Origin of the sequence: Streptomyces sp. NPDC127119 (assembly GCF_042677425.1) — a bacterium.
In the GTDB taxonomy this organism is placed as follows: domain Bacteria; phylum Actinomycetota; class Actinomycetes; order Streptomycetales; family Streptomycetaceae; genus Streptomyces.
In genome coordinates, this window is record NZ_JBHXTO010000027.1 from 32,205 (window position 1) to 83,296 (window position 51,092).

Below are 51,092 nucleotides of genomic sequence, written 5' to 3' on the forward strand. Positions count from 1 at the left end.
TTGTTTTTTTTTTATATTTGTCTGGTAAAATTGTCCCCTACGTTTGGGCAAACCCCCCGTGGTGGTTGGTAACCGGGGGGTATTGGGGGGGGGCGTACCGAAACCCCCCCCCCCCGCAACCCTGTTCAGGGACCCGGACCGCACCCGAGCAGCGCTTGTGCAACTTATGCAGCGCCTCGCTGAAGCGCCTCGCAGACGGCCGTCGACTCCCTGGCGCCGAGTTCGACCGCCCTGCCGCAGTGGGCGATCCAGGCCGCCATCCCGTCCGGAGTGCCCGAGGCATAGCCGTCGAGAGCCGCGGCGTAGGCCGCGCGGCCGAGTTCCGCGTGACCGACCTCCGGCGGGCAGACCGACTTTGGGTCCAGGCCGCTGCCGATGAGGACGATCCGTTCGGCCGCCCGCGCGACCAGGCCGTTGTGGGAGCCGAAGGGGCGCAGCGCGAGCAGTTCACCGTGCACCACGGCGGCGGTCACCAGGGCGGGTGCCGAACTCCCCGCGATGACCAGCCGCGCGAGACCGTCGAGCCGGCCCTCGACCTCGTCGGCGCCCGGCAGCGGAAGCTCGATCAGCGGTGGGCCCGCGGCGCCCGCCGCCGGGGTCTCCGTGGCGGGCTCGCCGTCCTGTCGCGGACGTCCGACCGTGTCCCCGTTGTCGGCGGCGGCCACCAGATGCAGCCTCGCCAGCACCCGGAGGGGCGACTGCCGCCAGATGGACAGGAGTTCGCCCGACTCGGCGGTCAGCCTGAGGGCCGCGCCCACCACCCTGGCCTGGTCGTCGCCGCTGAAGTCGACCCTTCGGCGCACCTCTTCGAGGGCCCAGTCCGCGCCGGACAGCGCCGCGGATCCACGGGAGCCCCGCAGCGCGGCCTCTCCGGTGATCTCGTTGCTGCGGCGCCGCATGATGCGGTGCCCGTAGACCCGGTCCACGGCCTTGCGCACGGACTCCACGGATTCCGCAACCCCGGGCAGCGAGCCAAGCGCCGCGAGGGGGTCGGTGTTCGCACCTGTCGCACCCGCTCCTGTCGTACTCATGAGTACGACCCTACGCACCCCCGGCCCGCGCCCCACGAACGAGTGGTCTTCTTCACGTCCGAGGGCTCTCCGGCGCAGCGGCACGACTACGCTACATGAACATGAAAATTGCTTTCGTTGGGAAGGGCGGCAGTGGCAAGACCACCCTGTCCTCGCTCTTCGTCCGTCACCTCGCGACCACCGGATCACCGGTCGTCGCGGTGGACGCCGACATCAACCAGCACCTCGGCCCGGCACTCGGCCTCACCGACACCGAGGCGCGGGACCTGCCCGCCATGGGCGACCGCCTGACCCTCATCAAGGACTACCTGCGCGGCTCCAACCCGCGTATCGCCTCCGCCGGGACGATGATCAAGACCACCCCGCCCGGCGAGGGCTCCCGGCTCCTGCGGGTGTGCGAGGACAACCCGGTGTACGAGGCCTGCGCGCGGCCGGTGGAACTCGACGGCGGCGCCGTTCGTCTGATGGTCACCGGCCCGTTCACCGAGGCCGACCTGGGAGTGGCCTGCTACCACTCCAAGACCGGCGCGGTGGAGCTCTGCCTGAACCACCTCGTCGACGGCCCCGGCGAGTACGTGGTGGTGGACATGACGGCGGGCTCGGACTCCTTCGCGTCCGGCATGTTCACCCGCTTCGACATCACGTTCCTCGTCGCGGAGCCCACCCGTAAGGGCATCTCGGTCTACCGGCAGTACAAGGAGTACGCGCACGACTTCGGCGTCACCCTGAAGGTCGTGGGCAACAAGGTGCAGGGCCAGGACGACATCGACTTCCTCAAGGGCGAGGTCGGCGACGACCTGCTGCTGACGGTCGGCCACTCGGACTGGGTACGCGCCATGGAGAAGGGCCGCCCGCCGCGGTTCGAGCAGTTGGAGGACGGCAACCGCCGTGCGCTGAGCGCTCTCCAGGCGGCTGCCGACGCGACCTACGGACAGCGCGACTGGGAGCGCTACACACAGCAGATGGTCCACTTCCATCTGAAGAACGCGCAGTCGTGGGGCAACGAGCGCACGGGGGCCGACCTGGCCGCCCAGGTCGACCCCGCCTTCGTCCTGCGGGAGGCCGAGACCGCCACGGCGTGAGCCGCACGCCGTCCGGGCGCTAGGTCCTGTCGTCAAATTCCCGGCGTCCGCCCGGAGGGCGGGCCGGGCGGCGTCTGGTGCGTGCTCTCGGTGTGCCGGGCGGAAGTCCGCGTACTGGACTCGCCCGGTGCAGCGAGAGTGCGTGCCAGGCGTCGCCCGGCAGGCGGGAATTTGACGACAGGGCCTAGGGCTTGACCGCCGGGGCGCCCGGCACTCCCTTCGGGGCCGGAGCCGCGGCGGGCCGGTCGGACAGGAACGACGCCCAGTCCTGCTTCGGGGACTGGCCCACCTTGAGCGTGCGGAGCTTGTCGAGGGTCTTGGGGTCCTGGGCGTCGAGCCAGTCGGCGAGCTGCCGGAAGGACACGCACCGCACCTCGCGCTTGGTGCAGACGCGCTCGATGGTCTCCTGGATGGCCCGCATGTACGTGCCGCCGTTCCAGGACTCGAAGTGGTTGCCGATGATGAGGGGCGCGCGGTTGCCCTCGTAGGCGCGCGAGAAGCCCTTGAGCAGGCCGTCACGCATCTGGTCGCCCCAGTACTCGTGCTTGTCGGGATCGCCCTGGGACACGGTGCCCGACTGGTTGACCATGAAGTTGTAGTCCATGGTCAGCGTCTCGAACCCGCGGCCCGGGACCGGGACGAGCTGCATCGACAGATCCCACAGGCCCGCCTTCTTCTTGGGCCAGACCTGGTCGTTGACGCCGCTGGTGTCGTAGCGGAAGCCGAGCTCGCGGGCGGCCCGCATGAAGTTCTTCTGCCCCTCCAGACAGGGCGTGCGGGCGCCGATGAGCTCCTTGTCGTAGTCGAAGGGCAGCGGTGAGCCCTTCGCCGTACCGGTGTTGGTCTTCCAGGACTTGACGAAGGACTTGGCCTGGGCGATCTCGTCCTTCCACTCCCCGACCGACCACTCGCCCACGCCGCCGCCGCTGCCGCAGAAGTGGCCGTTGAAGTGCGTGCCGATCTCACTGCCTTCGAGCCAGGCGCCGCGCAGCTGCTTCACGGTGTCCCGGATGCCCTGCTCGTCGTTGAAGCCGATGTCGGAGCGCCCGGGTGAGTGCTGCGGCGGCCGGTACAGGTCGCGCTTGCCCTCCGGGAGCATGTACACACCGCTGAGGAAGTACGTCATGGTCGCCCGGTTGTCCTTGGCCACCTTGCGGAAGTGCGAGAACAGCTTCTGGCTGTCCTCGCCGGCCCCGTCCCACGAGAAGACCACGAACTGCGGCGGACGCTGCCCGGGCTTCAGCTTCGCGGGCCGGGGCAGCCGCGGCTGCGCGCCGGTGAACGCGGTGGAACCGTCGCCGATCAGCCGGACCCGGTTCTTCGGCGCCGGAGCGCCCACGCCCTTCTTGGCACCGTGCGCCCCCTCGCCGTGGGCCCCCTCGCCGTGCGTGCCCTTCTTGGCGCCGGTGTCGCCGATCCCGCAGCCGGCGAGCGCCGCGGCGCAGAGCGCGATGACGGCGACGCCCGTGGTGAACCTCTGAGTGGCGGCCATGTTCCGCCCACCTTCTTCCTTCAATCGGGACAAAACAGACGGCGAAGTCAAGATCGCAGGGGTCCCGGAAAGAGGCGGTACGACAAGCCGATCAAAATGACTAATCACTCTCCGGAATGAATCGTTGGACTATTTGCACGATTTTTCCTGACACGTCCTTTACTCTCCATTACGATTCATTTACCGAGCGTTGATAAATCCCGCCGCTGTACGCCGTGACCCACGGCCGCGCCCCCAAGCGACCGCGTAGCCCCGGAAAGACGGGAACCATGACTGCCTTCGTCCCCACTCGCACCGACGACTCTTCGCACACCCCGGACGAGGGGCGGCCGCACAGCCCCTCCCCGCCCGGCCGCCGGAGTTTCCTGATCCCACGGATGACCCGACTTCCCAGGCCGCCCCGACTCCCCCGGATCACGGCCGCCGACCTGTCGGCCTCGGTCGCCGTCTTCCTGATCGCCCTGCCCCTGTCCCTGGGCATCGCCCTCGCCACCGGAGCCCCCCTTCAGGCGGGGCTCGTGGCCGCCGCCGTCGGCGGGCTCGTGGCCGGCCGACTCGGTGGCTCACCCCTCCAGGTGAGCGGCCCCGCCGCGGGGCTCACCGTGGTCACCGCCGATCTCATCCACAAGTACGGATGGCGTACGACCTGCGCCATCACCGTCCTCGCCGGACTGGTCCAAGTCGGCCTGGGTTTCCTGCGGGTGGCCCGTTCCGCATTGGCCGTCAGCCCCGCGATCGTGCACGGCATGCTGGCCGGCATCGGCATCACCATCGCCGTCGCCCAGCTGCACATCGTGCTCGGGGGCTCCCCGAGCAGCTCGGTCGTCGACAACATCCGGGCGCTGCCCGCCCAGTTGGCGCACCCCCAGGTGGCAGCGCTGGCGATGAGCGCCCTGACGCTGTCCGTGCTGCTGGCCTGGCCCCGTGTCCCCGGGCGCGCGGGGCAGATCCTGCGCACCGTTCCGGCCGCGCTCGTCGCCGTCGCCGCGGCCACCACCACGGCCGCCCTCGCCTCGCTCACCCTCCCCAAGGTGGATCTGCCGTCCTGGCGGAGTCACGCGCTGGCCGGGCTGCCCGAGGGCCCGGTGCTCGGGATCGTCGCCGCCGTGCTCACCACCACACTGGTGTGCAGCGTCCAGTCGCTCCTGGGCGCCGTCGCCGTGGACAAGCTCACGGCCAGACGGCCGGCCCAGCAGGGGCGCTCCGACCTCGACCGCGAGCTGCTCGGACAGGGCGCCGCCAACATCGTCTCCGGCACGCTCGGCGGACTCCCCGTCGCGGGCGTGGCCGTACGGAGCTCGGCGAACGTCCACGCCGGCGCCCTCAGCCGGAACTCGACGATGCTGCACGGCGTCTGGATCACAGTGGCCGCACTCCTGATGGTGCCGCTCCTGGAGCTGATCCCCCTCGCGGCACTGGCCGCCCTGGTGATGGCCGTCGGCATCCAGATGGTGTCCCTGCACCACATCCGCACGGTCACCCGCCACCGAGAGGTGCTGGTGTACGCCGTCACCACCCTCGGTGTCGTCGTCCTCGGAGTCCTCGAAGGCGTCACACTCGGGATCGCCGTGGCCGTCGGCGTCGCCCTGCACCGCCTCACCCGGACGCGGATCACCCGCTCGGTGGGCCCGGACGGTGTCCACCACGTGCGCGTGCGCGGACAGCTGACGTTCCTCGCCGTTCCCCGCCTCACCCGGACACTGCATCTGGTGCCGCCGGGGGCCGATGCCGTGATCGAGCTGGACGGCTCCTTCATGGACCACGCGGCGTACGAGTCGCTGCACGACTGGCAGAGCGCGCACACCAACCGCGGCGGCTCCGTCGAGCTGACCGGGCGCACCGGAGCACGGCTCACGGAACCGCACATCAAGGACGACGACGGGCAGACGGCGCACTGCCACTGCCGTCCCTGGACGCCCTGGCGCAACCACCACTGCGAGAGCCCCGAGACACCGCCGCCCGGCGGGCACCGCAGCGGGCATCAACTGGCCAGCGGCATCAGCACGTTCCAGCGCAACACCGCACCCCTGGTGCGCGGTGAGCTGGCCCGGCTCGCGCGGGAGGGGCAGCAGCCCTCACAGCTCTTCCTGACGTGTGCCGACTCCCGGCTGGTCACATCGATGATCACCTCCAGCGGCCCCGGTGACCTCTTCGTCGTACGCAATGTCGGCAATCTCGTGCCGCCGCCCGGCGAGGAGAGCGGCGACGACTCGGTGGCCGCCGCGATCGAGTACGCGGTGGAGGTACTGCGGGTGCGGTCCATCACCGTGTGCGGGCACTCCGGATGCGGGGCGATGCAGGCGCTGATGAACACCGACCCGGGAGGCGCCCGGACACCGTTGAAGCGGTGGCTGCGGCACGGACTGCCGAGCGTGGAGCGCATGACCGCCGAGGACCGGCCCTGGACCCGCATCGCCGGACGCGCGCCCGCCGACGCCACCGAGCAGCTCTGCCTCACCAACGTCGTGCAGCAGCTGGAGCACCTGCGGGCGCACGAGGCGGTGGCCCGGGCACTGGAGGAGGGCGCGCTCGAACTGCACGGGATGTACTTCCACGTGGGCGAGGCCCAGGCCTACCTCCTCACGGAGGCCACCCCCCGCGACGAAGAGGAGGGTGAGCTCTTCGACCGGGTCGCGGCGACGGCCCTGTACGACACCCAGGGCTGAAGCGCGGGCCCCGGGCGACACCCCGGCCCTGAACCGCTCCCTTCCCCCGTCCGTGAGAACGTGTGGCCGCCCGTTTCCGCGGGCAGGCCACACGCACACAGGATCCCGCGCACCCGATCCGGCACACAGGTCTAAACCAATTCTCGGACGGCCCTTGTCACCAGGGGTCCACGTCTGATGAGCTGTGGCCTGGGACACAACGGACACCCTGGGAAAGGGAGATGTCGTGAGCAACGAAAGCCTGGCCAACCTGCTGAGCAAGGAGGGGGAAGCATGAGCGAGCCGTCCTCCCTCTCCAACCTGCTCAAGGAAGAACGCAGGTTCGCGCCGCCCGCCGACCTGGCCGCGAATGCCAACGTCACCGCGGAGGCGTACGAGCAGGCCAAGGCTGACAGGCTCGGCTTCTGGGCCGAGCAGGCCCGCCGGCTGACCTGGGCCACCGAGCCGACCGAGACCCTGGACTGGTCGAACCCTCCGTTCGCGAAGTGGTTCCAGGACGGCAGGCTCAACGTCGCGTACAACTGCGTGGACCGCCATGTCGAGGCCGGACACGGCGACCGGGTCGCCATCCACTTCGAGGGCGAGCCCGGTGACAGCCGCGCCATCACCTACGCCGAGCTGAAGGACGAGGTCTCCAGGGCGGCCAACGCCCTCACCGAGCTGGGGGTCGAGAAGGGCGACCGGGTCGCCGTCTACCTGCCGATGATCCCCGAGGCCGTCATCTCGATGCTGGCCTGCGCCCGCATCGGCGCCGCGCACTCGGTCGTCTTCGGCGGCTTCTCCGCGGACGCCATCGCCACCCGTATCCAGGACGCCGACGCCAAGCTGGTCATCACCTCGGACGGCGGCTACCGCCGCGGCAAGCCGGCCGCGCTCAAGCCCGCCGTGGACGAGGCGGTCTCCCGGGTCGACGGCGTGGCCAAGGTCCTCGTCGTACGGCGTACGGGCCAGGACGTCGCGTGGACCGAGGGCCGCGACGTCTGGTGGCACGAGATCACGCAGAAGCAGTCCGCCGAGCACACGCCCGAGGCGTTCGACGCCGAGCACCCGCTGTTCATCCTCTACACCTCGGGGACGACGGGTAAGCCCAAGGGCATCCTGCACACCTCCGGCGGCTACCTCACCCAGGCCGCGTACACGCACCACTCCGTCTTCGACCTCAAGCCGGAGACCGACGTCTACTGGTGCACGGCCGACATCGGCTGGGTCACCGGGCACTCGTACATCACGTACGGACCGCTGGCGAACGGCGCGACCCAGGTCATGTACGAGGGCACGCCCGACACCCCCCACCAGGGGCGCTTCTGGGAGATCGTCCAGAAGTACGGCGTGACGATCCTCTACACGGCCCCGACGGCCATCAGGACGTTCATGAAGTGGGGCGACGACATCCCCGCGAAGTTCGACCTGTCGAGCCTGCGCGTCCTCGGCTCGGTCGGTGAGCCGATCAACCCCGAGGCGTGGATCTGGTACCGCAAGCACATCGGCGGCGACCGCACCCCCATCGTGGACACCTGGTGGCAGACCGAGACCGGCGCGATGATGATCTCGCCGCTGCCGGGCGTGACCGAGACCAAGCCGGGTTCCGCACAGCGGGCGCTGCCGGGCATCTCGGCGACGGTCGTCGACGACGAGGCGCGCGAGGTCCCCGACGGCGGCGGCGGTTATCTCGTCCTGACCGAGCCGTGGCCGTCGATGCTGCGCACCATCTGGGGCGACGACCAGCGGTACATCGACACCTACTGGTCGCGTTTCGAGGGCAAGTACTTCGCGGGCGACGGTGCCAAGAAGGACGACGACGGCGACATCTGGCTGCTCGGCCGGGTCGACGACGTGATGCTCGTCTCCGGGCACAACATCTCGACCACCGAGGTCGAGTCGGCGCTCGTCTCGCACCCGTCGGTCGCCGAGGCGGCGGTCGTGGGCGCGGCCGACGAGACGACCGGCCAGGCGATCGTGGCGTTCGTGATCCTGCGCGGTTCCGCGTCGGAGACCGAGACCCTCGTGGGCGAGCTGCGCAACCACGTCGGCAAGACCCTCGGCCCGATCGCCAAGCCCAAGCGGATCCTGCCGGTGGCCGAGCTGCCCAAGACCCGCTCCGGCAAGATCATGCGCCGGCTGCTGCGCGACGTCGCGGAGAACCGCCAACTGGGTGACGTGACCACGCTGACCGACTCCACCGTCATGGACCTCATCCAGACGAAGCTCCCCGCGGCGTCCAGCGAGGACTGAGGCAGGCCCCGTACGGACACGACCCAGGTCTCGTACGGGCGCGGACCTCGAAGGGGCACCCGGCGGCGGACACGCCGGGTGCCCCTTCGCCATCGCGGGTAGGCTGCGAGACACGTAAACACGCGACAACACGACGTCCGCGCTCCGAACGAGCGCGGAGTTTCCATAGGTGCGCCGGGAAGTCTGGTCGGCATGTGCTCTGCCCTGCCCACCGACGGAGGTCCACCCCGTGTCCGCGCCCACCCCCACGCCTGACCCCGACCGTCAGGTCACCAAGAACCGCAAGGTCCTCGCACGGCTCTCGCTGCCCGAGCGGACCTTCGTCGCGGACGCGCTGCGCACCGAGACGGTCGGCGGCGTCCTCCTGCTCGTCGCCGCCGTCGCCGCGCTGATCTGGGCGAACACCCCCCTGCGGGAGAGTTACGAGGCCGTCCGCGACTTCCACGTCGGGCCCGCCGCTCTCGGCCTGCACCTCTCCGTCGAGCACTGGGCCGCCGACGGACTCCTCGCGGTCTTCTTCTTCGTCGCCGGCATCGAGCTCAAGCGCGAACTGGTCGCCGGTGAACTCAAGGACCCACGGGCCGCCGCGCTCCCCGTGGTCGCCGCGCTCTGCGGCATGGCGATGCCCGCGCTGGTCTACACCCTGGTCGGCGTCACCGGCGGCGGCTCGCTCGCCGGCTGGGCCGTACCCACCGCGACGGACATCGCCTTCGCGCTCGCCGTCCTCGCCGTTCTCGGGACGTCGCTGCCGAGCGCCCTGCGCGCCTTCCTGCTGACCCTCGCCGTCGTCGACGACCTCTTCGCGATCCTGATCATCGCGGTCTTCTTCACCGACGACCTGGACTTCGCGGCGCTCGGCGGCGCCGTCGTCGGCCTCGCCGTCTTCTGGCTGCTGCTCAGAAAGGGCGTACGCGGCTGGTACGTGTACGTGCCGCTCGCGCTGGTCGTCTGGGGCCTGATGTACAACAGCGGCATCCACGCCACCGTCGCCGGCGTCGCGATGGGCCTGATGCTGCGCTGCACCACCCGCGCCGACGCGGGCGAGGAGCACTCACCGGGCGAACGGATCGAACATCTCGTACGTCCCCTGTCGGCGGGCCTCGCCGTACCGCTGTTCGCGCTGTTCAGCGCCGGGGTCGCGGTGTCGGGCGGCGCGCTCGGCGAGGTGTTCACCCAGCCGGAGACCCTCGGGGTCGTCCTCGGCCTCGTCGTCGGCAAGGCGGTCGGGATCTTCGGCGGTACCTGGCTGACGGCCCGTTTCACCAGTGCGTCGCTCTCCGAGGACCTCGCCTGGCCGGACGTCTTCGCGGTGGCCTCCCTCGCGGGCATCGGCTTCACCGTGTCGCTGCTCATCGGCGAACTCGCCTTCGCGGACGACCCGGCGCTCAGCGACGGCGTGAAGGCCGCCGTCCTGACGGGTTCCCTGATCGCGACCGTCCTGTCGGGCGTGCTGCTGAAGATGCGCAACGCCAGGTACCGCGCGCTGTGGGAGCACGAGGAGCGCGACGAGGACCTCTCGGGCGTCCCCGACGTGTACGAGCAGGACGATCCGGCCTACCACCTGCGCATGGCCGAGATCTACGAGCGCAAGGCCGCCGAACACCGAAGGCTTGCCGAAGTGACGGGCGGGGCAGGCGTGGAGCACGACGGTCCGGCATGATCTGACACACACGGTCCGAAACGTACGGCCCGGACCTGACGGTCCGAAACCACCGGCCGGAACATCCGGACAGTCAAGACGACGGCGACACGACAACCAACACAACAGGGAGAACGCGATGAGCGCACCCGACGGCAGCCCGGTCGGCGCCGAACGCAGCATCGGCCAGCTGTTCGCCTCGGCGACGACCGAGATGTCCGCGCTGGTGCACGACGAGATCGCACTGGCGAAGGCGCAGCTCAAGCGGGACGTCAAGCGCGGTGCGGTCGGCGGCGGCGCGTTCAGCGCGGCCGGCGCGGTACTGATCTTCTCCCTGCCGATGCTGAGCTTCGCCCTGGCGTACGGCATCCGCACCTGGAGCGGCTGGAACATGGCCGTCTGCTTCCTGCTGTCGTTCGCCGCGAACGTGCTGGTGGCCGCGGTCCTCGCGCTGATCGGTGTGGTCTTCGCGAAGAAGGCCAAGAAGGGCAAGGGCCCGCAGAAGACGGCGGCCTCGGTCAAGGAATCGGCGGCCGTACTGCAGAACGTGAAGCCGCACCCCCGTGAGATGACCACGGTGTACCGGGTGGGTGACGGGGTCGAGGCTGTGACACGCTCGTCCTCATGACGGGCTCCTCCATCCCTGCGGGGCAACCATCCTCGGCGCAACCCACCTCTGTCGTACGGCTCGACGTGCCCGGCGCCAAAGAGGTGATCCACCGGGATGTCGCCGCGAACGGGGCGCGCTTCCACATCGCCGAGATGGGTGACGGGCCGCTGGTCCTGCTGCTGCACGGCTTCCCGCAGTTCTGGTGGGCCTGGCGGCACCAGCTGGTGGCGCTCGCCGACGCGGGCTTCCGCGCGGTCGCCATGGACCTGCGGGGTGTCGGCGGCAGCGACCGCACGCCGCGCGGCTACGACCCCGCGAACCTCGCGCTCGACATCACCGGGGTCGTACGGTCCCTCGGTGAGCCCGACGCCGCGCTGGTCGGCCACGACCTCGGCGGCTATCTGGCGTGGACGGCGGCCGTGATGCGTCCCAAGCTGGTGCGCAGGCTCGTGGTCTCCTCGATGCCGCATCCCCGGCGCTGGCGTTCGGCGATGCTCTCGGACATGAAGCAGACCGCGGCCGGTTCGTACGTCTGGGGCTTTCAGCGGCCCTGGATCCCGGAGCGCCAGCTGATCGCCGACGAGGGCGCCCTGGTCGGCCGGCTCATCCGGGACTGGTCGGGGCCGCGACTGCCGGAGGACGACGTCGTGGAGACGTACCGGCGGGCGATGCTCATCCCGTCGACCGCGCACTGCTCGGTCGAGCCCTACCGGTGGATGGTCCGTTCGATGGCCCGTCCCGACGGCATCCAGTTCAACCGGCGTATGAAGCGGCCGGTGCGGGTGCCGACGCTGCATCTGCACGGATCGCTCGATCCGGTGATGCGCACGCGCAGTGCGGCGGGGTCCGCGGAGTACGTCGAAGCGCCCTACCGGTGGCGGCTGTTCGACGGGCTCGGGCACTTCCCGCACGAGGAGGACCCCGTGGCGTTCTCCACGGAACTGATCAACTGGCTGAAGGACCCCGAACCGGACCGCTGAGACGGCCCCGGAGGGCCGGTCGTGCGGGCTGTCGCCCCATGCGTCACACGGGTCCCAGGAACGTCTGTTCTACGAACGCCAATTGCCTCGCGCATAGGCCAATTGGGGGGCGTGGGGGCGGTTATCGACCTTGGGGCTGGGGCAGACGTCGGTGTATGGGCTGGACGCACGACTACAGTGACGCAGCACGCAACCGCCGCTCGATCGGCGGGCTGAGTTCCCACCGGAGGGGCGCCCCGCAGTTGCAGGGCACGGACCCCCGGCTGGGAATCCCGCACATTCTGAGGCGCCGAGCCCGATGGGTCTCGGCGCGTTTGCGTCATCCCCGCGGCTGAACCGCCCGGGGACCTTCACTCGGACCTTCACCCGCCTGGCCCTTGCGGACCGGCGACTCGCGCGACCCGAGTGACGGGCCAGTCACGGGCCTCAGAGCGCGCAGCTGTCGCTGTCCACCTGCTGGTTGGCGGTGCGGCCCGCGGTGATGTCCTCCTGGATCTCGTCCACGGTCAGCGCGTAACCCGTCTCGGGGTCGTCGAGTGACTTCGCGAACACCACGCCGTACACCTTGCCGTCCGGGGTGAGCAGGGGGCCGCCGGAGTTGCCCTGGCGGACGGTCGCGAAGAGCGAGTACACCTCGCGCTTCACCGTGCCCCGGTGGTAGATGTCGGGGCCGTTGGCCGTGATGGGGCCGCGCACCCGCGCCGCCTTGATCGTGTACGAGCCGTTCTCCGGGAAGCCCGCGACGATCGCGCCGTCCGACCGGGCCGCCGCCCGGGACGAGAACTGCAGGACGGGCGCCTGCAGTTCGGGCACGTCGAGTACGGCGATGTCGCGCTCCCAGTCGTAGAGCACGACCTTCGCGGCGAGCCGCGTGCCCTCGCCGCCTATCTGGACGTACGGCTCGTCCACGCCGCCGACCACGTGCGCGTTGGTCATCACGCGGCGCTGGCCGAAGACGAAGCCGGTGCCTTCGAGGACCTTGCCGCAGCTCTGGGCGGTGCCGGTGACCTTGACGATGGAGCGCTGGGCGCGGGTGGCGACCGGGCTCGTCGCGAGGGCCGGGTCGGGAGCGGGCACCTCGTCGATCTGCTCGTCCGAGAAGGGGCTGAAGACCTGCGGGAAGCCGTTCCGCGCGAGGACCGAGGAGAAGCCGTCGAACCAGGTGTCGGCCTGGGCGGGCAGGGCCCGCGCCACGCCGAGGAGCACCTTGGAGCCGCGGACCTCCTTGCCGAGCGTCGGCAGCGTCGTACCGGCCAGGGCCGAGCCGATCAGCCAGGCCACGAGGAGCATCGCCACGACGTTGACGAGGGCGCCGCCCGTGGCGTCCAGGGCGCGGGCCGGGGACCAGGTGATGTACCGGCGCAGCTTGTTGCCGAGATGGGTGGTGAGGGCCTGGCCGACGGAGGCGCAGACGATCACCACGACCACGGCGACGACGGCGGCGGTCGTACCGACCTTGGCGTCGTCCGTCGCCGCGCCCCAGACGACGGGCAGAAGGTAGACGGCGACGAGGCCACCGCCCAGGAAACCGGTCACCGACAGGATGCCGACGACGAACCCCTGGCGATAGCCCACGATCGCGAACCACACGGCGGCGACCAGCAACAGGATGTCCAGCACGTTCACTGCCACTGCTTCAAGCCTCGCCTCATCACTTTGCGGTAGCCACGTCCTGGCCGGGGGGCCGGCCCGCCGCGCAGCGGCAGGGGGACACGGAGCCTCCCGGGAAGACACAGCACAGGGGCCACCCTGTCATGCGCGCCAGTCGAGCGGGACCTGCTTGTCCTGGTCCCAGGGACGCTCCCAGTCGGCGTAGTGCAACAGGCGGTCGATGATTCCGGCTGTGAAGCCCCACACCAGGGCCGATTCGACCAGGAATGCCGGACCTCGGTGGCCGCTGGGGTGGACCGCCGTCGCACGGTTGGCCGGGTCCGTGAGATCCGCCACGGGGACGGTGAAGACCCTCGCGGTCTCGTTCAGGTCGACCGCGTCGACCGGGGTCGGCACGCGCCACCAGCCGAGGACGGGGGTCACCACGAAGCCGCTCACCGGGATGTAGAGCTTCGGGAGCACACCGAAGAGCTGGACGCCCCGGGGGTCGAGCCCGGTCTCCTCCTCGGCCTCGCGCAGGGCGGCCCGCAGCGGCCCGTCGGCCTGCGGGTCGCCGTCCTCGGGGTCGAGGGCGCCCCCGGGGAAGGACGGCTGTCCCGCGTGCGATCTGAGCGAGGTGGCGCGCTCCATGAGCAGCAGTTCGGGACCGCGCTCGCCCTCGCCGAACAGGATCAGTACGGCCGACTGGCGTCCCGCGCCGTCCTCCGGCGGCAGGAAGCGGCTCAGCTGGCGGGGCTGGACCGTCTCGACGGCGCGCACCACCGGGTCGAGCCAGCCGGGCAGCCCGGCGCTGGTCACGGCCGGATCTCCGTACCGCGTGCCGTGTGTGCCGCCCTGAATGCCGTCCTGAATGTCGTGCGTATGGCTCGCGCGCGTCATCGCCACCCCCGTTCTGCTGCTCTCAACGCCCGCGAGGCCGCAGATCGTTCCGTCATCCGGTGCCCCGCGAGGGTGAACCTGGCGCGGCTGCGGCCGAGTCGGTCGCGGGCGGCGCGGAGGCGGCGGGCGCGGCTGCGGCGGAGGCGGGTGCGGCGGATGCGGGTGCTCCGAGCGGCGGGGCCGGGATGCCGCCCGCGTCCAGGTAGGACTGCGGAGGGTTGAGGCGCTGGCCCGGGAAGCCGCCCTTCTCGTACTTCAGGAGCTTCTTCGCCTTCTCCGGGTCCGTCTCGCCCTCCCCGTACGCCGGGCAGAGCGGGGCGATGGGGCAGGCGCCGCAGGCGGGTTTGCGGGCGTGGCAGATACGGCGGCCGTGGAAGATCACGTGGTGCGACAGCATCGTCCAGTCGGTCTTCGGGAAGAGCTCGCCGATCGCCCGCTCGATCTTGTCGGGCTCCTTCTCGGCGGTCCACTCCCAGCGGTGTACGAGCCGCTGGAAGTGGGTGTCCACGGTGATGCCGGGCCGGCCGAAGGCGTTCCCGAGGACGACGAAGGCGGTCTTGCGGCCGACGCCGGGCAGTTTGACGAGGTCTTCGAGACGGCCGGGGACCTCGCCGTCGAAGTCGTCCCGCAGGGCCTTGGAGAGGCCCATCACCGACTTGGTCTTGGACCGGAAGAACCCGGTGGGCCGCAGGATCTCCTCGACCTCCTCCGGGTTCGCCGCGGCCAGGTCCTCGGGCGTGGGGTACTTCGCGAAGAGCGCCGGTGTCGTCTGGTTCACCCGCAGGTCGGTCGTCTGCGCCGACAGGACGGTGGCGACCACCAGTTGGAAGGGGTTCTCGAAGTCCAGCTCAGGGTGGGCGTACGGGTACACCTCGGCCAGCTCGCGGTCGATACGCCGGGCCCGCCGGACGAGAGCCGTGTGCGACTCGGTCCGGGGAGGCTTGGCGGGGGCGACGACTTTCTTTGCGGGCGCGGCCTTCTTGCCGGCCACGGACTTCTTCGCAGGCGCGGACTTCTTGGCAGGCGCGGCCGTCTTGCCGGCCACGGCTTTCTTCGCAAGCGCGGACTTCTTGGCGGCTACGGCCTTCTTGACCGCCGCGGACTTTGCGGCAGGCACGGCCTCCTTGGCGGCCACGGACTTCTTCGCTGGCGCGGACTTCTTCGCTGGCACGGTCTTCCTCACGCGGGCGGCCTTCTCGGCGGGCACGGCTTTCCCGGCGGGCACGGCGGCGCTCCCGGCGGACGCCGCTCCCCCAGCGGGGGCCGGAGCGAAGGCTTCGGGGGTCGTGTCCTCGGTGACCGCGGCCGTCACGGCGGTCGCCTTCACGGACGCGCTCTTCGTCGCCCGCTTCGTCGCGGTCGCCCGCTTCGTCGCGCTCGCCACGGTCGCGCGGGCCTTGCCCGCCGCGGACGCACGGGTCTTCTTGACGGGCACCTTCCTGGCGGGCGCTTTCCCACCGGATGACGTCACCGGCGCGCTCTTCCTCGCGGTCTCCTTGGCGGTCCTCTTCGCCGCGGCGGCCTTCTTGGCGACCGCAGCCTTCTTCGCGGCAGCGGCCATCTCCGAGGCCGCGACGCCCGCGGCCTTCCCCGCGGCCCCCGCCGCGGTCGTCGCCGGTCTCGACCCTGCCGCTTTTGTCGTCTTCTTCGCTCCACCGGAGTCCTGTTCGCCCACAGCGGAATCACGACGTACACCCACGCGCCCAGCCCCCTTGGCCTGTGCTCTCACCGGCGATTTGGACACCCGACCAGCCTAGAGCCCACCACCGACATCTGCCCCGGCCACCATCCATCAGCCCCCAATTGGCCCCCTGCCGCACTGTCGGACACGCCGGTGCGGCAGACTTGTGACTGATCACACTGTTTGGACCGTCCAGCAAAACGGGGAACACGGACCCCTGGTACACCGGGACCAAGATCCCCTGAGCAGGTCGACAAGGAGAGAACTCGTGGACGACGTTCTGCGGCGCGCCCCGCTCTTCGCGGCGCTCGATGACGAGCAGGCCGCGGAGCTCCGCGCCTCCATGAGTGAGGTGACCCTCGCACGCGGTGACGCGCTCTTTCACGAGGGCGACCCCGGAGACCGCCTGTACGTGGTCACCGAGGGCAAGGTGAAGCTCCACCGCACCTCACCCGACGGCCGCGAGAACATGCTGGCGGTCCTCGGCCCCGGCGAGCTCATCGGTGAGCTGTCGCTGTTCGACCCGGGCCCGCGGACGGCGACCGCCTCCGCGCTGACCGAGGTGAAACTGCTGGGCCTCGGCCACGGCGACCTCCAGCCCTGGCTGAACGCACGCCCCGAGGTGGCCGCCGCCCTGCTGCGCGCCGTCGCCCGGCGCCTGCGCAAGACCAACGACCAGATGTCCGACCTCGTCTTCTCCGACGTGCCGGGCCGGGTGGCCCGTGCGCTCCTGGACCTCTCGCGCCGCTTCGGCGTGCAGTCCGAGGAGGGCATCCACGTCGTGCACGACCTGACCCAGGAGGAGCTGGCCCAGCTGGTCGGCGCCTCCCGCGAGACGGTCAACAAGGCGCTCGCCGACTTCGCGGGCCGCGGCTGGCTCCGCCTGGAGGCCCGCGCGGTGATCCTCCTGGACGTGGAGCGCCTCGCGAAGCGCTCGCGCTGAGCGCTCCGCCGGAAGTCCGGTGAGCGGTCCGCGGGTGCGCTGCGGCCGGGTGCGCCGCGGCTGGTCGCGCCCGCGCGTCGGAGCCGCGTAGCGAAACGGCGGCCCCGCGCCCCTTCGGGGCGCTGCCGAACCGCTGCCGCACGACTTCTTACCGAAGGGCCCCGCCGGACGGCGGGGCCCTTCGGTGTTGTGCCGGGAACGGATTGCGCCGGAACGGGTCGCGCGCGGAACGGGTTGTGCCGGAAATGGCATGCCCCCGCCGTCGCCTCCGGGCACAGTGGTGCCATGGCGGCGGACAGAGGGCTCGATGCCCTGGGCCACATCGAGCGCGAAGGCTCCCTGGGGCGGGTACCGGCGGTGTTCCGGCCCGTCGTCGCCGCGGCTCGTGACCGGGTGCTGGACGTCTTCGGAGGGCGGCTGGACAGCGCGTACCTCTACGGGTCGATTCCGCGCGGGACCGCGCGCGTGGGCCGTTCCGATCTCGACCTGCTGCTCGTCCTGCGCGAGGAGCCCACGGAGGCGGACCGGGCGGACGCGCGCACGCTCGACGAGGCCCTCGACAAGGAGTTCGCCCAGATCGACGGGGCGGGGACACTGGTGGCCGGCCGGGCGCAGGTGCTGAGCGACCTGGAGCGGCACGACCTCGGCTGGTTCGTCGCGTGCCTCTGTACACCGCTGCTGGGCGAGGACCTCGCCGAGGAACTGCCCCGCTACCGGCCCGACACCCTCCTCGCCCGCGAGACGAACGGCGAACTCGCGTTGCTCCTCCCCCGCTGGCGCGAGCGGATCGCCGAGGTCACAGCGGCGGCCGGGGCGGACGGCCCGCAGGAGGCGGCCCTGCGGCCTCTGGTGCGTCGCATGTCCCGTCACCTCGTCCGGACGGGCTTCACGCTGGTCATGCCCCGCTGGAACGGCTGGACGAGCGATCTGGCGGAGATGGCCGAGGTGTTCGCCGCGTACTACCCGGAGCGGGACCATCCGCGGCGGGCCGCCCAGCTGCGGGAGGCCGCCGTCCTCGGCCGCGAGCCGGTCGGCGACCGTGCCGTCCTGCGGTCGTACGTCGACGATCTCGGGCCGTGGCTCGCCGAGGAGTACGCGCGCGTGCACGGCGTCAAAGCACCGCGCCCGTAGCGGACAGGCGGGTCCACTCCCAGGTCCCAGCCCAGGTCCCAGTGCCGGCCCCGGCCCCGGTCCGGCTCACTCCCGGCCGATGAGCCCGTGCTCCTTGAGGTAGTCCAGCTGCGCCCGTACCGACAGTTCCGCCGCCGGCCACAGGGAGCGGTCGACGTCCGCGTAGACGTGCGCGACGACCTGGGACGGGTCCGTGTAGCCGTCCTCGACGGCCGTCTCGACCTGGGCGAGCCGGTGGGCCCGGTGGGCCAGGTAGAACTCCACGACTCCCTGGGCGTCCTCCAGGACCGGCCCGTGGCCCGGCAGGACCGTGTGCACGCCGTCGTCGACCGCCAGGGACCTCAGCCGCCGCAGGGAGTCCAGGTAGTCGCCCAGGCGCCCGTCGGGGTGGGCCACGACCGTGGTGCCCCGGCCCAGGATCGTGTCGCCGGTGAGTACGGCCCGGTCGGCGGGCAGGTGGAAGCAGAGCGAGTCGGCGGTGTGGCCGGGCGTCGGTACGACCCGCAGCTCCAGGCCGCCCGTCGTGATCACGTTCCCGGCGGCCAGGCCCTCGTCGCCGAGCCGCAGCGCCGGATCGAGGGCCCGCACCTTCGTGCCCGTCAGCTCGGCGAACCGCGCCGCGCCCTCGGCATGGTCCGGATGCCCGTGCGTCAGCAGGGTCAGGGCGACCCGCCTGCCGGCCTTCTCGGCGGCGTCGACGACGGCACGCAGGTGTACGTCGTCCAGGGGGCCCGGATCGATCACCACCGCCAATTCGGAGTCCGGCTCGGCCACGATCCAGGTGTTCGTGCCGTCCAGGGTCATCGCGGACGCGTTCGGGGCGAGGACGTTGACGGCACGCGCGGTGGCGGGACCGGAGACCACCCCGCCGCGCGGCTGGCCGGGCAGTGCTGCGGCGTCGGTCATGCGGAGGCTCCACCGGTCGGGATGTGCTTGGTGAACTCGTCGTGTCCCGGCCAGCTGAGGACCAGCTCGCCGTCCACCAGCTTCGCCCGGGCCAGGACGGGTGTCATGTCCCGGCCGGGCGCCGCCGCGAGGGCCTCGGCGGCGGTCCCGTACGCGCCGAGCTGGCGCAGGGTCGCGACGGTGGGCGGCATCATCAGGAGCTCGCCCCTGTCGTAGCCGTCCATCGCCTCCGAAGGGCGGATCCAGACGGTGCGGTCGGCCTCCGTGGAGGCGTTCCGGGTGCGCTGGCCCTCCGGGAGGACGGCCACGAAGAAGAAGGTGTCGTAGCGGCGGGGCTCGAACTCCGGGGTGATCCAGCGCGTCCAGGCGCCCAGGAGGTCGGAGCGCAGCACGAGCCCCCTGTGGTCGAGGAACTCGGCGAAGGACAGGTCGCGGGCGACCAGTGCCGCCCGGTCGGTCTCCCAGTCGTCCCCGGTGGTGTCGCCGACCACGGTGTCCGCGGTCGGGCCCGCGAGCAGGACGCCCGCCTCCTCGTACGTCTCACGGACCGCCGCGCAGACGATCGCCTGGGCGGCGGCCTCGTCGACTCCGAGCCGGGACGCCCACCACGCGCGCGTGGGGCCCGCCCAGCGGACGTGACGGTCGTCGTCCCTGGGGTCCACCCCGCCGCCCGGATACGCGTACGCGCCCCCGGCGAAGGCCATGGAGGCGCGTCGGCGCAGCATGTGCACGGCGGGACGGGAGCCGGTGCCCCCGGAGCCGGAGCCGGAGCCGATGGTCCCGGAGCCGGTCTCCCCGGCGTCGGACCCGGCGTCGGAACCCGTCTCACCGGAGTCGGCCCCCGGGCCGGTGTCCTTGAGCAGCATGACGGTGGCCGCCCGCCTGGGGACGACCGGTGTGAGCGTGCCCTCCGCGAGTGCGCGGATCCTCTCGGGCCACTCCGGGGGGTACCACTGCCCATTCGCCATGGGCGGAGGCTATCCCGGAGTGAGCTGATGTTCGAGAGACAACGATCGCCCCTTACGGAGAGGCCTACGCCTCCGTCAGCTCCACCTGGATCTCGACCTCCACGGGCGCGTCGAGCGGCAGCACCGCCACCCCGACCGCGCTGCGCGCGTGCACGCCCTTGTCGCCGAGCACCTCGCCCAGCAGCTCGCTCGCGCCGTTCAGGACGGCGGGCTGGCCGGTGAAGTCAGCGGCCGAGGCGACGAAGCCGACGACCTTCACCACGCGCGCGATGCGGTCGAGGTCACCCGCGACCGACTTGACTGCCGCGAGGGCGTTCAGCGCGCAGGTGCGGGCCAGTTCCTTGGCCTCCTCCGGGGTGACCTCCGCGCCCACCTTGCCGGTGAGCGGAAGCTGGCCGTCCACCATCGGGAGCTGGCCGGCCGTGTACACGTACACGCCCGACTGCACGGCGGGCTGGTACGCGGCCAGCGGCGGCACGACGCCCGGCAGGGTCAGTCCCAGTTCGGCCAGTTTCGCCTCGACAGCGCTCACGCGGCCCGCTCCCGCTTCAGGTAGGCGACGAGCTGCTCGGGGTTGTTCGGCCCGGGCACGACCTGGACGAGCTCCCAGCCGTCCTCGCCCCAGGTGTCCAGAATCTGCTTCGTGGCGTGGACGAGCAGAGGCACGGTTGCGTATTCCCACTTGGTCATGGGGGCGACTGTATCCGCTGGCGCGGGCCGCCCTTCCTGGACCTCCGTCCGCCGCCGGGCCGGTGCAGGGGCGATGCGGGGCCGATGCGGGGGTGTCGGGCGGGCCGATGACTGGGCAGGGCGCTCCCTGGGCACCCGTATGCGAAGCAGGGCCCCCACGGCCACCGCACCATCCAGTGAGGAATTAGGCTCGAAGACGTGAGCAGGCTTCAGGTCGTCAGCGGCAAGGGCGGTACCGGAAAGACCACGGTCGCCGCAGCACTCGCGCTCGCCCTCGCGACCGAGGGCAAGCGTGCCCTTCTGGTCGAGGTCGAGGGCAGACAGGGCATCGCGCAGCTCTTCGAGACGCAGGCGCTGCCCTACGAGGAGCGGAAGATCGCCGTCGCTCCCGGTGGCGGGGAGGTGTACGCACTCGCCATCGACCCCGAGCTGGCCCTTCTGGACTACCTCCAGATGTTCTACAAGCTCGGCGGCGCGGGCCGCGCCCTGAAGAAACTGGGCGCCATCGACTTCGCGACCACCATCGCGCCGGGCCTGCGGGACGTGCTCCTGACGGGCAAGGCCTGCGAGGCCGTACGCCGCAAGGACAAGCGCGGGCGGTTCGCGTACGACTACGTGGTGATGGACGCGCCGCCGACCGGGCGGATCACCCGCTTCCTGAACGTGAACGACGAGGTGGCCGGGCTCGCCAAGATCGGTCCGATACACAATCAGGCGCAGGCCGTGATGAGGGTGCTCAAGTCGCCCGAGACCGCCGTGCACCTGGTGACGCTCCTGGAGGAGATGCCCGTCCAGGAGACCGCCGACGGCATCGCGGAGCTGCGGGCCGCGCGGCTGCCGGTGGGACGGACCATCGTGAACATGGTGCGGCCCGCGATCCTGGACGAGGCCGACCTGGAGCTGGCGCGCAGGGCGCCGCGCACGGCCGTCGCCAAGTCGCTGTCGGCCGCCGGACTCGGCGGCGCGCGGCGCGGCGGGGTCGCCGAGCGCCTGGTGGAGCCGCTGCTGACCCAGGCGGACGAGTACGCCGAGCGGTACGCGCTGGAGCGCGAGCAGCGTGCGGTGCTCCAGGGCCTGGAGCTGCCGCTGCACGAACTCCCGTTGCTCGCCGAGGGAATGGACCTCGCGGGCCTGTACGAACTCGCCAAGGAACTGCGTCAGCAAGGGATCTCATGAGTCAGGACCCGGCCCGCGCAAACGATTCTTCCCGCGAACGTGCACGCGAAGGCGAGCCCGCCGCCCGGCGGGCTTCCGGCCCCTCCCGTGCGATCGACACCGCGACCGCGGCCTCGGCCGTCCTGGGGGTCGACGCGCTGATCGACGATCCCGGGACCCGCATCGTGGTCTGCTGCGGTTCGGGCGGCGTCGGCAAGACCACCACCGCGGCGGCGCTGGGGCTGCGGGCCGCCGAGCGCGGCCGCAAGGTGGTCGTCCTGACCATCGACCCGGCCCGCAGGCTGGCCCAGTCGATGGGTATCGACGCGCTCGACAACACCCCGCGCCGGGTGAAGGGCATCGACGACTCCGCGAGCGGCGAGCTGCACGCGATGATGCTCGACATGAAGCGCACCTTCGACGAGATCGTCGAGGCGCACGCGGACCGCGAGCGGGCCGCCACGATCCTGAACAACCCCTTCTACCAGTCGCTCTCCGCCGGCTTCGCGGGCACGCAGGAGTACATGGCGATGGAGAAGCTGGGGCAGCTGAGGGCACGCGAGGAGTGGGACCTCATCGTCGTCGACACGCCGCCCTCGCGCTCGGCCCTCGACTTCCTGGACGCCCCGAAGCGGCTCGGCTCGTTCCTGGACGGGAAGCTGATCCGGCTGCTGACCGCGCCGGCGAAGCTGGGCGGCCGGGCCGGGATGAAGTTCCTGAACGTCGGGATGTCGATGATGACCGGCACCCTGGGCAAGCTGCTGGGCGGGCAGCTCCTCAAGGACGTGCAGACGTTCGTGGCCGCCATGGACACCACCTTCGGCGGCTTCCGTACGCGCGCGGACGCCACGTACAAGCTGCTCCAGGCGCCCGGTACGGCGTTCCTGGTCGTCGCGGCCCCGGAGCGGGACGCGCTGCGCGAGGCGGCGTACTTCGTGGAACGGCTGGCCGCGGAGGAGATGCCGCTCGCCGGTCTGGTGCTGAACCGGGTCCACGGCAGCGGTGCCACCCAGCTCTCCGCCGAGCGCGCACTCGCCGCCGCGGAAAATCTTGCCGAGGCCCGCATTGTGGATCAGGTGGGCGGGAAAGCTGGACTTCGTAACTCTCCCGACACGTACGGCAGTTCAGAACCACCCGCTACCGAAACCGCCGTTCCCGAGGCTCCCTCCTCCGACGCAGGCTCCCCCGCCGCGGACCGGACCAGTGCCGACGGAGCCGGAACGGACGAGGACTCCAGCAAGGCCGACCCCGGCACGGAGGACCACAGCGCCGAGGACCGCGACGACCGCAGCACGGAAGGCCGCACAGTCGAACAACTCACCGCAGGCCTGCTGAGGCTGCACGCCGAACGTATGCAACTGCTCTCCCGCGAGCAGCGCACACGCGATCGCTTCGCCGCGCTCCACCCCGAGGTGGCGGTGGCGGAAGTGGCCGCGCTGCCCGGCGATGTGCACGACCTCGCGGGGCTGCGGCACATCGGGGACCGGCTCGCGGCCGACACGCCGCCGGCCGAGGCTTCGTGAACGCGAGGAGCTTCGTGAACCCGGGGAACGCCTGCCCCGGGGAATGGTTGCCCGGCCCCTGAGCCCGAGGCCCGCTTCCTGAGCCTTTCGGGGTCACGGGGCGGCCCGGTGGGACCTACGCCGCCGTCGTACGGGTCGCCGTAGGTCACGTATGTCAGGTCACGTACGCCGTCGTACGGGGGTCACGTGGACGTCACTCGTACCTCCGAGGACGCCACTCGCACCTCTGGCGCATACGGAACCGCTGCGAGTCCGCTGCGTGCGCGGAGCCCGGTCAGCCCACCGCTGCGTAGTTCTCGTACACCTCTTCCTCGTCGAGAGGCAGGATTCCCGCCCCCCGCTCGTACTCGGTACGCGCGGTTTCGAGCAGCCTGCGCCAAGAGGTGACGGTCGGTCGCCTGCGCAGCAGTGCGCGGCGCTCCCGCTCCGTCATCCCTCCCCACACGCCGAACTCGACGCGGTTGTCCAACGCGTCGGCCAGGCACTCCGTGCGCACCGGGCATCCGGTGCACACTGCCTTCGCCCGGTTCTGCGCTGCTCCTTGAACGAACAGTTCATCCGGATCGGTAGTGCGGCAGGCCGCCTGCGCACTCCAGTCGGTTACCCAGCCCATACCGGCGCCGTCCTCTCCCGAATCGAGGCTCCCCCACGGCGGCAGCGGCATATTCACCGCCACCAGTTCAGGACGTTACGGAAGGTGGGCACAGTCAACCAGCCCCTTCGGGCCCAATCTTGAATGGCCCGAATGGACTATGGGTACGCGACAGATCACCCAACGGAGTGACCCGACGACATACGTGACTTTCCCGGCGAAGCGGGGCAGTTGAGGTGTGTCACAACGGGCACCAGGTGACACATGAGGCGGATTCGGGCACGTCCTCAACAAAAAAGTCGAGTGTCGACCGAACCGAACAGGGGTCGCCGGACGTATTGATACGTGGTCCTACTGCTGTGACAGTTGAGAGCAGCTTAGGCCAATGCCTATACGCGTGTCCGGCGATTGAGAACGTAGGCTGCCCTCATGCCAAAGAAGCGCTCGGGCGGTGGTCTGTCTCCCACGCAGCAGGCCGCCAAGTTCCTCGGTGTCAGTGTGCTCGCGGGGGCCGTCATGGCCGGGATCGCGGTGCCGGCGTTCGGTGCGCTCGGCCTCGCGGCCAAGGGTTCGGTCGAGGGGTTCGACGAGATCCCGGCCAACCTGAAGCGGCCACCGCTGAGCCAGCGCACCACGATCCTGGACAACCAGGGCGGCCAGATCGCCACGGTCTACTCGCGTGACCGCACGGTGGTCGACCTCAAGGACATCTCGCCGTACATGCAGAAGGCGATCGTCGCGATCGAGGACGCGCGGTTCTACGAGCACGGCGCGGTCGACCTCAAGGGTGTCCTGCGCGCGCTCAACAAGAACGCGCAGAGCGGCAACGTCTCGGAGGGCGCCTCGACGCTCACCCAGCAGTACGTGAAGAACGTCTTCGTGGAGGAGGCCGGCGACGACCCGACGAAGGTCGCGCAGGCCACCCAGCAGACCCTCGGCCGCAAGGTCCGCGAGCTGAAGTTCGCGATCCAGGTCGAGGAGGAGCTGGGCAAGAAGAAGATCCTCGAGAACTATCTGAACATCACGTTCTTCGGGCAGCAGGCCTACGGCGTGGAGGCGGCGGCCCAGCGTTACTTCTCCAAGTCCGCCAAGGACCTGGAGGTCCAGGAGGCCGCGCTGCTGGCCGGCATCGTCCAGTCGCCGACCCGGTACGACCCGGTCAACGACGAGGCCGAGGCCACCAAGCGGCGCAACGTGGTGCTGCAGCGCATGGCCGAAGTGCACGACATCTCGCAGGCGGAGGCCACCGCCGCCAAGAAGAAGCCGCTCGGCCTGAAGGTCAGCAAGCCGAACAACGGCTGCATCACGGCCGTCAAGGACTCCAGCTTCTTCTGCGACTACGTGCGTGAGGTGTTCCTGACCGACCCGGTCTTCGGCAAGACGCAGAAGGCCCGGGCCAAGGTCTGGAACCAGGGCGGTCTGACGATCCGCACGACGCTCGACCCGCAGGCGCAGAAATCGGTCCAGACCTCGCTCAAGGACCACGTCAACAAGTCGGACAAGGTCGCGGCGGCGTCGACGCTGGTCGAGCCCGGCTCCGGCAAGATCCTGGCGATGGGCCAGTCGAAGCCGTACGGCTACGGCAAGAACGAGACCGAGATCAACTACTCGGTCGACCAGAAGATGGGCGGCTCGAACTTCGGCTTCCCGACCGGTTCGACGTTCAAGCCGTTCCTGGCCGCGGCGGCCCTGGAGGGCGGCAAGCCGGCCACGCAGTCCTATCCGGCGCCGTACGAGATGCCGTATCCCGACAGCGTCCAGGCGTGCGGCGGGAAGACCTGGCGCAACAGCGAGAACGCGAAGGTCGAGAACGAGGACGAGGCCGAGGTCGGCCCGTACCCGCTGAAGAAAGCCATGGCGCTGTCGGTCAACACCTACTTCGTGCAGATGCTCGAAGACATCGGGATGTGCCCGGTGGTGGAGATGACCGACAAGCTGGGCGTCGTCCAGGGCAACGGCACCAAGCTGCCCGAGCAGCCCTCGTCGATGACCCTCGGCTCCACCGGTATCTCGCCGCTGACGATGGCGAGCGCGTACGCCGCCTTCGCCAACCGGGGCGAGTACTGCACGCCGATCGCGATCGCGTCGATCAGCCAGAAGCTCGGCGGTGAGAAGAAGTCCCTGTCGGTTCCGAAGTCCTCGTGCTCGCGCGCGATGTCGGAGACCACCGCGGACACGATCAACACACTGCTCAGCGGAGTGGTCGACTCCGGTACGGGCCAGCAGGCCGGTCTCACCGACCGCGCCAACGCGGGCAAGACCGGTACGACGGACTTCCGCAAGAACGCCTGGTTCGTCGGCTACACGCCGAACCTGTCCGGCGCGGTCTGGGTCGGCAGCGCCACCCAGAAGGTCAAGATGGTCAACATCACCATCGGCGGGACGTGGCACGAGAAGGTCTTCGGCGGCGCGGTACCCGGGCCGATCTGGAAGGACGCCATGACCGGCGCCCTGTCCGGCAAGGACTCCCCCGGCTTCAACCTCGTCGACATCCCCGACCCCGAGAAGGACCGGGACAAGGACCGCGACCGGGACCGCGGCGACGACAACAACGGCGACCACAACGGGAACGGCAACGGGGGGAACCGGGGAAATGACAACGGGGGTGGCACCGACGGTGGCCAGCCCCAGATCCCCACGCCGACCTTCTCCATCCCCGACGACTGGACGATCGGCGGGAACGACGGCGGCAACGACCGCGGGAACGGGAACGGTGGCGGCAACTGGCCGTAGCCCGGCCTGACTTCCGACCGGCTGCTTGTACGCCTGTCTGCGTGTACGCCGATGGGGGCGCCCCTTGTTGCAAGGGGCGCCCCCATCGGCGTACGGCTGTGGGTGGGCCTTTTGCTGCGGCTGCGGCGCGGATGCGGATGCGGATGCGGATGCGGCACGGATACCGAGCGGCTGCGGCTGCGGCTGCGGCCGATTGGAGTGCCCCCGGGGGCCCGTCGGAGTGCCCGGGGGCCGGTCGCGGGGGCCGGGGCTCAGCCCGCGAGGCGCTTCTTGACCTCCGCGGCGACCCGGCCGCCCTCCGCCAGGCCGGCCACCTTGGGGTTCACGATCTTCATGACCTGACCCATGGCCCGCGGGCCCTCCGCGCCGGCCGCCTTCGCCTCCTCGACCGCCTGCGCGACGATCTGCCGCAGCTCGTCGTCGGAGAGCTGCTTGGGCAGGTACTCGGCGAGGACCTCGCCCTCCGCCTTCTCGCGCTCGGCCGACTCGGCACGGCCGCCCTGCGCGAAGGCGTCGGCCGCCTCGCGGCGCTTCTTCGCCTCCTTGGCGATCACCTTCTGCACCTCGTCGTCGGAGAGTTCGCGCTTCTGCGTACCCGCGACCTCCTCCTTCTGGACGGCGGCGAGGGTCAGCCGGAGCGTCGAGGAACGGAGCTCGTCGCGCCCCTTGATCGCGGCGTTGAGGTCTGCCTGCAGCTTCGACTTGAGCGTGGTCATGGGGCCGATTGTCGCAGGTGTGGTGCGGCGGACGCCCATGGATTTCGGCGGGCGGCTCCCGCAGGCCGTCGGTGGACCGCCCAGGCGCCCCGTCCCTGGGCCACCCATGGGCCACCCATCGAAGGTCCGTGGACCGTCCCTGGGCCGCCCCTGGACCGTCCGTGGGGTTCGGGGCGTCCAGGGTCTGACACGATGGACGTATGCGCGCGCGATACGGAGTACCCCTGGGAATCGCGGCGGCTGGTGCCGCCGGTCTGCTCTACTCGGCGGGGTTCGAAGCCCGCTCGTTCAGACTGCGGCGGGTGACGGTCCCGGTGCTGCCCCCCGGGATGCGACCGCTGCGCGTGCTCCAGGTCTCCGACATCCACATGGTGAGCGGACAGCGGAAGAAGCAGCGCTGGCTGCGCTCGCTGGCCGGGCTGCGCCCCGACTTCGTCATCAACACCGGGGACAACCTCTCGGACCCCGAGGGCGTACCGGAGGTCATGGACGCCCTCGGCCCCCTGATGGAGTTCCCCGGCGCGTACGTCTTCGGCTCGAACGACTACTTCGGGCCCACGCTCCGCAACCCCGCCCGCTATCTGTTCGAGAAGACGCAGGGCCGGCACGGACTGAACGGCAACGCGCCCGCCGTCAACGTCGTCCACAACCCGTGGGAGGAGCTGCGCGACGGCTTCGACGCGGCGGGCTGGCTGAACCTGACGAACGTCCGGGGCTCGCTGAAGATCGACGGCTTCGAGATCGAGCTGACCGGGCTCGACGACCCGCACGTCAAGCGCGACCGGTACGCGCGCGTGGCCGGCGGCCCGTCCGACGCGGCCGACCTCTCCCTGGGGATCGTGCACGCGCCGTACCTGCGCGCGCTGGACGCCTTCACCGCGGACGGCTACCCGCTGATCCTGGCGGGCCACACGCACGGCGGGCAGCTGTGCATCCCCTTCTACGGCGCCCTGGTCACCAACTGCGACCTGGACACCGACCGGGTGAAGGGCCTGTCCACGTACACGGAGGCGGAGTCGGGCCGGACGTCGTACATGCACGTGTCGGCGGGCTGCGGGACGAGCAGGTACACCCCGGTGCGCTTCGCCTGCCCCCCGGAGGCGACACTGCTGACGCTTACGGGGGTGGGGGGAGCGTAGGGGGCTGGGGTTCGGCTGGGCGGGGTTCGCCGACGAGGTTCGGTTGGGCGGGGCCGTGTGGCTGGGCCAGGGTTCGGCTGGGCCAGGGTTCGGCTGGGCGAGGTTCGGCTGGGCGGCGTCGCTGAGCGGGTTTCGATTGGCCGGCCGGGAGAGGCCGGGACCCCCCGCCCTCCCCCACCCATCCGGTTCAATCCACCGCGCCCCTTTTGCCCGCCCCTCCTAGCGTGAGGGGATGACCACCCCCATACCTGCGGACATCCCGGACATACCCAGGATCCCCGGCATAGCCGCCAGCGCCGCCGCCTCCGCCGTCCCCATCGTGCCCGCGTACGCGGTGGTCCCGCGCGTACGCCGTCCCCTGGTCGCCGCCTTCCGCCTGCTCGTCGCCCTGGCGGCGGCCGCGGGCGTGACGCTCGATCTGCTCCTGGGCTCCCCGCTGCGCGTCCTGAGCTACGCCACGATCCTGAGCAGCATCCTGGTGACCGCGGTGTTCACCGTCTCCGCCTGGCGAGCATGGAAGGCCCGCCACCCCCTGCGGCCGTCCGTCACCGCCAGCACCTTGCTGTACGCGGTCGGGACGGGCCTGGTCTACCACCTGATCCTGGCCGACGACGCGACCGCCTTCTCCATGACGAGCGACGGCTCGGCGCTCACGGGCTGGCACGCGGTCACGAACCAGCTGCTGCACACGGTGGTCCCGGTGGCGGTCGCGCTGGACTGGCTCCTGCTGACCCGCCCGGGGGCGCTGCGTCTGCACAGCGCGGCCGCCTGGCTGATCCTCCCGGTCGCGTACCTGGCGTACACCGTCACCCGGGGCCTGCTCCTCCCCCAGGGCACGCCGGCGCGCTACCGCTACCCCTTCCTCGACGTGTCCGAGCACGGCTACGTCGAGGTCCTGGGCAACGTCACGATCCTGGGCCTCGCCTGCTACGCCCTGGCCGTCCTCCTCGTCGCCCTGGACCACATCAGGCCTGGCCCACGCCGCCACCGCGCCCCGGAAAACCGGATTTCGTCTCAGCCCACCGGTGGGCTAAAGTAAACGACGTCGCCACGGCACACACCACGCAAGTGGCTCGCCGCCAGCGACATCGGGGTGTAGCGCAGCTTGGCAGCGCGCTTCGTTCGGGACGAAGAGGTCGTGGGTTCAAATCCCGCCACCCCGACAGTGAAACACCAGGTGAGGCACCTACTCAATTCAGTAGGTGCCTCACCTGTTTCGTGTACGTGTCTATCTGCGTGACCATCTCGCCCAGACACGCCTCAAAGGACCTCAGCTTCGGCTACCGTCGAGCCGTCGTTTGCGGGACCTTCCGTCAGACCGAAAGGTCGGGAAGGTGACACGCCAGACCGAAAGGTCAGTGTCTGAGGGGTACGCCCTCTACGCACTCAGCTCCGACGTTGCTGGGGTCTAGAGATCTTTCGACTCGCACTCGTGAGGCTCGGTCGTTGATCGCCAGTCACCGGCATCCAATCAATCTTCAGCACCTGGCGGAAGGCACGACGCACGTTGGCAGCGTCGAGCGGCTTGCCGACGGCCGAGGAGAAGACGAGGCCGTGTTCCTCCCACTTCTCGTAAGCAGCGAGCCGACCCCAGCCCTGATCTTCGAACTGCTGCCAGGGCGCTTCGACGCAGCGCGTCGGCAAGGCGAGCGTGCGCCAGGACTTCCGGGTCTTCGTGTCCCCGCTCCGCCGGACCAAGCGCCACACTGCGATGTGCGGCGGCTGCGGCGGCTCAAACTCCGGACACCCCTTGAGGAAGCCGTGGTCCCATGTGAGAGCCCGCAGTTCCTCAGTGCGGGCACCGGTCAGCAGCGCGACGACAATGTACGCGTACATCGAGGTCCCCTCAGCCCCCTTCAGTACGGCCTCAGCCTGAGCGAACGTGAGCGCTTTGGACGGACGTCCCGCTAGCCCATGGCGCACAGAGCCCAGTTCGACGACGTTGCACTTCACCTTGTCTCACGCCATGACCCGCTTGGCCGAACGGTTGAGACAGGAGTGCAAGCCCTGCAACGTGCGCGTACTGAGCGTTCGACCCTTCACCGCCAGCCAGCGGTCAACGTCCTCAGCGCTTAATCACGCAGCTTGCGCGCTCCCAAGCTTGGGATCACGTGAATCCGGCTCAGCCCGGTAACGGAGACCGCTCCACTGAAAGCACCAGGTCGGAACTATTCCGATCTGGTGTTTCCTCTTTGGTGACCCTGCAATCTCCCCCAGTCAGACAGACAGGGTTGTTCTGTGCATCTTCCAGTGGCCTTGGATCAGTCGGGTGAGCCTTCCGGAGATCTGACTAAGCGATGGTCGACCATGAATGCTTCGATCCACTGCGTTTCAACCAACCGCTGCCGGTGCCTACGTTGCGTCCGTGACGTAAGGAGAGCAGTGATGCGGGTGCATAAAGTGACCTTGGTGAGTCCGCTGCGCAATGAGAGATGCCTGAATGTAAACATTCTTCACACGATTAGGTGACCAGGCACGGGAAGGGTATTTGGATCTCTCCATCCCCCCATACTCAGTCGCGAATAGCCAGCGAATATTCGAGGGGCGGCCATGCCAGATATTTTCGATCATATCGAGTGGAAGGTTCTGGAGATTTTCGGAGAAGAGCCTATCTGCGTACATGTGGGCAATGTCAAGGAGTGCGAGATCAAGCGGCATCCCACTTACGCGAAGTTCCGCACCGAGGCGATTTCGGCGGGAATCCGGTCTGCTTCGAGCTCCCGTCTGTGGGAATCCATTATCGCGATGGGAAGGTTGTGTGATCTGGACGGCGACGACACGTGGCGATTGGTCATTCTCGACTGCATTGTTCCCTGCTTTCGTTCGCTGTCCACGAAAATCTCTCGCGAATTTCAAGTTGAGCGGGAAGACCTTCGGTCCGCCATGGTGGCAACCGCATTGGAGGTATGGGAAAGTACTTCCATGGGCGTCTCACCGCGCCACATCAGGGACCGAATGGTCAAGGCGGCCTTCGATATGGCCTTCCGGCTTGGAAACGCCACCTGCTCCGAGCGCCTTCTGGATGACGTCGAGATACTGATCCAGCCAGAAACGTATGCCCAGGACTCCACATTGAGGTCGTCGTCGATCATCGATCTCAACAGTATCCGTGACGCCGATGTCGCGGAGCAGCTCCGAGGTGAGCGAATCGGTGCTTTGTTTCAAGTGCATGGCCACACCGACGTCCTTCGCGGTTTCCACAAAGGACTTCGCGACGGTAGCCGTTCGGGGTCAGTCGGCCGGGCGGCGAGGACTTCAGGGTTCTCCCGATCCTGGATATCTGACCCGAACCTCTACTACTATATCTCCGATCTCTACCCCTCGTTCATCGGACTCCGGGAAGCCGCAGCCGTTATAGGGGTCGCTGAGTCTGCTGCGCGTCGGCTCATCAGGGCAGGCCAGTTCCCTCTCCCTGCGGCGAGGGCGGGACGGGGCTACAAGATTTCAGTTAGGGCCCTCATGCATTTCAAGAACATTCCGGACACCATCGTCCATGTCGACGACGTTGAGAACGGTGCCCTACACGCGAGCGGCAGGCAATGAACCATGCTGCCGTCAGCCGAATACAGATTTGTCGACGAGACCTGCTTGGTTAGGGACGCTTCCATAGAAGTCCGGTAACTCTCCCAAGACAAGTTACGGAATCGAGCCAAGCACAGGGATGTCACCCTACGGCGATCGAGGATCTGCTGGGAGGGCCAGGACCCGGGCGGGCACCCTGCAACGTTGCCGTGCGAGCAAACTGATCGACACTCATTGGTAAGCCCTTCAGCTGTCTCTCGGGATCTCCTGTCGCCACCGCCTCTCCGCGAGTCGTTGGTTGCTCCGAACACGCGCAGATCGGTGGTCACCCCCGCGCGGCTACGATCGCCGGTCATGGACTGGCTGGAGCGCACCGCGAAACTGAGGCAGTGGACCAGAAGCGGGACCCGCGCTCCGCACAAGCCGTTGCTGTTGCTGTACGCCCTCGGTCGGTTCCAGCAGGATGCCTCCGGTGAACTGCGGTACAGCGCGGTGGAGGAGGATCTGCAGCGACTGCTGACCGAGTACGGTCCGCCGAACAGGACGACTCCGTCCTACCCGTTCCACCATCTGGTGAGCGACGGCGTGTGGGAGGTGCGCACCGATCGCGGACCGGGCAGCCCCGGCACCAGGGTGCGGGAGTTGCGGACCGCAGGGGCCGCAGGGCGGCTGGCGCCGGACCTGCGGGCGGCGCTGCGGCGTGAGCCGGCGCTTCTCGGCCGGATGGCACGGGTCTTGCTCGACCTGCACTTCCCCCCTTCACTCCACGCCGACCTGTGCGATTCCGTGGGCCTGGAGCTGGAGCCTGCGGAGACCGGATTCGGGCAGCCTTCGGACGCCGTGCGGAGGCGGCGGGATCCGCGGATGCGGGAACGGGTCTTGACGGCCTACGAGTACCGGTGCGCCTTCTGCGGCTACGACGGCAGGATCGGCACGGTGCCGGTCGGGCTGGAGGCCGCGCACGTACGCTGGTGGGCCTTCGACGGCCCGGACGACGTCGAGAACGGACTGTGTCTGTGCTCGCTGCACCACAAGCTCTTCGACATGGGCGTCCTCGGCATCGACGAAGGCCACCGCATCCTGGTCTCCCAACGCTTCGTCGGCCACAGCCACGCCGCCCGCGAGCACGTCATCGCGCTCGCCGACAGACCACTCGTCGGACCTCAACCGGGCGCCCGCCCTGTCGCCGCGATCCACCGCGCCTGGCACGCCAGCCAGGTCTTCCACGGCAGCCCTCGCCCCTCCACAGCCGTCTGATCGTTGCCCACCGATCGCCCGCCCGCTGGTAAGCGGCATGATACGGCGAGTATGGTCTCTTATATGGCCACGAAGAAGGTAACCGTCACGATCCCCGAGGATCTCCTGGACGAGATCCGTGCGGAAGCAGCAGAGCGGGGGTTGTCGGCCTACGTCGCCGAGGCGCTGCGCTTCAAGCGCGACCGGGACCGGCTCCTGGAACTGGTCGACTGGCTACAGGAAGAACACGGCCCCGTGACTGAGGACGAGCATGCGGCAGCTCTCGGCGAGCTGGAGGATCTCGACGCAGAACACGAGCGGCGCCGCGCCTCCGGACAGCGCAACGCTGGAGAAGCTGCGTGAAGAAGCGAGCCGGTGAGCACGGGCAGAGGCCGCTCCGTGTCTTCGTCCTGGACTGTGAAGCTCTGTCCCTGGCAGTGCGCGGTGATCGGAACATGATCGCCTGGCTCGACCTCGCAGCGCGAGGTGAGGCCGAGGTGGTGACGTCGCCGATGACCCTGGTCGAGGCGTACGACGGCAGAACGACAGAACAGCGCTGGGACTGGGTACTTTCCCGGCTCCAGGTCGCCGACATCGGGAAGGACGAGGCCCGCCAGGCACGCCGGCTCCTGGCCGATGCCGAGCTGCACGGCCACAAGTACGCGATCGACGCCGTACTCGCCGTGATCGCGCGACAGCAGAAGGGGCGGGTCACCGTCTTCACTTCGGACGTCGACGACCTGGAAAAGCTGGTCCCGGACACGGTCGTCGTCAAGAAGGTGTGACCGGACCCGCGCCCCTCAAGGGTCTGCAGGGTCTGCAGTTAGGACGGCACCAGCCCAGGTGCCAGGCATCCCGCACGGCCCCAAACGCCGGATCTCCGACCAGGACAGACGCGTCAGGGTGCGGTGGCCGAGCCGTCGTAGATGTTCTTCGGGGTGGCGACCGTGGTGATCGCGCGGGCGAGCAGGGTGGACGGCTCCTGGCCGGCGCTCAGGATGTCGGTGTTCATCATGACGACCAGGGTGGCCTTCTCCGAGGGCAGGTAGACCGTCACGGTCTCGTAGCCCGGGATGGAGCCGTTGTGGCCGATCCAGCCGTGGGTGTTGAGGATGCCTAGACCGTAGGTGGTGCCGGGGATGCCGGTGGGCAGCGTGTTGAGCCGCTGCTTCTGCGTCTCGGGGCTGAGCAGCTGACCGGTGGCGACGGACTTGGCCCAGATCCGCAGGTCGTGCAGGTTCGAGATCATCGCTCCCGCCGCCCAGGCCCAGCTGGGGTTCCAGTCCGTCGCGTCCGCGACCTCACCGCTCAGTGTCTGGTCGGTGTAGCCGCGCGGGTGCGGCTGCGGGAACTCGTTGCCCTGCGGGAACAGCGTGTGGCGCAGGTGCGCCGGGCGCAGCACGCGGTGGTGGATGAAGTCGGCGAGTGGGCGACCGCTCACCTTTTCGATCACCATGCCCAGCAGGACGAGGTTGGAGTTGGAGTACTGGAACTTCGCGCCCGGGGCGGAGGTGTTGCGGTGCTTGAATCCGTACGCGAGGGACTGGCGCGGGGTGAACGTGCGCTGCGGGTCGCTCAGGAGGTCCTGTACGAAGCCGGGGTCCTCGGTGTAGGGGAACAGGCCGCTGCGCATCTCCGCGAGGTGGCGCAGCGTGATGCGGTGACCGTTGGGCACACCCTTGACGTAGGTGGAGATCGGGTCGTCCAGCCCTGCCCGGCCCTCGTCCACGAGCTCCAGCAGCGCGGTGACGGTGAACGTCTTGGTCTCGCTGCCGATCCGGACGAAGGAGTCTGCGGCCATCGGCTCGCCGGTCCTGGTGTCGGCGACGCCCATGGAGCGGACGTAACACCCCTTGCCCGGCATCCACAGCCCGACGACGGCCCCGGGGATGTCCGCCTTCTTCCCGACCTCGTCCATGGCCTTGTCGAGGCGGGACGTGAGCTTGCGGCCGAGGCTGTTCGGGCAGTCGCCCTTGTCGGGGTGAACGGCGGTCGGCCGCTGCTCCGCCACGGCGGGATGGACCGCCGTCGGCGCCCACAGGGACGCGGCGAGCAGGGCTGCGCAGAGGGTACGGCGGGCGGTGGAACGTCTCATTCGAGGGCGCCTCTTCCAGACGGGGGGGGTGGACGTCACGAACATCACCACCTCGGCCCGCGCCACAGGTCCGACCGCTCGCCCCCATGTCGGGGAGTCCACTCGTTCGGCGCCACCGCATGTCACGCACCATCAAAATCAAGAGTTACGAGCGGTATCGAAAGTTACGAGTGGTACTGGAAGTTCCCGAAACCGGCCGAGCGTCCCGCACCGCAACTGTCGGCGCGTCCGGGGAGTCGTACCCGCCGTGACCGAAACACGTACACACCGCGGCCTGAGGTTGTCGCCCCCTTCATCCATGGCAGTGGGCTTCGGGAGTCTGGTCCTCGCGGCAGTGGGGAGTTGGAGCAACCTCCTGCTGCTCGTGAGGGGGCGGGTGGTTCCCGGGTGGGGAGTGAGTGCGGCTCTCCTTGTCATGGCGCTCGTTCTGCGGTGGGCTCTCGTCCGGGCTGGTCGCCTGGCGCCGGCGGATGCTGCGCGGCTCCCGCGCAAGCGAGCCGTGTGGGTACCTCTGGGGACTCGTGTACTGATCGTCACGGCGGTGCTCGGCACCGTGGGGGGAGCCGTGAACGATCTGGTCCTGGGCGCGGAGTATCACGTGCTGCGTCCCTCGGGGCCGGGAGGCTGCACGGCAGTGGTGCGTGAGGCGTCCTTTCTCATGAGCGGTGGTGGCGAGGCGTACGCCGTCGGGCGCACCGGTCTGGCGCTGGGCGCGGCGGGCTCCTGGGGCGTCGACGACGGCTATCGGCCCGTCCGCTCAGGCACGTACGCCTTGGACTGGGGGCGGGACGGTGGTCTTCTGCGGGTCAGCGGTACGAGCACCGACCCGGTCGTCAGCGGGGGATCCGTCGACATCGACTGCGGGTGGTGAGGCCGCCACCCGACGGCCGGTCATGACGACAGCAGCTTGGCCTTTGCCTCCGTAGTAGGTGTTGGCAGGATGCGCGGTCATGGGAGCGAGAGAGGGCAGTGATGAGGCGTACGTCGTCGGTCTGTGCGATCTGATACTCGGTGAGAGCGCCCTGACGCAGCACAAGTTCGCGTGGCTGCTGGGCGATCCCGGAACCAGTGGGCGCCGGGTCAGGTTGCCTGTCGATGCCTATTGGCCCGGCCATGGGCTCGTGGTCGAGTACCGCGAACTGCAGCACGACCAGCCGGTACCCCACTTCGACAAGCCGGACCTGCTCACTGTCAGCGGTGTTCACCGCGGCGAGCAGCGGGCCCTGTACGACGCCCGGCGGGACGTGGAGATTCCCGCGCACGGGCTGCGGCTGGTCGTCGTCCGGCCCGCGGATCTCGATGCCGACAGCCGCGGACGGCTGCGCCGCAGCGAGAAGGCCGATCTCGCGGCGCTGAAGAAGCTCCTGTCCCACGACACCGGCAATGGCAGAGGCAGAGGCAACAGCGGCGCTCGCATCAGCGACGAGGACCGGGTCGTCGATGCCTTCCGTGACTGGCTGCTCGCCGAGGGCTGGACGCCGGTCGACCCCACGGACCGGTGGACCGACCTCGAAGCCGTACGCGACGAGGAGCGGCTGATCTGTGAGGCCAAGGGGCGCACCAGCGACCCGGGCATCGACGCCGACATCGCCTACGGACAGCTGTTGCGGCGCATGACGAGCCAGGACCCGCGTACGCGATACGCGCTCGTCGTGCCCTCCTCATCCGTCAGGGCCGCCGAACGCGTCCCGGTTCATGTCCGGCAGCTGCTGCGCATCGACGTGTACGAGGTGACGGACAACGGGCAGGTGCGCCGACTCCCGTCAGCCGGATGACCCGCTCGTCCCGGCGCCTGGTCAGATCGGGACCGCCACCCCCGTGAACGTCGTTTCCGGGGTCTGGGGGGTCGTGAAGCGGGCGTTCACCAGGTACAGGCGGTTGGCGAAGCGGGCCGCTGTGGTGGGGATGTCGAAGCGGGGGTCCGTGATCGTGCCGGTCAGGGTGGCCCGGGTCGAGGAGCGGTTCAGGTGGAACACGCTGATCACGTTCAGGCGGTTCTGGACCACGTACAGCGTGCGGCCGATGCGGTAGAGGCCGTCGCCGTTCACGACGTCCGCCGCGCCGATCAGGGTGATGCGTGTGGCGTGGCCCGTAGCGACATTCACCTTGTACAGCTCGCCCGGGGTGCTCTTGACCACGATCAGGGCTCGGCCGTCGGGGGTCCCTACGACACCGTTGGCGTTGTTGACGTCCGGGAGCTGGACCCAGTCGCCGGTGAGCGGCAGGGTGCGTACGGCTCCGGAGCCGCCCCTCGGGACCCCGTACAGCGCTGCCGCGCGGGAGTCCGTGAACCATGCCCTGTCGCCCAGCAACGTCACATCGTTGATGAAGTGGCCCGTCGCCTCGCTCAGTTGGTGTGTTGCCACCACACTGCCCGTGCGGGAGTCGTGTGTACGGGCCACTCCCGTGTTGCCCGCCACGTACAACAGGCCGTCGTGGTCGAGTTTCAGGCCCACCGCCACCAGGCCCGTGCCGCCCGCGAAAAGGGTTTCACCCACGCCCGTACGCAGGTCGGTGCGGTGGATCGCGCCGTTCGCGCGTGAGCCCATGTACGCGTACGGCTCTCTGCCGATGGCTATCCCTTCGGGGAGGAAGCCGTTGGGGAGGGGGAACTCCGTCGGCCACCTCGGCGAGGACCTCCTCGCGGCGGCTGCGGTCGCCGTGCCTGTGCCGGTCGCCGCCGCTAACGCCGTGAGCGCCGCGCCGCCCAGGAGCGTTCGCCTGGAGGGGGTCGTTGCGTCGCGGGGCTCAATCGCCTTGCGGGTCGTGCGCGTCTCGTGTGGCATCGTTCCGGGCCTCCTTGGAGGGCTGAGAACTGCAACTCCGGTTGTGTACGCGACCGTTCCGGTGATGTCGGCCGCGCCGCTCGTTCATCCTGGCTCAACACCGGCGCTCCTCCCCCTCGCGTACCGCGTATCGACAGGGGATCGACAGCTTGGCCCGCGCGGGTGGATCGAGCACGCGGCGGCTCAGCCGTTCCAGCTCTCGTCGTACGGGTCCCGGGGGGCCTTGATCGGCTTGGTCTCCGTGACGTCCAGGAACGGGATGACCCCTTCGTTCACCGGGTCCTTCGTCCGCTTCCCGGTGTACGTGCCCGTGACCTCCAGCCAGGTGTCCGGGCGCAGGACCGTGGGCGTGTGGCCGGTCAGGCCTATCTTCACCGGCTGGGCGTCCGCCGCGCAGCAACTGAGCGCCATCCGCACCAGGTAGGGCGTGCCGTCACTGCCCATCGCCAGGAAACCCGCCGTCCTGATCCGGCGGTTGTCCAGGGAACGGCCGTGGTCGTACGCGGCCCGGCCCGCGTAGTCGACGAGGCTCAGGCGGACGGTGTCCCCCTTCGGCAGGTCGGCGAACCCCCACGGCTGCTTCTGCAGTGCCGTCCCCGTGCGCATCGCGCTGTACGAGCCGAGCGCCGGCGGGGCCACCAGGACGAGCGCCAGGAGGGGGAGGGTCATGAGCCACGCGATGCCGGGTTCCCGGTGAGCATGAGGGTGGGGGTGGGGGTGGGGGTGGGGGTCTGATTCGAGGTCGGAGTCGGGGTCGGGGGCGGAGTCCGTCCGGGGTCGGCGTTCGCGGCGGTCGTACCAGACCGTCGCGATCGCCGTCGCTATCAGGACCACCCCCGCCGCCAGCAGCAACGGCCTCAACCCCGCCTTGACGTACCGCAGATAGAGGTCGGTGAGGCCCGCGTGCAGGATCGCTCCGCCGGTGAGGAAGAGCACCGCTGCCTGTGCCTGGCGGTTCACAGGAGCACCGCCCCGACCAGGGACGACACCAGGACGGCCAGCACGAAGGTGGCGGGCGCGAAGCGCAGGGCGAAACCTCGGCCGAACGTCGCCGTCTGCATCGCGAAGAGTTTCAGGTCGATCATCGGGCCGACGACCAGGAAGGCCAGCCGGGCCGTCAGGGAGAACTGGGTGAGGGACGCGGCCACGAAGGCGTCCGCCTCGGAGCAGATGGACAGGAGTACGGCCAGGACCGCCAGGGCGAGGATCGACACCAGCATGTTGTCGGCGGCGTACCCGAGCCAGTCCGCCGGGACCACGGCCTTGAGCGTCGCCGCGGCCATCGCGCCGACCACCAGGAACCCTCCCGCGTGCATCACGTCGTGCCGTACCGACCCCCAGAACGCCGCCCCCTTGCCCTGGCCCTCCCAGGAGGGGCGCTCGGGCGGGCGCAGCCAGTCCGCGCGGCCCAGCCGGTGCCAGAGCCAGCCCATCGCGCAGGCCACCAGCAGGCTCGCCACGAAACGCGCCAGGACCATCTCCGGCTCGCCCGGGAACGCGACCGCGGTCGCCGTCAGCACGATCGGGTTGATCGCGGGCGCCGACAGCAGGAACGCCAGCGCCGCCGCGGGCGTGACACCTCTGCGCACCAGCGCCCCGGCCACCGGTACGGACGCGCACTCGCAGCCCGGCAGCACCGCTCCGGCCATGCCCGCGACCGGTACCGCGAGGGCCGGCCGCTTCGGCAGCGCGCGGGCGAAGAACGACGGCGGCACGAACACCGCGATGACCGCCGACAGCATCACGCCGAGCACCAGGAAGGGCAGCGCCTGCACGATCACCGCGACGAACACGGTCATCCAGCTCTGCATCACCGGTGCGGACAGCGCCCCGCGGATGGGGTCCTGGAGCACCACGCCCGCGAGCAGCAACATGGTGAGGACGAGGGGTGAGTTGAACTGCCACCCCTTCGACCCACCGGCTTCGGCCGTCACGTCCGCCGTCGCTTCGGCCTTCGCATCCGCCGTCGCGTCCGCCGTCGCGCCGGCCGTCGTGTCGCCCGTCTCGCGGTCCTCAACCCCGGGCGGCGCTGCGTTGGTTGTGGTCACGGGAGAGGTACCTCCGGTAGGGAAGGGCTTCGTCGGTGGATCGCCCTCCACCTTCAGTACGCCCGTTCCGGCACAGCTTCTCATCCCGGTACGCGGCCGGTTCGTGAAGGCGATTCCTGAAGGCGGTTCCTGAAGGCGGTCTCTGAAGCCGGTCCCCTCGCGGCAGGCCATCGTGCAACCGCCCGTACTCGTGAGGCAGTCTGTGCTGTTGTGGGGAGCCTTCCGAATCAGAGCGGAACGAACGAGCGCGGATCGAACGAGCGCGGGCCGGACGATCGCGGTGCGGACAACCGCGCCGCGCACATGGTGGTGTGCGGGGACGACGCCCTCGCGCACAGGCTCGCGGCCGAGTTGCGGGGCGTCTACAAGGAGCGGGTGACCCTGGTCGTGCCCTCCGCCGAGCGGACCGTGCGGCCCCCGGTCGTGGGACGGGCCCGCGCCTCGACGCTGCTCGACCGCGTGTCGGCCGCCATGACCCGGGCGGCGGCGGGCAACGGCGTCACCACCGCAGGCGGAAGCAGCAGCGGTGGTGCCACAGGCACCTCCGAAGGGCCGCGCGCCGAACAGGTGGTGGAGGCCGCCGTCCTGACCGAGGCCGTGCTCGCCGAGGCCGGGGTCGAGCACGCCCACGCGCTGGCCCTCGTCCATGACGACGACGAGACCAACATCCGCGCGGCCCTCATGGCCCGCCGGCTCAACCCGCGCCTCCGCCTGGTCATACGGCTCTACAACCGCCGTCTCGGCCAGCACATCGAGGCCCTGCTCGACCAGGCGTCCGCCCTGGCCATGGCGGGGATCGGGGAGGCCGCGGGCTCGCCCGCGCCCGGTCTCCTCGACGCCTCCACGACCGTACTCTCCGACGCGGACACCGCCGCGCCCGCGCTGGCCGCCACCGCCGTGGCCGGGACCAGCAAGGTCGTACAGACGGACGGGCTGATGCTGCGGGCCGTGGAACGGCAGCCGCCGGGGCCCGGGGAGGTCGCCGACCCCGGGCTGTGCACGCTGGCCCTGCTCTCGGCCACCACCAACGACCCGGCCGGCGCGGACGGTTCGGAGAGCAGCGGCGAGCACGGGCCGCGGCTGCTGCCCGACGAGGCGTCCGTGGCCGCCGCGACCGGCCGCGGCACGATCGTCCTGGAGACCGTGTCGTACTCCGCTCCCCCGCTGCCCGCCCGACGCGGTGTCCTGCCGGGCGGGATGTCCATCGGGCTGCCCCTCGGCAGGCTGTTCTCCCGGCGGCTGCGCTGGTCCTTCGCCGGTCTGGTGGCCTGTGTGGTCGCGCTCGCGGTCGCGTCCATGCTCGTCACGGGCGCCCATCCGCTGCACGCCACCTACCTCACCCTCCTCGACCTCTTCGCGATCAACGACCCCGCGCTCGACGACCCCCTCGGCCGCCAGATCCTCCAACTCCTGTCCGGACTCGTCGGGTTGCTGCTGCTTCCCGTACTCCTCGCCGCCGTCCTGGAGGGCCTCGGTACGTTCCGCAGCGGGACGGCGCTGCGCAAGCCGCCCCGGGGCCTCTCCGGTCACGTCGTCCTCCTCGGAGTCGGCAAGATCGGTACGCGGGTCCTCGCGCGCCTTCGCGAACTCCAGATCCCCGTGGTGTGCGTCGAGGCCGACCCGGAGGCACGCGGGCTCGCGCTGGCACGCCGGCTGCGCGTGCCCGTCGTCCTCGGTGACGTCACCCAGGAAGGCGTCCTGGAAGCCGCCAAGATCCACCGGGCGCACGCCCTGCTCGCCCTGACCAGCGCCGACACCACGAACCTCGAAGCCGCCCTGTACGCACGGTCGGTACGGCCCGATCTGCGCGTCGTCCTGCGCCTGTACGACGACGACTTCGCCACGGCCGTCTACCGCACCCTGCGCGCCACGCACCCCAACGCGCTCACCCGCAGCCGCAGCGTCTCCCATCTGGCCGCGCCCGCCTTCGCCGGAGCGATGATGGGCCGCCAGATCCTGGGGGCGATCCCCGTGGAACGCCGGGTGCTGCTCTTCGCGGCCCTGGACGTCGCGGGGCATCCGCATCTGGAGGGCCGTACCGTCGCCGAGGCGTTCCGTGCGGGGGCGTGGCGGGTCCTGGCCCTGGACACGGCGGTCCTGGACACCGCGGGTCCGGGCGGTCGCCGCCCCCGTCCGCCGGCCGACCCTGCCCCACCCGCGCCGAACGGCCCCGCGTCCCCGGCCCCGGCCCCGGCCTCGTCGGCTCCGGACCGCCCCTCGGGCCTGGTCTGGGACCTGCCCCCGAACTACGTGCTCGGCTCCGGCGACCGCGTGGTCATCGCCGCCACCCGGCGTGGCCTCGCGGAACTGCTGGGACGCGGCACCCGGGAACGTACGGTCGGCGGTGCCCCTTAGCTCCCCTTGGCCGGGCGCCGGAGCTGTGCCCCGCAAGGGGCGCGGGGAACTCCGCGACCAGCCCCCACCGGCCCGCAGGTCACCACCGACCCACAGTCACCACCGGCCCCCAGGTCATCACCGACCCGCAGGTCACCACCGGCCCTCAGATCACCACCGCGCTCCCCGCGGAGCGCCCCGCAGCGCTCCACCAACCGCACTCGCCCGTCGGCAATCACACCTGAACCGCTCCGGACCCCTCCTAACCCCTCCGCCCCGCCCAGAACGGCTCCGAACCCCTCCGTACCGCTCAGAACCGCTCCGAACTGCGGTGATTCGGGGCTCGGCCGCACCACGGCCCACTCCCGGCGGAGAGTTATCCACAGGCTGAGGGGCCCGTCAGCACGATGTCGTCCTGTGCGTGCAATATGGGGCCATGACTGAGAGCAACGGGGCCACCCCGCAAGAGGGAACCATGCCCGAATGGGAGAAGCGCTTCCGGGCGCCGCGGGTGTCCTTGCCGGACTGGGCGGAGGACGCCCCGCACCGGTCCCTGTTCGTGTCCAACGCGACAGGGACGTACGAGTTGTACGCATGGGACCGTGAGTCGGGCGCCCAGCGCCAGGTCACGGACCGGCCCAACGGGACGACGGACGGCGTGCTGTCGCCCGACGGCGAGTGGATCTGGTGGTTCGACGACAAGGACGGCGACGAGTTCGGCATCTGGCGCCGGCAGCCCTTCACCGCCGGGGCGGACGGTGAAGGCGGGTCCAGAGACCAGGACGGGTCCGGCGGCCAGGGCGGGCCGGCCGGTCCCGACGCACCCGCCGCTCCCGGCCTCGACCCCTCCTACCCCGCCGGACTCGCGCTCGGGCGGGACGGGCGGACGGCGATCGTCGGCAGGTCGACCGACGAGGACGGCTCGACGATCTACGTCAGCCGCACCGGCGAGGACCCCGTCGAGGTCTACCGGCACCGCGAGTCGGCGGGCGTAGGAGACCTCTCGCACGACGGCACGCTGATCGCGGTCGAGCACACCGAGCACGGTGACGCGATGCACTCCGCGCTGCGGGTGCTGCGGATGGACGGTTCGGCGGTCTCCGAACTGGACGACACCAAGGACGGCACGGCCGAGCTGGGCCTTGAGGTACTGGGCTTCGCCCCGGTGGCCGGGGACACGCGGCTGCTCGTCGGACACCAGCGGCGCGGGCGCTGGGAGCCGATGGTGTGGGACGTGGTCTCCGGCGAGGAGACGGATCTGGAGCTGACCTCGCAGCTGGACGGCGACCTGAGCGCCGAGTGGTATCCGGACGGCTCCGCCCTGCTCGTCGTCAACAGCTTCGAGGCGCGCAGCGAGCTGTGGCGGTTCGACCTGGCGACCCGCGGGCTGGAGCGGGTGCCGACGCCCAAGGGCTCGGTGTCGGGCGCGACCGCCCGCCCCGACGGCAGCGTGGAGTACCTGTGGTCGTCCTCCGCCGAGGCGCCGGTGGTCCGCTCGACGTCCGGCGAGGTCGTCCTCGATCCGCCCGGTATGAAGGCGCCGCGGTCGGTGCCCGTCGAGGACGTGTGGGTGACGGGTCCCGGCGGCCGTATCCACGCCCTGGTCCAGCGGCCGGCCGGAGCGAGCGGTCCCCTCCCGACCGTCTTCGACATCCACGGCGGCCCGACCTGGCACGACAGCGACTCGTTCGCGGCGGGCCCGGCGGCCTGGGTGGACCACGGGTACATGGTGATCCGGGTCAACTACCGGGGTTCCACGGGATACGGACGGGAGTGGACGGACGCCCTCAAGCACCGGGTCGGCCTGATCGAGCTGGAGGACATCGAGGCCGTACGGGAGTGGGCGGTCTCGTCCGGGTCCGCCGACCCGGACCGGCTGATCCTGACCGGCGGTTCCTGGGGCGGCTACCTCACCCTTCTCGGTCTGGGTACGCAGCCCGAGGCATGGGCGCTCGGTATCGCCGCGGTACCGGTCGCGGACTATGTGACGGCCTACCACGACGAGATGGAGGCCCTGAAGGCGATGGACCGCACGCTGCTCGGCGGCACTCCGGAGGAGGTTCCGGAGCGCTTCGAGGCGTCGTCCCCGCTGACGTACGTCGACGCGGTGAAGGCACCGGTCTACATCTCCGCCGGGGTCAACGACCCGCGCTGCCCGATCCGTCAGGTCGAGAACTACGTGGCCCGCCTGGCCTCGCGGGACGCGGACCACGAGGTGTACCGCTATGACGCGGGGCACGGTTCGCTGGTCGTGGACGAGCGGATCAAGCAGGTCCGGCTGGAGCTGGACTTCGCGGAGCGGCACCTGGGCGGCTGACCGCGCCGGGACCCTCGCGGGGAGGGCCGGGGCCGAGGCACCCCCCTCGGCCGTGCTCTCCGCGGGGCCCCGTACCTTTGGGGTTGTGTACCGGTTCCTGCTGACGCCCCGCTGGTGGGGGATCAACGTCTTCGTGCTGTTGGCCATCCCCTTCTGCGTGTTCATGGGGTCATGGCAGTTGGGGCGTTTCGAGGACCGCGTCCAGGACCATCGCGACGCAGGCGAACAGGCCTCGGCGGCCAGGACGCAGGCTCCCCGGCCGCTCGCCCGGCTGCTGCCCGTGGACAAGGAGACGTCGGGCAAGCAGGCCACGGCGACGGGCCGGTACGGGAAGCAGTTGCTCGTGCCCGGCCGGGAGCTGGACGACAAGCGGGGCTTCTACGTCCTGACGATGCTGCGCACCGACGACGGCAGGGCCCTGCCGGTGGTCCGGGGCTGGCTCGCCGGCGACGCCGACACCGCGAAGGCCCCGGCGGCTCCGGCCGGCGAGGTCACCGTGACCGGCGCGCTCCAGGCGTCGGAGACACCCGGGTCGAACGGCGTGCCCGCGGCCGGTGGGCTCCCCGCCGGACAGACCGGCGCGATCAGCTCGGCGTCCCTGGTGAACCTCGTGCCGTACAAGATGTACGACGCGTGGATCACGCTCGCCGAGGCCGACTCGGGGATGAAGGCCGTGCCCGCCGCGGCGCCTTCGGACACGGGCCTGGATCTGAAGGCCTTCCAGAACCTGGGTTACACCGGGGAGTGGTTCGTCTTCGCGGGCTTCGTGGTCTTCATGTGGTTCCGGCTGATGCGGCGCGAGGCGGAGTTCGCGCAGGACGCGGAGCTGGGCCTCGTGGAGGAGACTCCGGCGGAGACCGGCGCCACGAAGGTGACGTCCTCTTCGCCCACCTCGTCTTCGCCCACCTCGTCCACCACTGCCTGACACGGCCCGGCGCCGCTACCTGACGCCCGGGCCCGTCGTGGTCATGAACCGCCGTGGTCACAACCCGTCGTGGTCATGAACCGTCGTGGTCATGAACCGTCGTGGTCATGAACCGTCGTGGTCATGAACCGTCGTGGTCAGGAGCCGGCCAGCACGCCGGTCCGGTAGACCGTGCCGGCACACGCGTTGGACACGGTCGTCGAGGTCGCCGGTGCGCCGCCCGCGGCGACGTAGGTCACGCTGACGCTTCCGTCGACGGTCCCGTCAGCCCTCATGAGCTGCGTCTCCGTGCCGCTCGTGCCCTCCGAGGCCGTACCGCCGCTGGCCCCGGTGGGGTCCTCGGTGGGGGTCGGGTCGGGCGAGGGTTCCCCGCCGCCGCTGCCGCCGCCACTGGTCGGGCAGGTCGACGAGGGCACCCAGGCGAACTTCACGTTGTACGTCCCGCCCGGCGGCAGTACCAGGGAGGAGGCGTAGGTGGACGGGTCGGGCAGTCCGGCGGCGGCGTCGCCCGCCACGTGCAGAGCCGAGAAGAGCTGGGACTGGTCCGCGGCGCCCAGTCCGGCCGGCGACACCGAGCCGTCGCCGACGACCGTACAGCTGGCGGTGGAGACGTTGGTGACGGTGAAGGTGCCGTAGACCGCGCCGGTGGCGTCGGGTGCGCCGCCTCCGGCGGCGGCGGTGAGCTGCGTCGGTGCGCAGGTCGGCGCGCTCGCGGTGGAGGCCGTGGGCTGGGTGCCGGCGGTACCGCCGTCGCCTCCCTTGCCCTTGCCGGTCTCGTCCTTCTTGTCGCCCTTGCCGGAGCCCTTGGACGAACCCGAGGAATCGCCGGAGCCGCTTCCCGAGGAGGATTCCTTGCCCTCGTTCGCACCGCCCTGGGTCGCCGAGGTGGCGCCCGCCATGGACGGGTCGGCGTTGGAGCCCGTGGAGTTCGAGACGTGCAGGAGGGCCGGGACCGCCGTGCCGATGAAGAGCGCGGCGGCGGCCATGCCGACGAGGGCCTGGCGCTTGCGGGCCCGCCGTGCCGGTACCGCGCGCCGCAGATGGTCCAACGTGCCGTCGGTCGGCTCGATCTCCTCGACGGCCTGGTGCAGCAGCCGCCGCAGGGCCAGTTCGTCGGAGCCGAACACGTCCGGTCCTGCCCCGTCGGCGGCGAGACCGATACCCGGGACATCGGGGATGCCCGGGGTGCCAGCGGCGCCGGAACCATCAGCTCCGGACCCGCCCGAGCCGCTCAAGCCGCCCAAGTCTCCCGCGTCACCCAAGTCCCCGGCGTCCACAGAGGAGTCCTTCGAGGAGTCCTTCGAGAGCAGGGGCGAGATCTTGGTCGGTGCGTCGCCGGAAGCCTTCTCCGGTGTGCCGCCCGCGGCCTCGACCTCGGCCGGGGATGCGCCCGGCGCTTCGTCCGAGTCACCGGGGTCTACAGGTTCGACCGGTTCGACCTGCTCGACCTGCTCGACCTGCTCGTCCGAGGCGTCCGAGGGACCATCCGTCGAGCGGTCCGACGGGCGGCCTTCCATGTCCGTGTGGCCCGACTCTTCCGGGCCCGAGTTCTCCGAGGGGCCGTGATTCACAGTTCCGTTCCCAGCGTGCTGCTCTTGCTCGTCGTCGCCGAGGCGACCGTGCTCGTCGTGGCGTGCTCGCTCGTCGTGCCCGCTCATGCCGGCGCCTCCATGGCGACGCGCAGCGCGGCGATGCCGCGCGACCCGTACGCCTTCACGGAGCCCAGGGAGACACCGAGGGTCTCGGCGACCTGCGCCTCGGTCATGTCCGCGAAGTACCGCAGGACCAGGACCTCGCGCTGGCGTCTCTGGAGCCCCTTCATCGCCTTGATCAGGGCGTCGCGCTCCAGTTGGTCGTACGCGCCCTCCTCCGCGCTCGCCATGTCGGGCATCGGCTTGGAGAGGAGCTTCAGGCCGAGGATGCGCCGACGCAGCGCGGAGCGCGAGAGGTTGACGACGGTCTGGCGCAGATAGGCGAGCGTCTTCTCCGGGTCGCGCACGCGCTTGCGCGCCGAGTGCACCCGGATGAAGGCCTCCTGGACGACGTCCTCGCACGAGGCGGTGTCGTCGAGGAGGAGCGCCGCGAGGCCGAGGAGCGACCTGTAGTGGGCGCGGTAGGTCTCGGTGAGATGGTCGACGGTCGTGCCGGCCGCCAGTGCCTCGTCAGCGCCTTCACGCTGATTCGGGATGCGGGCCGGCCGCGCTGCGGGCATGGGGGCGATCACCGGCATGCCGCCGCCGGACGCGCCGGACGTGCGGGGTCGGCGGGGCGGACGGAGAGCAGTGCCCCGCGTCGCCACAGTGAATTCGAGAACCTCAGCCACGCCAGTTGGACACGCGTACCCCCATCGGGGTTGTACGCGACAGGCATCACGTTTGTGCAGGACCTCATGCCGGACCGTGCGCTAAGTGTCCTCATACGTAAAAGCCCATCCCCTATGCCCCATATGAACGTGGCGTCCGGTCACCCCTGAAGGGCGACCGCAAAGACGCTCCCCGCCCTCCGCGCGGTTGCGGAGAACGGGGAGAAAAATCTTCGAACGCCAGAGGCTTGGCTTCAGTGGTCCGGACCACAGCTTCGAACCCGATCGAACCACAGAAGTCGCACAGATCCTACAAAAGATTCAACTAACGACCGGCGGATTTCCTGTCCCGGGCCGGAGGCGGAGGCTCCTGGCGCAGGTCAGAGCTCCGCCGCCACCAGTTCCGCGATCTGAGCGGTGTTCAGGGCCGCGCCCTTGCGCAGGTTGTCGCCGCAGACGAAGAGCTCCAGCGCCGTCGGGTCGTCGAGGGCCCGGCGTACCCGCCCGACCCAGGTGGGGTCCGTACCGACCACGTCGGCCGGCGTCGGGAACTCCCCCGCCTCGGGATTGTCGAAGAGCACCACCCCGGGCGCCGTGGCGATGATCTCCCGCGCCCTGCCCACCGTCACCTCGCCCTGGAAACGGGCGTGGACGGTCAGGGAGTGCACGGTGACGACCGGCACACGGACGCAGGTGACGGCGACGGGCAGGTTCGGCAGTCCGAGGATCTTGCGGGACTCGTCCCGCACCTTCATCTCCTCCGAGGACCAGCCGTCCTCGCGCACGGTCCCGGCCCACGGCACCACGTTGAGCGCCACCGGCTCGGGGAACGGCCCGGTGTTGTCCCCCACGGCCCGCCGTACGTCACCGGGGGTCGTCCCCAGTTCCGTACCGGCGACGAGTTTCAGCTGCTGCCGCAGGGTGTCGACTCCGCGCTGCCCGGCCCCGCTCACCGCCTGGTACGAGGACACCACCAGCTCGCGCAGCCCGAACTCGGCGTGCAGCGCGCCCAGCGCCACGATCATCGACAGGGTCGTGCAGTTGGGGTTGGCGATGATGCCGCGCGGCCGGACGCGGGCGGCGTGCGGATTGACCTCGGGCACCACGAGCGGCACCTCGGGGTCCATCCGGAACGCGCCCGAGTTGTCGACCACGACGGCGCCCTTGGCGGCGGCCACCGGCGCCCAGCGCCCGGCCACCTCGTCGGGTACGTCGAACATGGCGACGTCGACCCCGTCGAAGGCCTCCTCCGTCAGGGCCACCACCTCGACCTGCTCGCCGCGCACGGCCAGCTTGCGGCCGGCCGAGCGCGGTGAGGCGATCAGACGGATCTCGCCCCAGATGTCCGCGTGCTGGGACAGGATCTGGAGCATGACCGTGCCGACGGCTCCGGTCGCGCCCACGACCGCGAGCGTCGGCCGCCCGGTCATCGTCGTACGCCTCCGTACGGGGGGACGGTCATCGTCCGGTGCCTCCGTAGACGACGGCCTCGTCGCTGTCGGAGTCGAGCCCGAAGGCGCTGTGCACGGCGCGCACGGCTTCGTTGACGTCGTCCTGGCGGGTGACGACCGAGATGCGGATCTCGGAGGTCGAGATCAGCTCGATGTTGACGCCCGCGTCGGACAGCGCCTGGAAGAACGAGGCGGTGACGCCCGGGTTGGTCTTCATGCCCGCGCCGACCAGGGAGATCTTGCCGATCTGGTCGTCGTAGCGCAGCGACTCGAAGCCGATCGCGCCCTTCGCCTTCTCCAGGGCCTCGATGGCCTTGTGGCCCTCGGCCTTGGGGAGGGTGAAGGAGATGTCCGTGAGGCCCGTGGAGGCCGCGGACACGTTCTGCACGATCATGTCGATGTTGATCTCGGCGTCCGCGATCGTCCGGAAGATCACCGCGGCCTCGCCCGGCTTGTCCGGGACGCCGACGACCGTGATCTTGGCTTCGGAGATGTCGTGCGCGACTCCGGAGATGATGGCGTGCTCCACCTGCGCGTCCCCTTGCGGATTCTCGTTGCTGACCCAGGTGCCGCGCAGTCCCGAGAAGGACGAGCGGACGTGGATCGGGATGTTGTATCGGCGTGCGTACTCGACGCAGCGGTGCAGCAGCACCTTGGAGCCCGAGGCGGCGAGCTCCAGCATGTCCTCGGAAGAGATCCAGTCCATCTTCCGGGCCTTCTTCACCACGCGGGGGTCGGCGGTGAACACACCGTCGACGTCCGTGTAGATCTCGCAGACCTCGGCGTCGAGGGCGGCGGCGAGGGCGACGGCCGTGGTGTCGGAACCGCCGCGCCCGAGCGTGGTGATGTCCTTCTTGTCCTGGCTGACGCCCTGGAACCCGGCGACGATCGCGATGTTGCCCTCGTCGAGCGCCGTCCTGATGCGGCCCGGCGTGACATCGATGATGCGCGCTTTGTTGTGGACGGAGTCGGTGATCACGCCTGCCTGGCTGCCGGTGAAGCTCTGGGCCTCGTGGCCCAGGTTCTTGATCGCCATGGCCAGCAGGGCCATCGAGATCCGCTCTCCCGCTGTCAGCAGCATGTCGAACTCACGCCCGGCAGGGATCGGCGATACCTGCTCGGCGAGATCGATCAGCTCGTCCGTCGTGTCACCCATCGCCGACACCACGACAACGACCTGATGGCCGTTCTTCTTGGCGTCGACGATTCGCTTGGCGACACGCTTGATGCCCTCGGCATCGGCTACGGAGGAACCTCCGTACTTCTGCACGACAAGGCCCACGTGCGCTCCTCGCTCAGTCCGTCTCGTACCGCACGACTGCGGTCGGCTCAGTCTAACGAGCGGCCGAATTCCACCCGAGTGATATCGCATCGTGAGATGTCCCGCTCACGTGTTGATCACCCGGTCCGGTCGGGTCCTGTCCCGCGGTCGGCCGGTCGGTCGGCTCCCGCGGTCCGGCCCTCCGGCCGCTCCAGGACCGCATCTGCCCGTCCCGGACGCACCTCACTCGCAAAGTGCCCCTAGTCACACGGCCGGCGCGATATGTCCGGGCGGAAAGGGGCACGGCGCGAGATCGGGGCGGGGGCCGGGGGGGGGGGGCCGGGGCCCCCCCCCCCCCCCCCCCCCCAACCCCCCCGCCAGGTGCGCGCGCCCGGGGGGGATAAAGGACAAAGACA

General features: G+C 70.2%; 41 protein-coding genes, 1 tRNA gene and 2 pseudogenes. 24 read left to right on the forward strand and 20 right to left on the reverse strand.

Features of this window, described 5'->3' with window-relative positions:
• Positions 1 to 164 precede the first annotated feature (164 nt).
• Complete coding sequence (locus ACFVH5_RS15150; RefSeq protein WP_385834129.1) at positions 165 to 1,031, reverse strand: oxidoreductase; 867 nt, start codon at positions 1,029 to 1,031, stop codon at positions 165 to 167.
• Positions 1,032 to 1,126: 95 nt separating this feature from the next.
• On the opposite strand from ACFVH5_RS15150, the gene ACFVH5_RS15155 reads away from it, so the two are divergent.
• A complete protein-coding gene (locus ACFVH5_RS15155) occupies positions 1,127 to 2,113 on the forward strand; it encodes an ATP-binding protein (protein ID WP_384801501.1) in 987 nt (328 codons plus the stop codon).
• Positions 2,114 to 2,297: 184 nt separating this feature from the next.
• On the opposite strand, the gene ACFVH5_RS15160 is transcribed toward ACFVH5_RS15155, so the two are convergent.
• Positions 2,298 to 3,605 (reverse strand): hypothetical protein, encoded by a 1,308-nt coding sequence (locus ACFVH5_RS15160; RefSeq protein WP_385834131.1) that lies wholly within the window; start codon positions 3,603 to 3,605, stop codon positions 2,298 to 2,300.
• Positions 3,606 to 3,874: 269 nt separating this feature from the next.
• Here ACFVH5_RS15160 and ACFVH5_RS15165 point away from each other — a divergent pair, with 269 nt between their 5' ends.
• The 6 genes and pseudogenes from ACFVH5_RS15165 (at position 3,875) to ACFVH5_RS15190 (ending at position 12,067) form a co-directional block, all read left to right on the forward strand.
• On the forward strand, positions 3,875 to 6,271 hold the full coding sequence (locus ACFVH5_RS15165; RefSeq protein WP_385834132.1) for a bifunctional SulP family inorganic anion transporter/carbonic anhydrase: 2,397 nt from the start codon (positions 3,875 to 3,877) through the stop codon (positions 6,269 to 6,271).
• A 184-nt stretch (positions 6,272 to 6,455) separates the two neighbouring features.
• Positions 6,456 to 8,503: pseudogene (gene acs / locus ACFVH5_RS15170) on the forward strand (acetate--CoA ligase).
• 229 nt (positions 8,504 to 8,732) lie between these two features.
• Complete coding sequence (nhaA, locus tag ACFVH5_RS15175) at positions 8,733 to 10,163, forward strand: Na+/H+ antiporter NhaA (protein WP_385834134.1); 1,431 nt, start codon at positions 8,733 to 8,735, stop codon at positions 10,161 to 10,163.
• A 118-nt stretch (positions 10,164 to 10,281) separates the two neighbouring features.
• Positions 10,282 to 10,770: a phage holin family protein gene (locus tag ACFVH5_RS15180; protein WP_210881761.1), complete on the forward strand. Its 489-nt coding sequence runs from the start codon at positions 10,282 to 10,284 to the stop codon at positions 10,768 to 10,770.
• Positions 10,767 to 11,732, forward strand: coding sequence for an alpha/beta fold hydrolase (locus tag ACFVH5_RS15185; protein WP_385834135.1), 966 nt, complete (start codon positions 10,767 to 10,769; stop codon positions 11,730 to 11,732). The genes ACFVH5_RS15180 and ACFVH5_RS15185 overlap by 4 nt, the downstream gene beginning before the upstream one ends.
• Before the next feature lie 155 nt (positions 11,733 to 11,887).
• Entirely contained in the window at positions 11,888 to 12,067 is a 180-nt protein-coding gene (locus tag ACFVH5_RS15190; RefSeq protein WP_107018148.1) for a hypothetical protein, read from the forward strand.
• A gap of 91 nt (positions 12,068 to 12,158) precedes the next feature.
• Here ACFVH5_RS15190 and ACFVH5_RS15195 read toward each other — a convergent pair whose 3' ends face one another.
• The 3 genes from ACFVH5_RS15195 to nth all read right to left on the reverse strand — a co-directional run bounded on the left by ACFVH5_RS15195 (position 12,159) and on the right by nth (position 15,405).
• Entirely contained in the window at positions 12,159 to 13,358 is a 1,200-nt protein-coding gene (locus ACFVH5_RS15195) for a MarP family serine protease (protein WP_385834162.1), read from the reverse strand.
• 126 nt (positions 13,359 to 13,484) lie between these two features.
• Complete coding sequence (locus tag ACFVH5_RS15200; RefSeq protein ID WP_385834136.1) at positions 13,485 to 14,222, reverse strand: NUDIX hydrolase; 738 nt, start codon at positions 14,220 to 14,222, stop codon at positions 13,485 to 13,487.
• Positions 14,223 to 14,274: 52 nt separating this feature from the next.
• Positions 14,275 to 15,405, reverse strand: coding sequence for an endonuclease III (gene nth / locus ACFVH5_RS15205; protein WP_385834163.1), 1,131 nt, complete (start codon positions 15,403 to 15,405; stop codon positions 14,275 to 14,277).
• Positions 15,406 to 16,171: 766 nt separating this feature from the next.
• On the opposite strand from nth, the gene ACFVH5_RS15210 reads away from it, so the two are divergent.
• Both ACFVH5_RS15210 and ACFVH5_RS15215 read left to right on the forward strand, forming a co-directional pair.
• Complete coding sequence (locus ACFVH5_RS15210) at positions 16,172 to 16,846, forward strand: Crp/Fnr family transcriptional regulator (RefSeq protein ID WP_016642758.1); 675 nt, start codon at positions 16,172 to 16,174, stop codon at positions 16,844 to 16,846.
• A gap of 285 nt (positions 16,847 to 17,131) precedes the next feature.
• Positions 17,132 to 17,977, forward strand: a complete 846-nt coding sequence (locus tag ACFVH5_RS15215) for a nucleotidyltransferase domain-containing protein (RefSeq protein WP_385834137.1) — start codon at positions 17,132 to 17,134, stop codon at positions 17,975 to 17,977.
• A 66-nt stretch (positions 17,978 to 18,043) separates the two neighbouring features.
• Here the strand turns inward: ACFVH5_RS15215 and ACFVH5_RS15220 are convergent, their stop codons facing one another.
• The 4 genes from ACFVH5_RS15220 to ACFVH5_RS15235 all read right to left on the reverse strand — a co-directional run bounded on the left by ACFVH5_RS15220 (position 18,044) and on the right by ACFVH5_RS15235 (position 20,541).
• Positions 18,044 to 18,883, reverse strand: coding sequence for an MBL fold metallo-hydrolase (locus tag ACFVH5_RS15220; RefSeq protein WP_385834139.1), 840 nt, complete (start codon positions 18,881 to 18,883; stop codon positions 18,044 to 18,046).
• Complete coding sequence (locus tag ACFVH5_RS15225) at positions 18,880 to 19,851, reverse strand: NUDIX hydrolase (RefSeq protein ID WP_385834140.1); 972 nt, start codon at positions 19,849 to 19,851, stop codon at positions 18,880 to 18,882. The genes ACFVH5_RS15220 and ACFVH5_RS15225 overlap by 4 nt, the downstream gene beginning before the upstream one ends.
• A gap of 64 nt (positions 19,852 to 19,915) precedes the next feature.
• Positions 19,916 to 20,383 carry a RidA family protein gene (locus tag ACFVH5_RS15230; RefSeq protein ID WP_385834141.1) on the reverse strand — a complete coding sequence of 156 codons (468 nt, stop codon included), beginning with the start codon at positions 20,381 to 20,383 and terminating at the stop codon, positions 19,916 to 19,918.
• The gene (locus ACFVH5_RS15235; protein ID WP_107018142.1) at positions 20,380 to 20,541 is read right to left on the reverse strand and encodes a DUF4177 domain-containing protein; all 162 of its coding nucleotides are present in this window, start codon (positions 20,539 to 20,541) and stop codon (positions 20,380 to 20,382) included. Before ACFVH5_RS15235 ends, ACFVH5_RS15230 begins: the two co-directional genes overlap by 4 nt.
• 198 nt (positions 20,542 to 20,739) lie before the next feature.
• On the opposite strand from ACFVH5_RS15235, the gene ACFVH5_RS15240 reads away from it, so the two are divergent.
• Positions 20,740 to 21,717 (forward strand): ArsA-related P-loop ATPase, encoded by a 978-nt coding sequence (locus ACFVH5_RS15240; protein WP_384801471.1) that lies wholly within the window; start codon positions 20,740 to 20,742, stop codon positions 21,715 to 21,717.
• The gene (locus tag ACFVH5_RS15245; RefSeq protein WP_385834142.1) at positions 21,714 to 23,219 is read left to right on the forward strand and encodes an ArsA family ATPase; all 1,506 of its coding nucleotides are present in this window, start codon (positions 21,714 to 21,716) and stop codon (positions 23,217 to 23,219) included. The genes ACFVH5_RS15240 and ACFVH5_RS15245 overlap by 4 nt, the downstream gene beginning before the upstream one ends.
• A gap of 274 nt (positions 23,220 to 23,493) precedes the next feature.
• On the opposite strand, the gene wblA is transcribed toward ACFVH5_RS15245, so the two are convergent.
• The gene (wblA, locus tag ACFVH5_RS15250; RefSeq protein ID WP_055515737.1) at positions 23,494 to 23,832 is read right to left on the reverse strand and encodes a transcriptional regulator WblA; all 339 of its coding nucleotides are present in this window, start codon (positions 23,830 to 23,832) and stop codon (positions 23,494 to 23,496) included.
• 408 nt (positions 23,833 to 24,240) lie between these two features.
• Between wblA and ACFVH5_RS15255 the strand changes: the two genes are divergently transcribed.
• Positions 24,241 to 26,544: a transglycosylase domain-containing protein gene (locus tag ACFVH5_RS15255; RefSeq protein ID WP_385834143.1), complete on the forward strand. Its 2,304-nt coding sequence runs from the start codon at positions 24,241 to 24,243 to the stop codon at positions 26,542 to 26,544.
• A 251-nt stretch (positions 26,545 to 26,795) separates the two neighbouring features.
• Here ACFVH5_RS15255 and ACFVH5_RS15260 read toward each other — a convergent pair whose 3' ends face one another.
• On the reverse strand, positions 26,796 to 27,260 hold the full coding sequence (locus ACFVH5_RS15260; protein WP_107018139.1) for a GatB/YqeY domain-containing protein: 465 nt from the start codon (positions 27,258 to 27,260) through the stop codon (positions 26,796 to 26,798).
• Positions 27,261 to 27,460: 200 nt separating this feature from the next.
• Here ACFVH5_RS15260 and ACFVH5_RS15265 point away from each other — a divergent pair, with 200 nt between their 5' ends.
• The 3 genes from ACFVH5_RS15265 to ACFVH5_RS15275 all read left to right on the forward strand — a co-directional run bounded on the left by ACFVH5_RS15265 (position 27,461) and on the right by ACFVH5_RS15275 (position 29,562).
• Positions 27,461 to 28,399, forward strand: coding sequence for a metallophosphoesterase (locus tag ACFVH5_RS15265; RefSeq protein ID WP_384801459.1), 939 nt, complete (start codon positions 27,461 to 27,463; stop codon positions 28,397 to 28,399).
• A gap of 232 nt (positions 28,400 to 28,631) precedes the next feature.
• Positions 28,632 to 29,438 carry a Pr6Pr family membrane protein gene (locus tag ACFVH5_RS15270; RefSeq protein WP_385834144.1) on the forward strand — a complete coding sequence of 269 codons (807 nt, stop codon included), beginning with the start codon at positions 28,632 to 28,634 and terminating at the stop codon, positions 29,436 to 29,438.
• Between the two features lie 50 nt (positions 29,439 to 29,488).
• Positions 29,489 to 29,562, forward strand: a tRNA-Pro gene (locus ACFVH5_RS15275).
• Between the two features lie 313 nt (positions 29,563 to 29,875).
• On the opposite strand, the pseudogene ACFVH5_RS15280 reads toward ACFVH5_RS15275, so the two are convergent.
• A pseudogene (locus tag ACFVH5_RS15280) lies at positions 29,876 to 30,531 on the reverse strand (site-specific integrase); the annotation flags it as partial.
• A gap of 418 nt (positions 30,532 to 30,949) precedes the next feature.
• Between ACFVH5_RS15280 and ACFVH5_RS15285 the strand changes: the two are divergent.
• From ACFVH5_RS15285 to ACFVH5_RS15300, 4 genes are all read left to right on the forward strand, one after another.
• Positions 30,950 to 31,942: a helix-turn-helix domain-containing protein gene (locus tag ACFVH5_RS15285; protein WP_385834146.1), complete on the forward strand. Its 993-nt coding sequence runs from the start codon at positions 30,950 to 30,952 to the stop codon at positions 31,940 to 31,942.
• A 333-nt stretch (positions 31,943 to 32,275) separates the two neighbouring features.
• Positions 32,276 to 33,178 (forward strand): phosphorothioated DNA-binding restriction endonuclease, encoded by a 903-nt coding sequence (locus ACFVH5_RS15290; protein WP_385834147.1) that lies wholly within the window; start codon positions 32,276 to 32,278, stop codon positions 33,176 to 33,178.
• 63 nt (positions 33,179 to 33,241) lie between these two features.
• Positions 33,242 to 33,520 carry a CopG family transcriptional regulator gene (locus tag ACFVH5_RS15295; RefSeq protein ID WP_385834148.1) on the forward strand — a complete coding sequence of 93 codons (279 nt, stop codon included), beginning with the start codon at positions 33,242 to 33,244 and terminating at the stop codon, positions 33,518 to 33,520.
• On the forward strand, positions 33,517 to 33,942 hold the full coding sequence (locus ACFVH5_RS15300; protein ID WP_385834150.1) for a PIN domain-containing protein: 426 nt from the start codon (positions 33,517 to 33,519) through the stop codon (positions 33,940 to 33,942). Before ACFVH5_RS15295 ends, ACFVH5_RS15300 begins: the two co-directional genes overlap by 4 nt.
• A 113-nt stretch (positions 33,943 to 34,055) precedes the next feature.
• Here ACFVH5_RS15300 and ACFVH5_RS15305 read toward each other — a convergent pair whose 3' ends face one another.
• Complete coding sequence (locus ACFVH5_RS15305; RefSeq protein ID WP_385834151.1) at positions 34,056 to 35,252, reverse strand: serine hydrolase domain-containing protein; 1,197 nt, start codon at positions 35,250 to 35,252, stop codon at positions 34,056 to 34,058.
• Positions 35,253 to 35,817: 565 nt separating this feature from the next.
• Here ACFVH5_RS15305 and ACFVH5_RS15310 point away from each other — a divergent pair.
• Both ACFVH5_RS15310 and ACFVH5_RS15315 read left to right on the forward strand, forming a co-directional pair.
• Entirely contained in the window at positions 35,818 to 36,123 is a 306-nt protein-coding gene (locus ACFVH5_RS15310; protein ID WP_385834152.1) for a hypothetical protein, read from the forward strand.
• 79 nt (positions 36,124 to 36,202) lie between these two features.
• On the forward strand, positions 36,203 to 37,027 hold the full coding sequence (locus ACFVH5_RS15315) for a hypothetical protein (RefSeq protein ID WP_385834154.1): 825 nt from the start codon (positions 36,203 to 36,205) through the stop codon (positions 37,025 to 37,027).
• A 21-nt stretch (positions 37,028 to 37,048) separates the two neighbouring features.
• Here the strand turns inward: ACFVH5_RS15315 and ACFVH5_RS15320 are convergent, their stop codons facing one another.
• The 3 genes from ACFVH5_RS15320 to ACFVH5_RS15330 form a co-directional block, all read right to left on the reverse strand.
• Complete coding sequence (locus ACFVH5_RS15320) at positions 37,049 to 38,038, reverse strand: SMP-30/gluconolactonase/LRE family protein (protein WP_385834155.1); 990 nt, start codon at positions 38,036 to 38,038, stop codon at positions 37,049 to 37,051.
• A 183-nt stretch (positions 38,039 to 38,221) separates the two neighbouring features.
• The gene (locus ACFVH5_RS15325) at positions 38,222 to 38,998 is read right to left on the reverse strand and encodes a TIGR03943 family putative permease subunit (protein ID WP_385834156.1); all 777 of its coding nucleotides are present in this window, start codon (positions 38,996 to 38,998) and stop codon (positions 38,222 to 38,224) included.
• Complete coding sequence (locus tag ACFVH5_RS15330) at positions 38,995 to 40,086, reverse strand: permease (RefSeq protein ID WP_385834157.1); 1,092 nt, start codon at positions 40,084 to 40,086, stop codon at positions 38,995 to 38,997. The genes ACFVH5_RS15325 and ACFVH5_RS15330 overlap by 4 nt, the downstream gene beginning before the upstream one ends.
• A 303-nt stretch (positions 40,087 to 40,389) precedes the next feature.
• Between ACFVH5_RS15330 and ACFVH5_RS15335 the strand changes: the two genes are divergently transcribed.
• The 3 genes from ACFVH5_RS15335 (at position 40,390) to ACFVH5_RS15345 (ending at position 45,662) form a co-directional block, all read left to right on the forward strand.
• Complete coding sequence (locus tag ACFVH5_RS15335) at positions 40,390 to 42,441, forward strand: NAD-binding protein (RefSeq protein ID WP_385834165.1); 2,052 nt, start codon at positions 40,390 to 40,392, stop codon at positions 42,439 to 42,441.
• A gap of 415 nt (positions 42,442 to 42,856) precedes the next feature.
• Complete coding sequence (locus ACFVH5_RS15340) at positions 42,857 to 44,737, forward strand: prolyl oligopeptidase family serine peptidase (protein ID WP_385834158.1); 1,881 nt, start codon at positions 42,857 to 42,859, stop codon at positions 44,735 to 44,737.
• Between the two features lie 85 nt (positions 44,738 to 44,822).
• Positions 44,823 to 45,662 (forward strand): SURF1 family protein, encoded by an 840-nt coding sequence (locus ACFVH5_RS15345; RefSeq protein WP_385834159.1) that lies wholly within the window; start codon positions 44,823 to 44,825, stop codon positions 45,660 to 45,662.
• Between the two features lie 137 nt (positions 45,663 to 45,799).
• On the opposite strand, the gene ACFVH5_RS15350 is transcribed toward ACFVH5_RS15345, so the two are convergent.
• From ACFVH5_RS15350 to ACFVH5_RS15365, 4 genes are all read right to left on the reverse strand, one after another.
• The gene (locus tag ACFVH5_RS15350; protein ID WP_385834160.1) at positions 45,800 to 47,320 is read right to left on the reverse strand and encodes a hypothetical protein; all 1,521 of its coding nucleotides are present in this window, start codon (positions 47,318 to 47,320) and stop codon (positions 45,800 to 45,802) included.
• Complete coding sequence (locus tag ACFVH5_RS15355; protein ID WP_384815295.1) at positions 47,317 to 47,892, reverse strand: SigE family RNA polymerase sigma factor; 576 nt, start codon at positions 47,890 to 47,892, stop codon at positions 47,317 to 47,319. Before ACFVH5_RS15355 ends, ACFVH5_RS15350 begins: the two co-directional genes overlap by 4 nt.
• Before the next feature lie 452 nt (positions 47,893 to 48,344).
• On the reverse strand, positions 48,345 to 49,394 hold the full coding sequence (locus ACFVH5_RS15360; RefSeq protein ID WP_384815298.1) for an aspartate-semialdehyde dehydrogenase: 1,050 nt from the start codon (positions 49,392 to 49,394) through the stop codon (positions 48,345 to 48,347).
• A gap of 28 nt (positions 49,395 to 49,422) precedes the next feature.
• Entirely contained in the window at positions 49,423 to 50,697 is a 1,275-nt protein-coding gene (locus tag ACFVH5_RS15365; protein ID WP_385834161.1) for an aspartate kinase, read from the reverse strand.
• Positions 50,698 to 51,092: the final 395 nt, after the last annotated feature.

Coding starts and splice junctions, on each gene's coding strand:
- ACFVH5_RS15220 (WP_385834139.1), bottom strand. CDS start 18,883: ATGACCGACGCCGCAGCACTGCCCGGCCAGCCGCGCGGCGGGGTGGTC.
- ACFVH5_RS15245 (WP_385834142.1), top strand. CDS start 21,714: ATGAGTCAGGACCCGGCCCGCGCAAACGATTCTTCCCGCGAACGTGCA.
- ACFVH5_RS15320 (WP_385834155.1), bottom strand. CDS start 38,038: ATGCCACACGAGACGCGCACGACCCGCAAGGCGATTGAGCCCCGCGAC.
- ACFVH5_RS15350 (WP_385834160.1), bottom strand. CDS start 47,320: ATGAGCGGGCACGACGAGCGAGCACGCCACGACGAGCACGGTCGCCTC.
- ACFVH5_RS15255 (WP_385834143.1), top strand. CDS start 24,241: ATGCCAAAGAAGCGCTCGGGCGGTGGTCTGTCTCCCACGCAGCAGGCC.
- ACFVH5_RS15340 (WP_385834158.1), top strand. CDS start 42,857: ATGACTGAGAGCAACGGGGCCACCCCGCAAGAGGGAACCATGCCCGAA.
- ACFVH5_RS15265 (WP_384801459.1), top strand. CDS start 27,461: ATGCGCGCGCGATACGGAGTACCCCTGGGAATCGCGGCGGCTGGTGCC.
- ACFVH5_RS15335 (WP_385834165.1), top strand. CDS start 40,390: ATGGTGGTGTGCGGGGACGACGCCCTCGCGCACAGGCTCGCGGCCGAG.
- ACFVH5_RS15150 (WP_385834129.1), bottom strand. CDS start 1,031: ATGAGTACGACAGGAGCGGGTGCGACAGGTGCGAACACCGACCCCCTC.
- ACFVH5_RS15285 (WP_385834146.1), top strand. CDS start 30,950: ATGCCAGATATTTTCGATCATATCGAGTGGAAGGTTCTGGAGATTTTC.
- ACFVH5_RS15290 (WP_385834147.1), top strand. CDS start 32,276: ATGGACTGGCTGGAGCGCACCGCGAAACTGAGGCAGTGGACCAGAAGC.
- ACFVH5_RS15355 (WP_384815295.1), bottom strand. CDS start 47,892: ATGCCGGTGATCGCCCCCATGCCCGCAGCGCGGCCGGCCCGCATCCCG.
- ACFVH5_RS15260 (WP_107018139.1), bottom strand. CDS start 27,260: ATGACCACGCTCAAGTCGAAGCTGCAGGCAGACCTCAACGCCGCGATC.
- ACFVH5_RS15315 (WP_385834154.1), top strand. CDS start 36,203: ATGGGAGCGAGAGAGGGCAGTGATGAGGCGTACGTCGTCGGTCTGTGC.
- ACFVH5_RS15305 (WP_385834151.1), bottom strand. CDS start 35,252: ATGAGACGTTCCACCGCCCGCCGTACCCTCTGCGCAGCCCTGCTCGCC.
- ACFVH5_RS15235 (WP_107018142.1), bottom strand. CDS start 20,541: ATGACCAAGTGGGAATACGCAACCGTGCCTCTGCTCGTCCACGCCACG.
- ACFVH5_RS15155 (WP_384801501.1), top strand. CDS start 1,127: ATGAACATGAAAATTGCTTTCGTTGGGAAGGGCGGCAGTGGCAAGACC.
- ACFVH5_RS15185 (WP_385834135.1), top strand. CDS start 10,767: ATGACGGGCTCCTCCATCCCTGCGGGGCAACCATCCTCGGCGCAACCC.
- ACFVH5_RS15165 (WP_385834132.1), top strand. CDS start 3,875: ATGACTGCCTTCGTCCCCACTCGCACCGACGACTCTTCGCACACCCCG.
- ACFVH5_RS15190 (WP_107018148.1), top strand. CDS start 11,888: ATGGGCTGGACGCACGACTACAGTGACGCAGCACGCAACCGCCGCTCG.
- ACFVH5_RS15360 (WP_384815298.1), bottom strand. CDS start 49,394: ATGACCGGGCGGCCGACGCTCGCGGTCGTGGGCGCGACCGGAGCCGTC.
- wblA (WP_055515737.1), bottom strand. CDS start 23,832: ATGGGCTGGGTAACCGACTGGAGTGCGCAGGCGGCCTGCCGCACTACC.
- ACFVH5_RS15200 (WP_385834136.1), bottom strand. CDS start 14,222: ATGACGCGCGCGAGCCATACGCACGACATTCAGGACGGCATTCAGGGC.
- ACFVH5_RS15180 (WP_210881761.1), top strand. CDS start 10,282: ATGAGCGCACCCGACGGCAGCCCGGTCGGCGCCGAACGCAGCATCGGC.
- ACFVH5_RS15225 (WP_385834140.1), bottom strand. CDS start 19,851: ATGGCGAATGGGCAGTGGTACCCCCCGGAGTGGCCCGAGAGGATCCGC.
- ACFVH5_RS15160 (WP_385834131.1), bottom strand. CDS start 3,605: ATGGCCGCCACTCAGAGGTTCACCACGGGCGTCGCCGTCATCGCGCTC.
- ACFVH5_RS15270 (WP_385834144.1), top strand. CDS start 28,632: ATGACCACCCCCATACCTGCGGACATCCCGGACATACCCAGGATCCCC.
- ACFVH5_RS15215 (WP_385834137.1), top strand. CDS start 17,132: ATGGCGGCGGACAGAGGGCTCGATGCCCTGGGCCACATCGAGCGCGAA.
- ACFVH5_RS15295 (WP_385834148.1), top strand. CDS start 33,242: ATGGCCACGAAGAAGGTAACCGTCACGATCCCCGAGGATCTCCTGGAC.